Source organism: Microcoleus sp. POL10_C6 (genome assembly GCF_036701585.1).
Taxonomy (GTDB): domain Bacteria; phylum Cyanobacteriota; class Cyanobacteriia; order Cyanobacteriales; family Microcoleaceae; genus Microcoleus.
Map to the genome: position 1 here is coordinate 1 of NZ_JAUBRB010000052.1, position 51,156 is coordinate 51,156.

General features: G+C 48.0%; 33 protein-coding genes. 23 read left to right on the top strand and 10 right to left on the bottom strand.

Features of this window, described 5'->3' with window-relative positions; translation table 11 throughout:
* Positions 1 to 966 (bottom strand): protein kinase domain-containing protein (locus QUA34_RS23450; protein WP_333389424.1); only part of this gene is annotated, 966 nt, incomplete at its 3' end.
* Between the two features lie 359 nt (positions 967 to 1,325).
* The gene (locus QUA34_RS23455; RefSeq protein ID WP_333389426.1) at positions 1,326 to 6,164 is read right to left on the bottom strand and encodes a CHAT domain-containing protein; all 4,839 of its coding nucleotides are present in this window, start codon (positions 6,162 to 6,164) and stop codon (positions 1,326 to 1,328) included.
* Positions 6,165 to 6,563: 399 nt separating this feature from the next.
* On the opposite strand from QUA34_RS23455, the gene QUA34_RS23460 reads away from it, so the two are divergent.
* Positions 6,564 to 6,758, top strand: coding sequence for a hypothetical protein (locus QUA34_RS23460; protein WP_333085563.1), 195 nt, complete (start codon positions 6,564 to 6,566; stop codon positions 6,756 to 6,758).
* A gap of 110 nt (positions 6,759 to 6,868) precedes the next feature.
* Here QUA34_RS23460 and QUA34_RS23465 read toward each other — a convergent pair whose 3' ends face one another.
* Positions 6,869 to 7,159 (bottom strand): hypothetical protein, encoded by a 291-nt coding sequence (locus QUA34_RS23465; protein ID WP_333210323.1) that lies wholly within the window; start codon positions 7,157 to 7,159, stop codon positions 6,869 to 6,871.
* 221 nt (positions 7,160 to 7,380) lie between these two features.
* On the opposite strand from QUA34_RS23465, the gene QUA34_RS23470 reads away from it, so the two are divergent.
* From QUA34_RS23470 to QUA34_RS23480, 3 genes are all read left to right on the top strand, one after another.
* Positions 7,381 to 8,922: a nucleoside transporter C-terminal domain-containing protein gene (locus QUA34_RS23470; protein WP_333389428.1), complete on the top strand. Its 1,542-nt coding sequence runs from the start codon at positions 7,381 to 7,383 to the stop codon at positions 8,920 to 8,922.
* Positions 8,923 to 9,143: 221 nt separating this feature from the next.
* Positions 9,144 to 9,749: a DUF3318 domain-containing protein gene (locus QUA34_RS23475; protein WP_333389430.1), complete on the top strand. Its 606-nt coding sequence runs from the start codon at positions 9,144 to 9,146 to the stop codon at positions 9,747 to 9,749.
* Positions 9,750 to 9,796: 47 nt separating this feature from the next.
* Positions 9,797 to 10,069: a hypothetical protein gene (locus tag QUA34_RS23480; RefSeq protein WP_333389432.1), complete on the top strand. Its 273-nt coding sequence runs from the start codon at positions 9,797 to 9,799 to the stop codon at positions 10,067 to 10,069.
* Between the two features lie 153 nt (positions 10,070 to 10,222).
* On the opposite strand, the gene QUA34_RS23485 is transcribed toward QUA34_RS23480, so the two are convergent.
* Positions 10,223 to 12,007, bottom strand: coding sequence for a glycosyltransferase family 39 protein (locus tag QUA34_RS23485; RefSeq protein ID WP_333389434.1), 1,785 nt, complete (start codon positions 12,005 to 12,007; stop codon positions 10,223 to 10,225).
* A gap of 117 nt (positions 12,008 to 12,124) precedes the next feature.
* Complete coding sequence (locus tag QUA34_RS23490) at positions 12,125 to 13,342, bottom strand: glycosyltransferase (RefSeq protein WP_333389436.1); 1,218 nt, start codon at positions 13,340 to 13,342, stop codon at positions 12,125 to 12,127.
* A gap of 140 nt (positions 13,343 to 13,482) precedes the next feature.
* Here QUA34_RS23490 and cofH point away from each other — a divergent pair, with 140 nt between their 5' ends.
* Positions 13,483 to 14,628 carry a 7,8-didemethyl-8-hydroxy-5-deazariboflavin synthase subunit CofH gene (gene cofH, locus QUA34_RS23495; RefSeq protein WP_333389438.1) on the top strand — a complete coding sequence of 382 codons (1,146 nt, stop codon included), beginning with the start codon at positions 13,483 to 13,485 and terminating at the stop codon, positions 14,626 to 14,628.
* 44 nt (positions 14,629 to 14,672) lie between these two features.
* On the opposite strand, the gene QUA34_RS23500 is transcribed toward cofH, so the two are convergent.
* Positions 14,673 to 15,335, bottom strand: a complete 663-nt coding sequence (locus QUA34_RS23500) for a Uma2 family endonuclease (RefSeq protein ID WP_333389440.1) — start codon at positions 15,333 to 15,335, stop codon at positions 14,673 to 14,675.
* Positions 15,336 to 15,501: 166 nt separating this feature from the next.
* Positions 15,502 to 15,765: a hypothetical protein gene (locus QUA34_RS23505; RefSeq protein WP_333389442.1), complete on the bottom strand. Its 264-nt coding sequence runs from the start codon at positions 15,763 to 15,765 to the stop codon at positions 15,502 to 15,504.
* A 215-nt stretch (positions 15,766 to 15,980) separates the two neighbouring features.
* Between QUA34_RS23505 and QUA34_RS23510 the strand changes: the two genes are divergently transcribed.
* Genes QUA34_RS23510 through QUA34_RS23520 form a run of 3 tightly spaced genes read left to right on the top strand, consistent with a single transcriptional unit; the run spans position 15,981 to position 18,419 of the window.
* Positions 15,981 to 16,223: a helix-turn-helix transcriptional regulator gene (locus QUA34_RS23510; RefSeq protein WP_333324182.1), complete on the top strand. Its 243-nt coding sequence runs from the start codon at positions 15,981 to 15,983 to the stop codon at positions 16,221 to 16,223.
* The gene (locus tag QUA34_RS23515) at positions 16,177 to 16,959 is read left to right on the top strand and encodes a restriction endonuclease (protein WP_333324180.1); all 783 of its coding nucleotides are present in this window, start codon (positions 16,177 to 16,179) and stop codon (positions 16,957 to 16,959) included. Before QUA34_RS23510 ends, QUA34_RS23515 begins: the two co-directional genes overlap by 47 nt.
* A complete protein-coding gene (locus QUA34_RS23520) occupies positions 16,956 to 18,419 on the top strand; it encodes a class I SAM-dependent methyltransferase (protein ID WP_333324178.1) in 1,464 nt (487 codons plus the stop codon). The genes QUA34_RS23515 and QUA34_RS23520 overlap by 4 nt, the downstream gene beginning before the upstream one ends.
* Before the next feature lie 247 nt (positions 18,420 to 18,666).
* On the opposite strand, the gene QUA34_RS23525 is transcribed toward QUA34_RS23520, so the two are convergent.
* A complete protein-coding gene (locus tag QUA34_RS23525) occupies positions 18,667 to 19,905 on the bottom strand; it encodes an LL-diaminopimelate aminotransferase (RefSeq protein WP_333389444.1) in 1,239 nt (412 codons plus the stop codon).
* Positions 19,906 to 20,167: 262 nt separating this feature from the next.
* On the opposite strand from QUA34_RS23525, the gene QUA34_RS23530 reads away from it, so the two are divergent.
* The 4 genes from QUA34_RS23530 (at position 20,168) to QUA34_RS23545 (ending at position 28,618) form a co-directional block, all read left to right on the top strand.
* On the top strand, positions 20,168 to 21,259 hold the full coding sequence (locus QUA34_RS23530; protein WP_333389446.1) for a hypothetical protein: 1,092 nt from the start codon (positions 20,168 to 20,170) through the stop codon (positions 21,257 to 21,259).
* Between the two features lie 252 nt (positions 21,260 to 21,511).
* Positions 21,512 to 23,266 carry a DUF3352 domain-containing protein gene (locus QUA34_RS23535; RefSeq protein ID WP_333389448.1) on the top strand — a complete coding sequence of 585 codons (1,755 nt, stop codon included), beginning with the start codon at positions 21,512 to 21,514 and terminating at the stop codon, positions 23,264 to 23,266.
* A 1,207-nt stretch (positions 23,267 to 24,473) separates the two neighbouring features.
* On the top strand, positions 24,474 to 28,451 hold the full coding sequence (locus QUA34_RS23540; RefSeq protein ID WP_333389450.1) for a CHAT domain-containing protein: 3,978 nt from the start codon (positions 24,474 to 24,476) through the stop codon (positions 28,449 to 28,451).
* On the top strand, positions 28,451 to 28,618 hold the full coding sequence (locus QUA34_RS23545; RefSeq protein ID WP_333389452.1) for a hypothetical protein: 168 nt from the start codon (positions 28,451 to 28,453) through the stop codon (positions 28,616 to 28,618). Before QUA34_RS23540 ends, QUA34_RS23545 begins: the two co-directional genes overlap by 1 nt.
* Positions 28,619 to 29,375: 757 nt before the next feature.
* Here the strand turns inward: QUA34_RS23545 and QUA34_RS23550 are convergent.
* Positions 29,376 to 30,296, bottom strand: a complete 921-nt coding sequence (locus QUA34_RS23550; RefSeq protein ID WP_333389454.1) for an Rpn family recombination-promoting nuclease/putative transposase — start codon at positions 30,294 to 30,296, stop codon at positions 29,376 to 29,378.
* 674 nt (positions 30,297 to 30,970) lie between these two features.
* Here QUA34_RS23550 and ccsB point away from each other — a divergent pair.
* From ccsB to tilS, 3 genes are all read left to right on the top strand, one after another.
* On the top strand, positions 30,971 to 32,041 hold the full coding sequence (gene ccsB / locus QUA34_RS23555; protein WP_333389455.1) for a c-type cytochrome biogenesis protein CcsB: 1,071 nt from the start codon (positions 30,971 to 30,973) through the stop codon (positions 32,039 to 32,041).
* A gap of 277 nt (positions 32,042 to 32,318) precedes the next feature.
* Positions 32,319 to 32,744 (top strand): KGK domain-containing protein, encoded by a 426-nt coding sequence (locus tag QUA34_RS23560; RefSeq protein ID WP_333389457.1) that lies wholly within the window; start codon positions 32,319 to 32,321, stop codon positions 32,742 to 32,744.
* A 131-nt stretch (positions 32,745 to 32,875) separates the two neighbouring features.
* Positions 32,876 to 34,021 carry a tRNA lysidine(34) synthetase TilS gene (tilS, locus tag QUA34_RS23565; protein ID WP_333389459.1) on the top strand — a complete coding sequence of 382 codons (1,146 nt, stop codon included), beginning with the start codon at positions 32,876 to 32,878 and terminating at the stop codon, positions 34,019 to 34,021.
* Here tilS and hmpF read toward each other — a convergent pair.
* Positions 34,018 to 35,763: a pilus motility taxis protein HmpF gene (gene hmpF, locus QUA34_RS23570; protein ID WP_333389461.1), complete on the bottom strand. Its 1,746-nt coding sequence runs from the start codon at positions 35,761 to 35,763 to the stop codon at positions 34,018 to 34,020. The two genes, tilS and hmpF, sit on opposite strands and share 4 nt — an antisense overlap.
* Positions 35,764 to 36,751: 988 nt before the next feature.
* Between hmpF and QUA34_RS23575 the strand changes: the two genes are divergently transcribed.
* From QUA34_RS23575 to QUA34_RS23610, 8 genes are all read left to right on the top strand, one after another.
* The gene (locus tag QUA34_RS23575) at positions 36,752 to 36,916 is read left to right on the top strand and encodes a hypothetical protein (RefSeq protein WP_333324150.1); all 165 of its coding nucleotides are present in this window, start codon (positions 36,752 to 36,754) and stop codon (positions 36,914 to 36,916) included.
* A gap of 478 nt (positions 36,917 to 37,394) precedes the next feature.
* Entirely contained in the window at positions 37,395 to 38,633 is a 1,239-nt protein-coding gene (locus tag QUA34_RS23580) for a response regulator (RefSeq protein WP_333324148.1), read from the top strand.
* A gap of 534 nt (positions 38,634 to 39,167) precedes the next feature.
* Complete coding sequence (locus QUA34_RS23585) at positions 39,168 to 39,332, top strand: hypothetical protein (RefSeq protein ID WP_333324146.1); 165 nt, start codon at positions 39,168 to 39,170, stop codon at positions 39,330 to 39,332.
* Complete coding sequence (locus QUA34_RS23590; protein WP_039887356.1) at positions 39,332 to 39,865, top strand: chemotaxis protein CheW; 534 nt, start codon at positions 39,332 to 39,334, stop codon at positions 39,863 to 39,865. The genes QUA34_RS23585 and QUA34_RS23590 overlap by 1 nt, the downstream gene beginning before the upstream one ends.
* A 147-nt stretch (positions 39,866 to 40,012) precedes the next feature.
* On the top strand, positions 40,013 to 43,105 hold the full coding sequence (locus QUA34_RS23595; protein WP_333389463.1) for a methyl-accepting chemotaxis protein: 3,093 nt from the start codon (positions 40,013 to 40,015) through the stop codon (positions 43,103 to 43,105).
* Positions 43,106 to 43,162: 57 nt separating this feature from the next.
* Positions 43,163 to 44,065 carry an HNH endonuclease gene (locus QUA34_RS23600; RefSeq protein WP_333389465.1) on the top strand — a complete coding sequence of 301 codons (903 nt, stop codon included), beginning with the start codon at positions 43,163 to 43,165 and terminating at the stop codon, positions 44,063 to 44,065.
* A 51-nt stretch (positions 44,066 to 44,116) separates the two neighbouring features.
* Positions 44,117 to 49,420: a response regulator gene (locus QUA34_RS23605; protein WP_333389467.1), complete on the top strand. Its 5,304-nt coding sequence runs from the start codon at positions 44,117 to 44,119 to the stop codon at positions 49,418 to 49,420.
* Between the two features lie 256 nt (positions 49,421 to 49,676).
* On the top strand, positions 49,677 to 51,047 hold the full coding sequence (locus tag QUA34_RS23610; RefSeq protein WP_333389469.1) for a Rid family detoxifying hydrolase: 1,371 nt from the start codon (positions 49,677 to 49,679) through the stop codon (positions 51,045 to 51,047).
* The last annotated feature ends 109 nt before the right edge of the window (positions 51,048 to 51,156 follow it).

The window sequence follows — 51,156 nt, forward strand, 5'->3', positions numbered from 1 at the left end:
TTCGGTGCTGCCCCTGCTGACTCGCTCAAAGGCTGCTAATAAGGTTTCAACTTCTGTTTCTCTGCCGTAGAGTTTTTGAGGTATTTGAAACTTATCTGTAATATCTTTTTGGGCGATCGCAAAATCTGCAATTCCTCCCATAGTTTTTAATTGTTCTAGGCATTCTTCTAAGTCAGCTATAATTCCCCAAGGGCTTTGATATCTGGCTTCAGCGGTTTTCGCTAATAGCTTCATCACAATATCAGAAACAGCTTTAGGAATTTCTCGATTGATTTGATGGGGCGGTACTGCTTGTTTGGCAATGTGACAGTGGATTAATTCCATTGCATCGCTGTAATCCCATGGCAATTGCCGCGTTAGCAGTTCGTAAAAAGTGACTCCTAATGAGTAAAAATCAGTGCGATAGTCGATCGATCGGTTCATTCTGCCTGTTTGTTCCGGCGATATATAGCTAAGAGTGCCTTCTAAAACATTAGGATTTTTCAGGCTAGGATTTTCGCGCTTTAAAACTGTAGAGATGCCAAAATCTATAATTTGAACTCGCCCTGTGCTTGAGTTAATAATAATATTGCTGGGATTGATATCTTTATGAATAATTTTATGTCGATGAATTTCACCTAAAGCCCTGGTTATTTTAATAGCTGTTAATAAAAACTCTTCTAAGGTAAGTTGATGAGAAGCCAACAAGAGCTTTAATGAGTCTCCACCACAATCCTCGAAAATGATAGCCAAACTGTTATGGTATCTTTCTAAGCTGTAGGTTTTAGGCACACTTTCTAGGTGAAGATTCTGTGTGATTTCGTATTCCTGCTTGTATCTGACTAACGAAGCTGGCATCGGATAATCTTGTTTGAGAAATTTGATAATTACCGGTTGGTTGTCTTCCTTTCTCCGTCCTCGGTAAACTAAAGAATTATTACTTTCATGGATTTGGTTGGTAATCTCGTAGCCCGGTAAGTTAATCATTCTTACAGCCTCTTGTCAGTATTAATACTCAATTATTTTTTTATATATTGTTAATTAATTAAGTATATGTATTATCTAATACATAATAATATCGGAAAATTTAATAAAAACTTAAGTTTAAAAAGAAAAGTTATTGTTTATTAACATTTCTTAAAAATAAGACGGCTAAACGTTCCGGTCAGGAGTACGATCGCTCCCCAGTTTCCTGCAAAATCCGGCAAAACAGAGTGAAGTGCGATCGCCCTTAGTCTTCATAGCAGATGTGGGCGTTGCATAATTAGAGTATAAATAGGGCGAATCACCATGCCATGAAAGCGAGTGCAAATCGCCTCTTTTTCCTTCTTCCTTCCACATCTTCATTACCAAGGATTACCAATCATTGTAAAGGCGGCCCAATAATAAGGATGCAAAAGCACGCGATCGCCCCGCGCCGCAATTTCCGGAGGCAAAATTAGACTTTCAGAAAGCCCTTCGACTCGCAACATCCCGTCTTGAATCCGCACGCGCCCCTGCAGCATCTCCAATTGCGCGCGCCGCAAAGCCTCCGCTTTAATCATCAAATTGCCACCGCGTTTGGGTGTCCGCAACTGGCGATAAAACTCAGTCATCAGCCCCAAAGTCCCCTCATCGCTGACTTCCCACAAACTCGCTAAAGCGGATCTAGCACCGCTAGCTACCGCCAAACCCGCAAACCCCAACTCCGCCTCTTCGTCGCCCAAGGCGGTACTGCACGCGCTTAAAACTAACAGATTGACCGGCGGTTCATTCCATCGCAACTGCCGCATTTGATCGATACGCAATTTACTATCCCACAACTGAATGTAAGAATTTTTTGGTTCCCCGGGCTGGAATTCGCTGTGAGTTGCTAAGTGAATGATACCAAAAGGTCGATTTGCTCGCTGAGCTTGCAAATTTCCGAGAGTAAAATCTTGATTCAAAAATGATTTTCCCCGATCGGGCGGCGCGATCGACTCTAACTCCACCGGTACCGCTGGTAATGGCGCTTTATCTTCAAATACCGACGCCCCCATTGCCAAAACTTCATCATCCGCAATATTGTCGTAGCGAGTATCAGTCAAACTCAGACTCGGCATCACGCTAATGCTGTATTTCTCAACTAAAAAGCCTTTGCCGTCGTGAAGTGCCGCAAACGGCACGCTCCGCAAACCTGCTGCCGGAATTACAATTAAATTGTCAATTTTTAAAGCTGTCAATTCTGCAGCAACTGGCGCAATTAACCACCGATAAAGTTTTTGCGCCGTATCCAAATAACTAATGCTGCTTCTTTTTCGGGGATTAGTTATTTCGCTTTGCAGGGCCTCGGCTAGTTGCAACACCTGCCAGCGCGTTGTCGCCGGAATTAAAACGCGCCTCGGTTCATCGTTAGCTGTTACTAACACTAATTCTAAATGCTCCCCGTTAGGAACATCGGAAACTTCTGTGCCATCCGGCGGCAACCTCTGGGCTAACTTATCTTCTAAGACGCGAGGGGGCCCGGAGGTGAGGTTTTTTCTCACAGGCAACAGATTAGATAAATCCTGAGTTGCCACCAGCACTGAACCATTTTCTTTGGCGGTGGTGGCAGCCAAGCCGCTGACCCAATTCATATAAATAATGGCAGATTTTATCCCGGTAATTTTTTCGTTTTTGCGAAGAGTTTCGTAAATTACCGACATATTACTAATCGGCGTTCTTGCGGGCAAGTCTAGATATTTTTCGTACTCGCGAGTAAAGGTTTGCTCAAACTCTAAAACTCCCGAACCGACCGAATCGAATCTGCGAGAAGGAGCGAAAATATCCGGCCTAATTGGGGAATGTTTGTATCTACTTTGCGACTCTAATTCTACTTGCAAAGATGCAGGAAGTGATGGGGGAGGCTCAGGATTTACGGGAACTACAGGCGGTGCGGGAATTGGTACGGGAATTGGTGCGGGAATTGGTGCGGGAATTGGTGCAGGAGTAGAGGGCGGGCCCGGTGTAATTAGGGAAATCTGATTTGGTAAATTTCCTTGGGTGTAAGTTTGTCCAAAAGAAAAAGTGGGCAAAATGGCGTTTCCCGCGCCAGCATTAATGCTTCCCAGGGTTCCATTGTCGATCGCGCCGCCAACTACAAACGGTCGATCGCTACCGCCTCCGTGCCCAATTGCGATCGCCCCCGCCCCCGCACCTCCGGCAGTAGAAATACTCGAAGAATTGCCCGATATATCGTTGAAAACATTGTTCGAGCGAAACAAACCGAGGGTTGTCACATCAACGCTGCCACCAACGCCACCAGTGCCACCTTGAGCATTGATAAAGCCCAACTGAATGTTATCAGTCGCGTTCAGGGAAACGCCTCCGCCGTTGCCGTTTGAAGTGCCGCTGGAGTTGATATCTAGAGCCGAAATGCCCGCTTTCGAGGTGACATCGATATTTCCGCCGATCGCCCCCGAAGCGTTCAAAGCTCCGGCAGTTAAAGGCCCAGCATTGGTTTGGAGAGCGATCGCGCCTCCTGTGCCCGCCGATGACGAGTCGATCGTACCTGCAGCAACAGTATTTCCCTCAACCCGAATCCTCCCACCATTCGAGGTAATATTACCAGTCCGAACCTCCCCGCTTCCTTGCAGATTCACACTGCCGCCATCCGTCCTTAAATTACCCTCTAGAAGGACGTTTTCTGCCTTGATATCGGCTCCCAAAGCGGCCGTGCTGTCCCCCCCGAAGGTAACGGCATCTCGCGCGTTAACGCTCAAAATGCGGGCTGCCATTGTGGAAGCAGCCGTCACGCTAGCAGCATCAGCCGAGAGCAGGCCCAACCTCTGAGTTTGACCGACTCTGCCGTCAAAAGTAATGTTGCCACCAGCGCGCAGCGTCAAATTATTTGCTCGGCCCGGCCTGCTGTCGAGGGTATTGGCAAAAGTGATATTGCCGGTAGTGGCGGCTAGGGCGGCGGTGCGATCGACTGTGACGTTACTATTGAAAGTCATGTCGCCAGATGTCGCAATATTGCCCGATACCTCGGTACTGCCGGCGTTTACAGTCAAACTCGCCAGCGGTGCAGCTTGACCGACTGTACCGCCGAACAGCACTCGCTGAGCGTCTAGTCTTAGGGCGTGAGATCCGTCTAGGCTGCCGGAGAACAGAATGTTGCCGCTAAGTTCCGTGCTCAAAGCCACGTCAGCATTGAGGGATGCGTTTCCTGTAAAAGTGAGATCGCCGCCGGATGTCGCAATGTTGGCGTTGAGATCAGTTTGGGGCGCGTCGAGAGTCAAGCTAGCGCTGCCACTTGTTCTCAGGGGATTGTCGATCCTGATCGAGCTGCCTTGAAGTGTCAGCGGGCTGTTGAAGGTAATGGGTGCGACGATCGCGATCGAGGAGCTGCTACCGTTTTCGCGCCCGATCGCGATCGAGCCGAAATCCCCCGCCAAAGCGCCGAGATCCCTTGCCGTCAAGTCCAAAATGCCCAAAATATCGCCGGTGCCACCGATCCGAATCGATCGGCTATCGTTGGGTTGCAAGCGAATTGTTCCCCCCGCACTGCTGACAGAATTGCTGCCACCTCTAAAGTCAATGCCGTTACCAGTGATAGCGATATTGCCGCCGTTGGCATTAAGTCCGCCCAGAGAGATGCTGCTGCCAAAAATGTTGATGTTGCCGCCTTGAGTCTCGATTGCGTCCTGGAAGTCATTGACAACAAACACTCCGCCGGATCTAAATGTTACGGTGTCTCCCGTTCTCGCTTGCAGGGAAAGTTGGTTATCGGGCAAGTCTTGGAGGGTGATGTAGCCGGGGGTTTCTAGAACCACGTTGCTGCCGGCTGCCATCTGTTCCAACTGTACTTCTGAGATCGATGTTTCATTGGGTTCAGGTGCCGATGCGAGTTCCCCGCCAGATGGCGCGCTGGTGGATCCGTTACCGCTGACGATCGTAATATTTGCCGGATCGAGCCACAAATTGCCGATCGCACCGTTAGTCGCGCGGGTATCGACCTGTCCTTGGAAAGTTAAAGCATTTTTGCCGGAAACTTCTACTCTTCCGCCGTTACCTGCGGCGATGCCCCCGCGAGCACTAATATTGCCGAAGAAGCGAGTTGTATTGTCTGACCAAATTACCGCAGTGCCGCCATTGCCACGGTCGATCGCGTTGGCTGCGATCGTAGAATCAGGACTAACATAAGTTACCAGTGCGTTCGGCACTGGTTCCATCCCCCGGAAACCCCCTCCGACGCGCACAGTACCTCCGCCATCTGTCCCGGAAGCATTGATATTTGCGCCGAAGAGTCCCACTTTTTCCCCTAAAATATTGACTGTGCCGCCAGCATTCCCAGAAGGGCCAAATACATTTACAGAACCGGAGACGATCGCACTTCCGGCAACTGCCGGCACTGTTTGGCTGCCAGTCAGTACCAATTGACCTTGTTCGTTAGTCGTTAAACCTGTGGCTGACGCTACGCCGGGTCCCGTCAGCAACTGAGGCAAAGAAACCGGGGCAATCACCGAGTTTTCTAACTGCAAAGACGGAGTAATTTCTAAACTCAATAAATTGCCACCTTGACTGATACGGACTGCATTTTGTCCCGGAACAGCAGCCACAGTAACTTGACCATGGGGAGCGGATAATTGTCCTGTATTAACAACGGTGCCACCGAGCAAAGTTAAACTTTGCCCGCTGCCAACTGCCAAGTTTCCAGCATTGACAATTGCACCAACTTGTGAGTTATTAAAATTAAATTGATTGGGATTTCCCAGTAAAGCTTTGTAATCATTAATTCCGGCAGAATTGAACCAGCGATCGCCGAAGCCAATACCTGTAGCAGTTGTCGCGAAAAAAGACCCCGGCACGTTTAATCTAGCATTTTGACCGAAGACAATTCCCGCCGGATTCATTAAGAATAAATTTGAGTTACCGCCGCTTACAGAAATCAGACCGTTAATGACGGAAACATTGTCACCGGAAATCCGCCCTAAAATATTTTGAATATTTGGATTAGTTATAAAATTAGCTATTTGACCTTCGCTGAGATTAAATTGGCTGAAGCTGTGAAACAGATTTGCCCCGTTTCCTGACAGTTGTCCGCCACTAATGTCTGTGCGGTTTTGCTCGGACTTAACAACAGTATTCGTGCCATCAGTAGCAGGAACTACGGGTTGCGATCGCACTGCTAGCGGTAGCAGCCCAAAACCTAATGTCAAAATTAGAGCAGAACGGAAATAGGTCATTGGAGGAAGCCATTAGTCATTAGTTATTAGTTCTTAGTCATTAGTCATTAGCCGGAAGGAAGAGGGAATTCAGAAAAGCCAATTCTCCATTACCAATTTTAATCTCTTCTCGTTTTGATTTTTTTTGAGCTGTAATGTTCCGCCCAAGTGCCAATAAACTTAAAAAGGTCGATCGAATACCGCCACCGCCGAGGGTCGATCGCACTCCAAAACCACCCGTTGCCAGAATGTCGGAAATTTAATGCAGATTTTATATTTATCTGTCGCAGGTATCTTGACAAAATGCCCTCAAAGCCTTATGATTGCAGCACTGACTGGGTGGGACGGCAAAAACCCGCAAAATAACTGGCTGCTCTAATGAAGTTAAAAACAAAATATTAATGCTTTTAGAGACCAACCATGCAAACTCCAGCTTTCCAATTTCTAACTGAACAAATAGTAGAGCGGATATTTTCGTCAGGCGAACTGACTCGCGATGACAGACAGCGAATTCAGTCAATGCTCTTAAATGAGTCGATCGGCGAAAATGAATTGAGCTTAATTGAAAGAGTCATGGAAGGCGTAGTCAAGGGAATACTTGACGTGCTCAATTAGTTGAGAACGGGCGATAACTTATCTAAACGTAGGGTGCGCCATGCCGCGCACCTTACCCTAATTTTAAATAAAAAAATCGCAAAGCGAAAAGCGAAAATTCTGTCACGGTTCTAAAAATCATCATCCGGGCTGTCATCCGGGCCGTCATTCGAGATTTCATCGCGACGCACAAGTTCAGAAGGAGGCCTATCGCTACTCCAAGCCCACCACACACCGCCACACTGGCATCGGTAAAATTCTTGCCACTTGCGGCGGTTGAACTCGGTGTATACTGGCGATCGGCGATTAATCCAGACCTCAGCGGCATCCGTACAGCTAGCGCCGCACTTGGGACAGCAAAACTCATTAGCGTGAACCGCCGTCGCAGTCCATTCAGGAGGATGTGGAGCAAAAGCTTCCATGTGTTAGAGTTTCTATTTAAACTGCTGGTAATTACGGCAAATCAAGGCTTGCTAAAGATCCGCAGAGTTCGGAATGACCTAAGCAATGACATAAGTACGCTGTTGAGTGCGTAATTTATCTGCCCGTTATTTTTTTTTAGCATTTGCCGTCAGATGAATAGTATAACTGATGTGGTGCAAGCCGTCGATCGGCATTCTCAACTATTTCAAGGACTAGGCTCATGTCTATCTACAATCTTATCTCGTTTCTGGGCATTTTTGGCTTATGTGCGATCGCCTGGGTTTTTTCAGAAAACCGACAGTCGAAGTATATACCTTGGCGCGTCATCATCTGGGGCATTGGCCTGCAATTAGTCTTAGGATTTTTAGTATTCCTGTTCCCCCCAACTCGCATCGCTTTAGAATGGTTTACTAGCTTACTGGATGGAGTATTCACCGCTGCTGACGCTGGAGCGAGATTTGTATTCGGGAGCAATGTTGTACCGATACCTGGTAAAGATCCGGCAGTTAATTTAGGATATATTTTTGCCTTTCGAGCTTTACCGACAGTCATCTTTTTTTCTGGCCTCATGGCCTTGCTATACAACATCGGCGTGATTCAAATTATCACCGAACTTTTTGCAAAAATCTTTTATATGACAATGCGGTTGAGCGGCGCGGAAGCCCTCAGCGGTGCGGCTAATATTTTCGTAGGAATTGAAGCGGCAATAGTCGTCAAGCCTTATTTGCCAAGAATGACTCGTTCGGAACTTTGTGCAATCCTCTCTTGCTGTTTTGGAACCGCTGCTTCTTCAACTTTAGCAATTTACGTTAGTTTTCTCAAGCCAGTTTTTCCCAATATTTTAGGACACTTAGTTTCAGCCTCAATTATCGCTATTCCCGCTTGTTTTGTTCTATCCAAAATCTTAGTGCCCGAAACAGGAGTGCCCCTGACAATGGGTGGCATTCCCAAGGAAGAACCCAAGCCTAAAGGCCGCGAGTTTGTGGGCGAAGAAATTTCGGACAGGGAGCGCGAAGAATTCACACAAGAGACTGTTGGGGGAGAACCCATCGAACGAGTCAGCCCTTTAGATGCAGCGATAATTGGTGCATTGGACGGTGTAAAAATGGCAGTAGCAATTGCCGCTGTTTTGATTTTAATCTTAGGCTTAGTTTCCTTAATCAATCAATTCTTTGGTTGGCTGGCAATTTTGCCCGGCCCCATCGGTGGCTTTTTCAAAGTTGTCACCTTAGCCAACATTATGGGATTTTTATTTTATCCCCTGACGCTATTAACAGGAGTTTCATTAGACGACTCTTGGCAAGCGTCAGTAATTATCGGTCGCAGGTTGTTAGAAACAGCCATTCCGCCCTATCAAAGTTTAGCAGAAGCATCGGCAAAAGGACTGGTGAGCGATCGTACAGTTTTAATTGTCAGTTACGCCCTTTCCGGCTTTGCCCACTTAGCATCCGTCGGCATATTTGTCGGCGGCACAATCGCCCTAATTCCATCCCGTCGCAAAGACATTTCCGAACTCGGTTGGAAAGCATTATTTGTCGGCACCTTAGCGACAATGATGATCGCTTGCATCGCCGGCACCTTTGACACCGGAGACGCCAGCATTTTAGGCGCTAAAACAGCCCCTGCAGCCCCGCTAACATCCCCTGAGTCTCCAAAATCATCGGCATCCCCAGCCGCGAATTCAAAACCGTCAGTTGCCCCAGCAATTGCCAGTCCAAAGCCGTCGCCGAAGAGTGAAAAAGCAACTCCGAAAGCTCAATAATCTCCCAAATCAGACTCTAAGAAAAGTCCTTAAATGAGCTACGGGAAAAGGACACGGCAATGCCGTGTCCCTACAGATTAGACTCAAATTGCAAGCATTCCCAAACTATCTAAAAATTATCTGCGTTTATCTGCGTTTATCTGCCTTGAATCTGCGGTTGACATATTAATCAAAATTTTCTGCAATTAGGTCTAATTACCAATAACCAATTCCCAAAAAATATGAATCCCGATCCAGAAATTCGCCGCCTGTTAGATGTGATGCCCGCTTCGGGCCGCATGATGTGTAAAATTATTAATAAGCCCCAACAATCAACGGTAATTGACTGCGATTTTCCTTTGCCTTGGAATCAATCTCGCCCGATTTATATTAATTTTGATTTGTGGCGGCTGCTATCTAAGCCGCAGCGGGATTTACTGCTATTGCGGAATGTAAGTTTTCTGTGCAATTTTAAGTGGTTTAAACCGGATATTTATCAAGGTGCGGCTCTGGCGGGAATTGTCGGGACTGTTGTAGAATTGTTGCAGGGAGATGCGATCGGCACTGCGATCGCGGGCGGTTTGACAGGACTCGCCATGACTCGAATTTGGCGCGACAACCGCAGTTCCCAAGTAGAATTAGATGCTGACGAAGGGGCGATTAGAGTAGCGGGAAGGCGTGGTTACAACGAAGCGGAAGCGGCCGGACATTTGCTTGGGGCGATCGAGGCTGTGGCGCAAATTGAAGGGCGCAGTTTAGATTTTAACGAGTTGATTCGGTGTCAAAACTTAAAGGCGATATCGGGTATTTCGACGGTGGGCGTGCCCGATAGTGTAAGGAAAGATTGAAAAAAACCTAGATATAATCAAGATGGAAGCCCATAAAATTCACAACGATGCTAATCCTGCCAAAACTGGAAAACCTGCGCGATACTCTACCTATAGAAGGAGCTGTCCGAATTGAATTAGTGGAAGACATACCAATTTTTAAAGCCTCCACAACTGTCAAAAATCGCATCCAAGAACTGTTGGACAAACAACAAACTTTCCCCCTAAATCCTGACGAAGAACAAGAACTCAATCTTTACGAAGAAATCGACGATTACCTCAGTTTTGTAAATCGGACTGTCCGCAATCTTTTCTTGGGTCAGATTCAGCCTACTGTGTAGAAATGTCCCCTCGCCCTCAAATCCCTGAAAATATCCAAAATCAAGTTCGTCAGAGAGCAAAAGGTCTGTGCGAATATTGTCATGCCTCGGAGTCATAAATTTATCGATCGCTCTTTCTAGTCGATTGAACTGTCGTTGCGGGCGATCGCCAAATCAGGAACAATGATAAACTTGATATTCATACCCATCCACCGCAGGCAACTCGCGCGATTCAACCTGGCATTTTTGTGCTTCTAGATTGATAGGTGCGCGAAAATTAACCAACCACAAATCAAGCGGGCGTTCTAATTGACTGAGTGTTTTGTCAAGTGTATCTGCCGCTATTTCTGGTGCATCCCTTCTCTGATTAGCCAAAAGAAACAGCGGAGAATCAAAGGCTTTAACTTCTTCTTTCTTCCTAACATCCCTTACATCCGTTACATCCCCTACAAAATCCTTTGCCGAACTTCTTTCCCATTCCCACCCTATCCCCATCAACTCTCCTATTTCTACATGAGTCTTTTGAGTAGTGGCAATTACCACGGGAACTTTCGATACTTCGCGCATAATCGGAATTAAAATATCGGGTTTGTAATATTTGCGATAGCCGAGATTGGAATTTACTGTGACACCGCTAAAAAAACCCATTGCTAAAATTAGCACCACTGCTTTTTTGCCCGAAACTTCGATCGCCCGTAAATTAAACGATTGACTTTTTGCTGTAGGTGTGTTAAAAATAACCGCCAAGGTTGCTCCTAAAAGCAATATCACCCCCGGAAAGTAGACGAAATTGTATCGTGCGCCGCGAGTGAGGTCAATGCCAAGAATATATGCAAAGCTGAAAAATAGGAAAATTGCTCCTAGCACAAATCCGCCGAAAATAACAGTACCTAAACGAGTATCGGGGGCTGTTAAGGACTTTTTAAGAGCGCTAAACAGGATGGGAAGCACCAATATAAAAAATATTGTCATTACGATCGCCGATGCTACTACTACTACCAAATTTGGCGATTCCACCGGCAGCAGAGAGATGACAGTGATCCATCCAGCTAAAGCTTGAAAAATCGGCGCGATCCAATTTAAAAATGTGCGATCGCCGCTGACAATCCAATTAGTTAGTTCGCTGCCGTATTTATTGGACAAAAATACCGGCAACCAAACTAAACCGCCAGCTAAAGTACCCATCGCTACTGCGAAAAACCGCCAGAGGATTTGAAATGGCAAAATATTAGGCTGCTGGCTGTTGTCAATTGGCAAATTTCCATTAAACTGCTGCCAGATTACAGCAATTAATGCTATTGCTTCCGCACACAAAGCCAGTGTAAAAAAATAGTGGGAGGCAATTCCCAAACAATTAACAACTACCCAAAGTAGCACCGCCCAAATAGGCAGAGGAGCGCCCTGTTGCAGCTTTTTTGCAGCTAATGTGAGGCAAAAAAGAGAGGCAATAACTAATAAGATTCCTAAAGTGTAATGGCGAGCTTCTTGAGCGAGATAAATGCCGTAGGGAGAAACTGCCATCATCGCGGCTGCACATTGACCGACTAAACGAGAACTAAAAGCAAATTTCCCCAAAAAGTAGATAGCTGGAACTGAAATCACGCCCAATAATGCAGGAAGAGCTCGCCCTATCCAAACTAAACTATCCTCGGTCGGCCCAAACAGTCGCATCCACCAGTGGGCGAGCATAAAATACACTGGTGGATGGTTGCTTTCTAGCAGCAAATTGCGGAGCACGTCGGCGGTGTCAGCATCGGGGCGCAATTGTAGGGGTTGTAATAATGTAGAAAGGTCGATCGCGCGATCGATCGGCACACCGCGAAAACTGTTGCCCAAACTAAAAACTAGAGTAGAAAACTCGTCTGTCCACAGCGGTTTCGAGTTTAAATTGGCAAAGCGCAAAATAAAGGCGATCGCCGTCCACAGAAATAGCAACAACAGTTGTTTGTTCTTAATCATTAATTCATTCATTCATTTAAATGCAGTTGGCCGTTGGCTGTTGTCAGTTGTCAGTTTGGAGTTTTTAGTTGTCAGTTCCAATAACCACTAACAACTAACGAATAGCCAAACTAAAAACTATTTTTGAACGTCCGTCACCCGCCAACTCAGCTTCATATTGATCCAGAAATTCCACAGAGTGACAGTCGATATCGCAATCAACTTAGCGCAATATTCGTTTACCTTAAAAACATTAAACAGCAGATTCACCAGCAGCACATTCATAATCAAGCCAATCAAACAAATCACATTAAATTTCAACAGCCGTTTCAAGCGCTGGCGCTTTCCAGGCTGCCGCTTAGAAATATCACGAAAAGTCCATAAATCATTCCACAAGAAATTATTGATAATTGCCACTTCAGCAGAAAAGATTGCACTGCGAGTCAGCCCCAAACCAAGGACAGTCCGCAGCAGGTAAAAAACTCCCATATCCACAAACACGCCGCTGAAACCAACCACGCCAAACCGCAGGAATCGGCTCATGGGCCAGCGGGCAAACCGCAACCGAAGCAAATGTCGCAAATAGTCAATATACTGTTTCCAGGTAACTTTGCTCTCGCCTTCTTGCCGCTCCTGAAACACGTAACCAACTTCTCCAATCCAGCGGATATCGCCCCTGCCGAGCACTTCAATCAATATTTTGTAACCAGCAGGATTCATGGTTTTGCCGGCTATGCAAGTGCGACGCACCATAAAATAGCCACTCATCGGATCGGAAACTCGGCCCACCACTCCCGGCAGGATCACCAACCCCACGGTTTGAGCGCCCCGCGATAAAAATCGCCTGACAACGCTCCAGTCGCTCACCCCGCCCTCGCCCACGTGACGACTTGCAGCAGCTAAATCTGCTCCCCGCTGAATTTCTGCTAAAAGCTGCAACAGCGTCTCCGGGGGATGCTGCAAGTCGGCATCGATGACGCCCAAAACCTCACCCTGAGCTACCTGCCACCCGCGAATTACCGCTGTGGAAAGTCCCCGCTCTTCTTCCCGGCGCATCACCCGCAATTGCGGATATTCCGGTGTCAGGGACAGGGCGACTTCCCAGGTGCGATCGGGGCTGTCGTCATCGACTACAATTAATTCGTAGTGGCCGGGAAGGATACCATCGAGCAATTGGCTCAATTTTTCCACAATACTCTGGATATTCCTGCGCTCGTTGTAGGTGGGAATTACCAGGGAAAAATAAATTGGCGGTGTGCCTGCGTGTACAAAAGTTGAACCGAAAGTCTGTATAGCAGGAATTTGCAAAGGCCCCGACGGCACTGGCAAGACCTGATTTGGTTGGTAGCTGCCCATAATTTGAGTGTTCAGAAAGTTAAGAATAGTTTGGTAGCACTTGAGATTGTAAAATATCGTTCCTCCATAATTGATTAGTTAAAATATAAAAACGCCTTAATTCTAGTCAGTAATTCTGTAGCTGAGTTAAAAAGAAAACTGTGGATGCAATTCTCGATCGAGCTTTACAAGGTTATAACATCTCTTCTGCAGAAGCCTTGGTACTTTTGCAGCAAACAGAGCCAGACGCGCGAGCTTCTATTCAAACAACCGCTGACTTGCTCCGCCGCCAACAATCAGGAGATACTGTCACCTACGTTATCAATCGGAATATTAATTTTACTAACATTTGCGAGCAGCATTGCAGTTTTTGTGCATTTCGCCGCGACGAAGGAGATGAGGGCGCTTTTTGGTTAGATGCAGCTCAAATTCAGGAAAAGGCAACTGATGCAGTGCAGCGGGGTGCAACGGAAATTTGTATGCAGGGCGGCTTAAATCTTCAAGCTAAGCTAAACGGCGCATCTTTGCCTTATTATCTGCAATTGGTGAAAACTATTAAGGATAAGTTTCCTCAGTTGCACTTGCACGCTTTTTCGCCGCAAGAAATAGAATTTATTGCCAGAAAAGATAATCTGAGTTTCAGCTATGTAATTTCGGCTTTGCGGGATGCGGGAGTTGGTTCGATGCCGGGAACCGCAGCGGAAGTTCTCGACGATTCTGTGCGACGGGTGATTTGCCCGGAAAAACTAAATTCGGCAACTTGGCTGGAAATTGTGGGAACTGCTCACAGTCTGGGTTTGCCGACAACGAGTACGATGCTGTGCGGGCATATTGAGACAGCCGAACAGCAGGTTTTGCATTTAGAAAAAGTGCGATCGCTCCAACAAACTGCGATCGACCAAGACTATCCAGCACGCATTACAGAATTTATTTTACTACCATTTGTCGGACAGGAAGCACCGGCTCCTTTGCGGAGTCGAGTCGGCCGCGACCAACCAGTTTTAGCAGATACATTGTTACTCACCGCTGTATCGAGAATCTTCTTAGGCAACTTGATTTCCAATCACCAACCCAGTTGGGTAAAATTAGGTTTAGATGGAGCTACAGAAGCGCTGAAATGGGGCTGCAACGACATCGGCGGTACATTGATGGAAGAGCACATTACTACAATGGCTGGTGCGGTTGGTGGCAGTTGTCAATCTGTGGAAGATTTGCAAAATGCGATTCGTTCTTTGGGGCGGAGTTATCAGCAAAGAGATACAATTTATCGACCTTTAGGGGTTGACAATGTGGCAGTAAGTGTGTAATTTTTTGGATGGGAAGTGCGAAGTGCGTAACGTGTCCTACGAGTTTAGCCGTTAGCGAAGCCCTCGGAGAGGATCGCACTTTCAAATTCTTCTAGCGCTTGACAACTTCCTACCTGCAAAGCACGTTCCACTGTAGCAGGAATCATCTGGGCGATCGCGATTTCTGGAAAATTCGGACTTATATCGGATTCTACATACTCTCCATCTTGCAGCAAATAAATGCGAAGTCTGCCGCTGTCGTAAACCCACACTTCTGGAACTCCAATAATTTTATAGGCATCGATCTTCGTTTTAGAAGTAACATCCGTCTCAATTGCCAAATCGGGCGGCGGATCATCCGGTAAAAGGTGGCGGCGATTAATCATCCGCTGATAATTTAGAATATAAAAGCAAGCATCAGGTTCAACTCCTGCTGCACCTTCCCGTTTGAAAGTAGTAGAACCAAAAGGTTCATATCTTCTGCCCGCTGACTTGAGTAAATTTTTTACAATATCGGAAATTACATCTTTCGGAATTTCCCGATCTAGTAAGGGAACCATAATTTCTAACATACTGTTGCTGTAGGCAATTCTGGTTCTTCGTTTTTCCCCTAATTCCTCCAAAATCGACTCAAATTCCAGCCAACTTATATGGGGAATAGTTACGACACTACCGGGAGTAAGCTCGATCTGGCTAACAGGTTTGAGCACGGGGGTGATAACAATCATAAGCTGAATTGCGAGCTAGTTGTTAAGTTTGTGCCAAGGGCAGGCAGGATGCCTACCCCACAAGAGTTTTTGGATATATCTGTTGAGTTTAGCACGGGCAACGAGAAGAGATTCGCGATCGCACTTTTCACTAAATTCTAGAAAGGTCGATCGCACGTTTAAAACTTTATTCCAACCGGATTAACTTAACTAACAGACTCATTATTTCTCCCTGATCGGGTGTAATAATGATGCGATTGTCGGGAATGGCGATCGGATGTGTCCAACGAACAGCTTCCTCGTAGCGCAATGCGTGCAGTTGGTGGATAGTTCGGCGTACCCCCACCGGCGAACCGATGATGACGTGACGGACTGCTTCGCGATCGCCCTCAAAGGTTTGGTTGGTTAAAACATTCGGCGATGTTTGGTTCGATGATGAATCTTGCAACATAGCTTTGACCAATAATTTTGGATAGGTTTGATGCTTTGTAACGGTAAAACCGCGTACAATAACAAGTTGAAGAAAAGACAGCAATTCCCCTACAGCACAAGTGGCTTAACTGGTGCTGTCTAATCTCTATTAGGTTAACTCTAAAGTAATTTAGGGTAGATGTCAATTATTTTAGGCACACCCCAAATAAATTAATATAACTTAACTAATAGCCTATGGAAACCTCAGAAAGAGCCGATCGATCGCCCCTAATGCGACTGAGAGTTCAGCGGTTTATGACTCAAAAGCAGCTAGCAGAAGCACTTGGCGTTACGGAAGCGACGGTAAGCAACTGGGAAGCTGGGCGATCCGTACCGAAGCTAACGCCTGTTCAATACAAGAAGTTGTTAAAGATTTTGCAAATTACTTCCGATGAATTACCAGACCAATTTGGTTTTCCCAGCGATGGCGATCGATAGAATATTAAGAGTGGCAAATAATAATGATACTGTTTACCTTCTCAGCCAATTAAAAATGTGGTGGTTCATCAAAATGACAACTCTGACCGTAGAAATTCTTTGTTCTGAGGCGGCAATATTTTCAGCAGCCGAGTCTCAACACCCGGAACCTCTGCTTTACGGAATCACAGACGGAAAGGCTGTTGGAACATATTTGGAGCAAAAGTTCAGACTCTATCTCAAGCAGCAATATGAATTTATAGATGGCAATTCAGCAAGCGGCATCGATTTCCCAGGGCTATTGGTTGACGTGAAGGTAACAAGTGTTAGGCAACCGCAGTCGTCATGTCCTTTCAAATCTGCAAGGCAAAAGATTTTTGGGCTGGGATATTCACTGATTATCTTTGTTTACGAAAAGAGAGACAACAGTACCATCCGAACTGCAACGCTGAATATTTTGCATACAATTTACGTTAGTGCCGAAAGAACAGCAGATTTTCAAATGACCCGTGGAATTCGCTATATTTTAGATAACGAAGGCAATAAAGATGATTTGCTTGCTTTCATGTTTGACAAAAATCTACCTGTTGACGAAATTGAAGCAGGTAACATTGCAGACGAAATACTGAGAAACCCACCCTTGCAAGGTTTTTTGACCATTTCTAATGCGTTGCAATGGCGACTTCAGTATGGAAGGGTCATTGAGCGTGCCGGACAACAGGAAGGTGTTATCGCAGTTTATAAATCTAACCAATGAGTTCTAACAATCGCAAAACCAAACTAGAATACGGCGATTTTCAGACACCGCCGGCATTAGCCGAGATGGTATGTCGAAAATTAGTAGAACTTAATGTCAATCCTGGCACCATAATTGAGCCGACGTGCGGTATCGGTAATTTTATTCAAGCTGCTGCACGTTCGTTTCCATCCGCCGCCAAAATTATCGGGGTTGAAATAAATCAAAATTACTTAAAAGAAGTCAGACTAAATAAGCAATTATTTCAGGATGAGAGATGCGATATTTGGCACGGAGATTTCTTTAATTTTGATTGGAAATCATTAGTCGATCGGTGTAGCACTCGACTGCTTGTACTCGGCAACTTTCCGTGGGTGACAAACTCGCAACAAGGAACTATTGGTAGCGAAAATTTACCTAAAAAAAACAATTTTCAAAATCACAGTGGCTTAGATGCTCTCACAGGTAAGAGTAACTTCGATATCTCAGAATGGATGCTGATTCAGGCGGTGCAATGGCTGCAAAAGCGCGATGCCGATCTAGCGATGCTTTGCAAGACTTCGACTGCTAGAAAGTTATTGAATTACCTTCACTCTCAAAAACTCAATCTCGCTAACTGTGCAACTTACAAAATAGATGCTAAAAAATATTTTTATGCAAATGTTGATGCTTGTTTGTTAGTCTGCCAATTTGATGCTCATTCGCGAAACTACTTCTGCGATGTATTTAGCAGTTTAGAAACTTCAGACTGTCACCGAATTGGATATCACAACAATCTCTTGGTTAAGGATATAAATTCTTTCAGTAAATTGAGTAATTTATATGCTGTGAATTCAGGAACCAAATGGCGATCGGGTGTAAAGCACGACTGTTCTAACGTGATGGAGTTTCGCAAAATAGACAATTATTTTGTAAATACATTCGGAGAAGTTGTCGATATTGAGGACACTTATCTGTTTCCGCTCATCAAAGGCTCTGGTGTTGCTCAAAATCGAATTAATGCTACCGATCGATATATGCTCATTACTCAAAAATTTATCGGGGAGTCAACTGAAAATATCAAAAAAATAGCTCCTAAAACCGGGCGCTATCTGGAGGATTGCGGGCAATATTTAGATAATCGAAAAAGCAAAATTTATCAAAACAACCCTCGATTTTCGATTTTTGGAGTTGGCGATTATACCTTCAAACTTTGGAAAATTGCGATTTGCGGGCTTTATAAAAAACTGGATTTTAGGTTAATCGGTGAAATAGCTGATAAACCTGTGGTTTTTGATGATACTGTTTACTTTCTCGGCTTTGACGACGAGGGAGTTGCGCGTCAAACTTTTGAGCTTTTGAATTCACCGGCGGCGATTAACTTTTATTCAGCGATCGTATTTTGGGATGAAAAGCGCCCGATTAAATCCAGTATTTTAAATTGTCTGAATCTGGCACTACTGGCAGATTGGGAGTTTGTAACCGCAGATGCACGCAGATAAACGCAGATGGATAGAGATATAATTTATATTATCAGTAATTCTGAAAACCTATAATTCTAACTTTACCCAAGCTCGTAAACTTCGAGGAATTTGTGGAGTGGCTGCCTGAAAATTAGGCAGTAAGCTGATTATAACTCACATTTTTCAGCATTTGCATGAACAGGCAAGATGCCTGTTCCAGAAGAGATCAATTTTCTTGTGGAGTGGGCCGAAGAGCCCGCCCCAAAAAGACTTATCTCTCGCGCTTTTACACCTTAAACTTCTCCACAATCCGTCTCATCGCTTCCTCCACATTCTCCCGACTATTAAACGCCGAAATGCGGAAATAACCCTCACCCGCCGCACCAAAACCAGAACCCGGAGTTCCCACCACATTGCAAGTTTCCAGCAACTTCTGAAAGAAATCCCAACTCGACAAACCGTGAGGCGTTTTCACCCACACATAAGGTGCATTTTCGCCACCAAAAACCTCGATTCCCGCCGCTGTCAATTTCTCGCGAATAATCGCAGCATTTTCCATGTAAAAATTGACTAAAGCCTGAATCTGTGCCTTGCCAGCCTCTGAATAAACCGCCTCAGCACCGCGCTGCACGATGTAAGAAACTCCGTTAAATTTAGTAGATTGGCGGCGGTTCCACAACTTCCAAATTTCGACATCGGAACCATCTGCTGCTTTTCCAGTCAAAGTCTTCGGTACCACTGTCAGTGCACAGCGAGTACCCGTGAAACCAGCATTTTTGGAAAAAGAACGAAATTCGATCGCACAATCCCGCGCCCCTTCAATTTCGTAGATAGAATGCGGTAAACTCGGATCGGTAATATACGCTTCGTAAGCCGCATCGAAGAAAATAATCGAACCGTTAGCTTTAGCATAATTTACCCAAGCTTGCAAGTGTTCCTTGGTTGCAGTTGCCCCCGTCGGGTTATTCGGGAAACACAAGTAAATTAAATCGACTTTTTTGTCAGTGGGAATTTCCGCAGTAAAATTGTTTTCCGCTGTAATTGGCAGGTAAACTAAACCCCCGTATTCGCCATTTTCGTTCGCATCTCCCGTGTGTCCAGCCATCACGTTAGTGTCTACATACACCGGATAAACTGGATCGGTAACTGCGATCGTGTTATTGTTGCCAAAGATATCGAGAATATTGCCACAATCGCACTTAGAACCATCAGAAATAAAGATTTCCGAAGCATCAACATCGCATCCCCGCGACTTAAAATCGTGCTCGGCAATTTTCTCCCGCAGCCACTCATAACCTTGTTCCGGGCCGTATCCTTTAAAGCTATCCCGCGAACCCATGTCTTCCACCGCCTTCACCATCGCCTCCCGACAAGCAGCCGGTAGCGGTTCAGTCACGTCGCCAATCCCCAGCCGGATGATGGGCGCTTCGGGATTCGCCTCTGCATAGGCTTTCACCCTGCGCCCAATTTCGGGAAACAGGTAGCCGGCTTTGAGTTTGAGGTAGTTGTCGTTGATAGTTGCCATAGTTCGATCGCTACAAATGTCGTAGAATAGCTTACTCCCAATTGTCTCTCTCCAGAAGCAGGAAGTTCGGCAACCGATGCTGTAAAGGATTTAACCGATGTGACGGAAGAGGTTCACGGAAGAGGAAGATTTTCCCCACTCGGACACTCAAACACTCGGATACTCAGCCATTACAGGCAATCTTCTCAGTTGCTGACCAGCCATTGACCAAAAAATCAAACTATCTTGTATAATCAGAATAGTGTGCAGTGCAGAAACCATTATGGACGAGATTGAGTACGCCAAACTCTATCAGGAACTGGCGGCAATTCTGAATGAGTTTAATTTAGGTTGGGTAGTTCAACAAGTAGCAGATACTGTAGAGATAGGCAAAGTAATTGAAGAGCGATCGCTCAAAAGAAAAACACCCCTGCTCAAGATAGAAGATTATACAGCAAAAGAACAACTTTTGCTGTTAATTGATGCAGTCGAGCAAGCGACGGTCAACACTTCCGAAATGGAAGACGAAATTGCTTATTTCTTAAAAGTAGAATCCGAAACCTCTCCCCTCGGCACAAAAATTACCTTTGCCAATTCAGGTGCCGAAACTGCCAAAACAATTGAGTTTACCTCCAGCGTCACAGCCCCCCGCCACAAACAGGCGATCGCCCTCAAGCACTTGCTCGAAAAACTGCCCTCCGGGCCCAGCAACTACGCCATAAATTCCGAAATTAAAAGCAAATTAAAAAGCTCGATCGATCCCGAATTTAACACAGCGGCAGAACAATCCAGAATTTTTGACACTTACCTCTTTACCATCTTGCTAAAAGCAGTTGCTAATGAAGGCGGTACCATTTATTACAACAATGTTTTAGACGACGAAACACCGAAATATTTAACCTTTAGAAAAACAGCGGGAAAAATTCACGGAACTGCACATCCCTATACTCATGCTGTTGTGGAATTTCCCGACAAACCCGCCCTGGAAGTTCACCTAGGAGTAAAAGTCCAAGGTAGAGCCGGAGTTCTGCACAACTGCAACGTTTTAATTTTGTCCCAAAAAGAAGCAAATATCTGCCGCTTGCTCAACCGCGAACCCCGACACTCGCAGGTAATTTTAGCAGTAAAGTCGGAACACAGCACCTCGGAACTAAAACTAGAAATGGCTGGTGCTTTTATCGGCTTAGCGTCAGATATTCGCTACGAAGGTGGCAGCTATTTCATTTCAAACAGTTACTCTCAACCCGTCGCAAAACTCCTAACTACCGCTCGCAAAAAATGGGAGCTAAACATTTTTCCGAGAGCCACAAACGATGTCCACCGGCTGATGTACTCGTTTCAAACTATCTTTAAAGACTTTAAGGCCAGAAACTGATTCGATTAATCAGGACTAAGGCCAACTGGCACAAAAGTCTTGCTATATTTTTTGTGTTAGGTTTCGTTCCACGAGCCTAACCTACTGTCTGATGCAAGTAAGGACTGTTTTTCTGGTTGTTCCCGGAGGGGTAAATTCGAGTTTCCTAAATTTGCCCGGTTAAATGTGTCTGCTAATGTATCTGCTAATGTATCTGCTACATGAGCCAAGAAAATAATCTATCATGTTGCGAGCACCCGAACCTTACGAATAATGTTTAAGAAAGATAAATCTTCCCTGCTGTTTACGATCGGAGCCGCCACACTTCTGATCGGTTTAGGCTTTGTCACCTACTACCTCGTCATTTCCCGTGGGCCCGCCAAAGATTTGCCGCCGGGGGCAACGGTTGTCCCGCAAGATACGATGATGGCCCTATCCATCACCACCGATGAATCCCAGTGGAATAAACTGCGAGAGTTTGGCACGCTGGAGTCAAAAGCTTCGTTTGAGAGGTTTTTAACGGAAATGCGCGATCGCCTGCTCACAAGCAACGGCTACGCCTACCAGCAAGACATTCAACCTTGGGTTGGTAACACAGCAATGGTAGCCTTTCTCCGCAACAAAATAGCTATACCAGCCCCCTCGCCGGCACCCAACGCGCCCCCATCTCCGCCAATTCAACAGTCAGTGGCAATTATCCTGCCAATTGCCAACCCGATCAAAGCCAAAGAATTATTAGCAAAATCCAGACCCCTCAGCCAAGGAAAAATTGTTGAGCGTAATTATAAAGGTGTGCAAGTCACAGAAACTCAAGGCGTACCCGATCGCAATTTCTCCGTCGCGGTACTCGGCACAAGCTATCTAGCAGTCACCACAGATCCTAGCGCTACAGACAGAATAATCGACACCTACAAAGGCGAACCTTCCCTAGCAAAAACCCCTGGCTATGCAGACGCCATAGACAAAATAAAAAGTCCGGGCGCCTTCGGTCAAATCTACGTCAATATGCCCGTTGCCACCGCCTATGCCGCCGCCAACTCAGCCCGTGAAATTTCGCCAGAAAGCCTCGAAAAACTGCAACAAAATCAGGGATTTGCCACCACAGCGACGCTGGATGTAGAAGGAATTGCCTTCAAATCAGTCTCTTGGCTAAAACCCGATTCTACCAGAAGGATAGCAGTAGAAAACAATGCTCTAAAAATGGTTAACCGCCTACCAAACAATACAATAATGATGGTATCCGGCGGCAACTTGCAGCGTTTGTGGCAAGACTACGTATTAGGAGCCGATGCAAACCCGATTTCCCCAATTAATCCCCAAGTTTTACGCACAGGTTTAAAATCCACTACCGGCTTGGATTTAGATAAAGACTTGATGAACTGGATGGCGGGAGAATTTTCTCTATCATTAATACCAGCGCCCGCCCAGAATCCCAGAGACAAATTTGCTGCCGGATTTGTATTTATGGTGGAAACAAACAACCAGGGCGCAGCGAACAAATCCCTGAAACAGCTTGATGAAACGATGAAAAGTAAAGGATTTAGAGTGGAGGAAATTCAAGTCGGCGGCAAACCGGCGATTAAATGGACATCGCCGTTTGGAGGGATTACGGTAACTCGCGGCTGGATGAACAATGTAGCGTTTATGACAGTAGGAGCTCCCGTGGTTGATGCGATCGTTCCGGCACCGAAAAGTCCGCTTTTAAGCAGCGAACTGTTCCAGAAAACTGTCCGATCGCAACTTCAACCCCACAACGGCAATTTCTTCATCGACACCGAGAGTGCGTTTAACCCGAAAAACCTAGCTTTGCCGGAGTTTCCTCCCAACCAAAAAATGTGGATAGACGCCACGCGGTCGATCGGCGTTACAGCGGCCGTCATTGGCGATCGTACCACCCGTTATGACGCTTTTGTCGGTCTCAAAAAATCCACCCCATCCACTCCTTCTGCAAATCCTTCACCGCGCCCTGCTTCACCGCGCTCTGCTTCACCCAGTCCCTCGCCCACTGTCCAAACTTCACCCAATTAACTCTTAAATCCTGCCACAAATCCGCCTGCACACCCCCTTAAACACCAACAGGGCGATCGATTAAAACCGAAAAGCAGCAGCTCAAAATCGGCAATAGTGGAGTTGACTGCAAGAAGGAAATAGAGTCGGATTTAAGGAGTTTTACTTCACAAAACCTCACACAAATAAACCCAAAAGCCCGGTTTTTTAAATAAACCGGGTTTCTGAACACTCTAACAATTTGACTTACTGAAGAACAATTCAGCAGCCAGAATCCAGAAGGGATTCTGTGCGACAGGATGGAGAATCGAGGTTTAAAGCCCCGATTTTAATCGTGGATCACAAAAATTCTTTCCGTGACCCTTAACTCTCACTTCAGGCAGGAGGTATTCTACCTTCTGAATTCTGTCTTTTGACTCCTTCTCATTTCTTCTTTCCATAATTTTAATTTTCGGCAAGCGTATAGTATTTTTTCTTGTGTATAAAATATTTGGGGATGTTTCCCGGTCAGTCTTGGAGGCAGAAACCTAGTTTTTGAACCCCCATCCTTCCTTCAGACTATCAATAATATTTAAAAAACCGGGTTTCTAGGCGTCGGATAGCCTCTAGAAAGGCCGTTTTTGTTATGTTTTATTAATATGTCATGCGGAAGATACAGAGCCTAGGCATTTCAAGTTATATTTAGAATGTGGAGAAGATACTCTGAAAAAATTGCAAAAGCAGAGGCAAATTCTACCCATTGACTCCTAAATGCACTTGCAGTCAGGAACCCGGTTGCTTCATAAATATAGCGTCTTCAACTGTTCCGAAAAACCTATGCAGATATTGGCATTCCTAGTCAGCACCTGTACAACATCGGAACCTGCCGTCAAGCGTCTTAACTGACCACTTTCATCTGGTCATAACACCGTGATGTAAACACCAGCATTATGCAGTGTCGAAGGCGATTAAGGAACGAGTAAACAGGTTGATAAAGCGTATCGCTTTCCTAACAAGGGAACGTGAACATTTACCAGGTCAAGCTTACTTAGCAATAAAACTCACAGAATAACTCACTAATACCCCCTCTGAAAATGAGGGGTGGATTTCCAATCTTCTACGCACATTGACCAGACACAGCACAGATGTGCAGATATTTAGTGACACAGGCGTCAACCCAAGTTTTTTCTAAAAAGCCGATTTTTTTACCTAATTTCTGTGATTTATATATTTTACCCATTAAAAACCTATGAAAACCGTCAAAAATATTCAAAAAACGTCGAAATTTCTATCAAAAGCAAGAATAAGCAAACTGGCACTTGCTCTGCAAATAGTCTTAATAAATCTTTACTTTTGGCAAGCAAAAGCCGAAGGTCAAACAATTGTTCCAGCGGCGGACGCAACGGGTACTACCGTCACTCCCGCAGCGCAAAACGGAACTCCTGGGCAGCCAACTCGCTTCGATATTGAAGGCGGACAATTATCGAGCGATCGACAAAATCTTTTCCACAGCTTTACAGAATTCGGCTTGTCGGAAAATCAGATTGCCAACTTTATATCAAACCCTAACATTCGCAACATTTTAGCGGGCATAGGCGGCGGCAACCCCTCGATTATTAACGGCTTAATTCAAGTAACCGGCGGCAATTCTAACTTGTTTCTGATGAATCCATCCGGCATCATATTTGGCAACAGTGCCAGCTTAAACGTGCCGGCTTCTTTCACAGCAACCACCGCCACCGCTATTGGATTTGGTTCAAACTCGTTTAACGCTGTCGGTAGTAGCACTTACGCATCTCTGACAGGCGCGCCCAATTCCTTTACTTTTGGGGCCGATCAAGCAGGGGCAATTATCAGCACAGCCGACTTAGCAGTGAAGTCAGGGCAGAACTTAACCTTGGTGGGCGGCACCGTTGTCAGCACCGGCAGCCTTTCTGCCCCAGGCGGTCAAATTACCGTAGCATCAGTCATCGGGAAAAATTTAGTCCGCGTCAGCCAGCGAGGCAATTTGCTGAGTTTGGAAATCGAGCCGCCCTCAGCGACGAGCCCAGGAACAGCGCCAACAGCTTCGACATTCTCGATCGCATCCTTGCCCGAACTGCTCACCGGCATTGGTGAAACAAACGCTACAGGCATCAGCGTCAATGCCAGCGGTGAAGTGGTACTCACGGCCTCTAACCGAGCAGTAGCTGCGGGGGACGTGGCACTAAAAGATGCAAACGCTCAGGCGATCGACATTCAAGCAGCCAACACCATTACAGTCAGCGGAAACCTGACAAGTTCCCAAGGTGGCCAAATCGCCCTACAAGCTAGTGGCGACATTCGCACTGTCGATCTCGACTCCCATTCCGACACCACCGCAGGCGGCAACATCACCGTCACCAGCCGTACCGGAAAAGTAGAAACAGGCAATATCAAGGCAGGGTCGATCGACAAAAACAGCAACGCCGGAGACGTTAGTATTGCAGCACCCTCAAGCAGCATTCAAACAGGGTTCATAGACGCCAACTCCCAAGAAAAACAAGGTGGCGAAGTCACCCTCAACGCCCGCAACGACATCGAAGTAACCCATATCAACACCGAAGGCCTAACAGGCGGAGGAAAGATTGACATTACAGCCGGCGGTAATTTCCGAGCGACAGGCACTTTCACAAACGATAGCAACTGCTTGTCGCAAGCTTGCAGCATTTCCGCATCCACTACTGGTAGCGCTAATGGTGGAGATATCACCATTCGCCACGGTGGCGAAGCCTCGAACACTCTTTTCAGCATCGGGCCAGACTATAACAGAGTCAACGGTACTGCTGGCAGCATTGCCACCGGCGGTCCAAAGAAGGAAAATGTGATTACACAGGGAAGTTATTTCAGCCCCGATCCTCAGATAGTACAGCCGACCCAAATTAACATTACGGCTTCTTCAGTATCGCCAGCGCCCGCACCAGCGCCCGCACCAGCGCCCACACCAGCGCCCGCACCAGCGCCCACACCAGCGCCCGCACCAGCGCCCACACCAGCGCCCGCACCAGCGCCCGCACCAGCGCCCACACCCGCGCCCGCACCCGCACCAGCGCCCGCACCAGCGCCCGCACCAGCGCCCGCACCAGCACCAGCGCCCACACCAGCACCAGCGCCCACACCAGTACCAGCACCCGCACCAGCACCTGAACCCGCACCAGCACCCGCACCAGCGCCCGCACCAGCACCAGCACCTGAACCCGCACCAGCACCAGCACCTGAACCCGCACCTGAACCCGCACCCGCACCCGCACCAGCGCCCACACCAGCGCCCGCACCAGCACCCGCACCAGTACCAGCACCCGCACCAGTACCAGCACCCGCACCAGTACCAGCACCCGCACCAGTACCCGCACCCGCGCCAGTACCCGCACCCGCACCAGCACCGGCACCAGCACCCGCCCCCGCCCCAGCACCCGCGCCGACTCCCCCACAAGCATTCCTACCAACTCCAGCACCAGCACCAGCACCGGCACCAGCACCAGCGCCCGCACCCGCACCCGCACCCGCACCAGCGCCTGCTCCTGTACCAGCGCCTGCTCCTGTACCAGCGCCTGCTCCTGTACCAGCGCCCGCACCAGCGCCCGCTCCTGTACCAGCGCCCGCACCAGCACCAGCGCCCGCACCAGCACCAGCACCAGCACCAGCGCCCGCACCAGCGCCGACTCCCCCGCGATCATCCCTACCAACTCCAGCACCAGCGCCAGCGCCAGCACCAACAATTACTCAAAATCCAGTGGTTGCGCCTGCTGCTGCGCCCAGAAATCTCGCACCGATACCGACACCGGAGCTCGCAGCCAACCAGCCACCCAGCACAAATCCTTTATTTTCGCCCAGCTTGCAAGAGCAAAACCAGATATCTAATTCCTTGCAACAGCGCATTTCACCTCCCGCGTTTGGGAATCTTGACGCTTCCAAGTTGCCAACCGACCTCGGCGCCGTTATTTTTCCCGTCGAGGGTAGATTCACCAGGGAGTTTGTCGATTACCTAAATTTGCCATCAACAAATACGATCGCCACCCTAGAAGATGCCCAAAATACCCTTCGCAGTGTCCAACAAGCCACAGGCATCAAACCAGCTCTCATTTATATCAGCTTTGTACCCAGGGGTTCTACAGTTGATCGGCCTTACAGCAGTTCGTCCATCTTGCGTGTAGAACAGCAAATTCAAGCCTCTGACGAACTGGAAATGATTGTGATCACCCCGGAAGGTGTGCCCGTTCGCCAGCGCATCCCTGGAACCTCTCGCGCCCAGGTAATGGAAGCTGTTCGGAAATTTCGCGATGAACTGACTAATCCGGTAAAGCGCAAGACTACAAGTTATTTGCCCTTGGCTCAGCAACTTTACCAGTGGATGGTAGCGCCACTCGAAGCAGAACTGCAAGCCAAAGGAATTGAGAATTTATCTTTTATCTCAGATATGGGGTTGCGATCGATACCGATGGGTGCGCTGCACGACGGTAAAGGCTTTCTGGTAGAGCGTTACAGTGTTGGATCGATGCCGAGTCTGAGTTTGACAGATACCAGCGCCACCAATTTCAAAAATACCCAAGTTCTGGCAATGGGGGCGTCGCAATTTGCAGATATGAGTCCTTTGCCCGCGGCGGAAATAGAAGTATCGACCATCACCCCGCAGCAGTGGCCGGGCAAGTCTTTCTTGAATGAAGCTTTTACCCTGGCTAATTTGAAATCGCAGCGCCAGCAGTATCCTTTTGGGATGATTCACTTGGCTACTCACGCCGAATTTCGATCGGGAGACCCCAGCCAATCCTTTATTCAGTTGTGGGATACTAAACTGCGTTTAAATCAGTTACGACAAATGGGATGGCACAGCCCGCAAGTGGAAATGTTAGTTTTGAGCGCTTGCAGGACTGCTGTGGGCGATCGAGAGGCCGAGTTAGGCTTTGGCGGGTTAGCCGTGCAAGCCGGGGTTAAATCGGCTATGGCGACTCTTTGGTATGTCAGCGACGAGGGCAGTTTAGGATTGATGGCGGAGTTTTACGGGCAGTTAAAAACTGCTCCGATTAAAGCAGAAGCACTCCGGCAAGCGCAATTAGCGATGTTGCGCCAAGAGGTGCGAATTGAAGGGGGGATGCTGCACACTTCTGTTGGCAATCTGCCACTACCCCCGGAATTGGCAAACGTGGGGAGTCAGAATTTTTCTCATCCTTATTATTGGTCTGCTTTTAGAATGATTGGTAATCCTTGGTAATGAGGTTTGTTTTAGTCGATCGATTGTTGGCTAATTGTGCGAGAGTTCGATCGGCGGCGTTGGGGAATATGGGTATAATCGATCGCAATTTAGAGCGCTCTTTCGGCGTTTGTGCGATCGTTTCATACCTGTATTCAGGAACGCCGCAGGATACACTGCAATTATGAATTTTCAGCTTTATTCAACAAAAATTCGACAGTATAATTGGTATCTGCCGTTAAATTTTATTTGTTGGCTTACCACTCAGTAAAGGTTTATTTATCTATAATTATTCAGAGTTTGTCTAATTTTTAAACTTGCGATATTAGTTAGTTGATATAGAAGAGGCGATCGCCGCTATTCCAATAGCTCTCGGTTAAACACAAAATTGAAGGATTTAAATTCCTCAAATACTTGTCAACTCGTTAGCGTGAACCCGGGCTAATTTCCTTAACGGAGAGGTATGGATACCTTATAAGTTGAAGTCACAAGAATCGAATTTAGAAGTTAGCAAACGATTGAGGCAATTATCTATTGCTTTAAAAAGAAGTCGTTCGCCGGAGGTACTGTGAGGGACTGAAACTACAGGAAAATAGACCTTTTGCAAAAGTCCTTTGAATGAAATTTTAGGACGGGCTCTCCGGCCCATCCCACAAAAATCATCTTTCTTGTGGAATGGGCCGGAGAGCCCGTCTTAGCTATTTTTTGCAAGAGGTCTAATTTAACATAAGTCTGTGGGTACGATCGCCCAAAACATCTTCCACCATCATCAATCCGCTTCTAATCCGCCGGAAGAATGCCCGATCGCACCCTTAACATCCTCTCAGCAACGGTGGATACACCAAAAGAACCCTAAAACCCAGGAATTAGAGGGGGAGTACGTTTGATGTGTTTGTGCGCGTAAATGGCGAGATCGCCCCCTCAAATGCAATTCCTAACCTCGTATCACTCTCCCTGTGGCAAATTCTCCAGCCAAACCTCTAAATCCTCGATCGACTGAAAATCTAACAATTCCTCTGCTAGAGTTTCAATTTGCTCGAGCGACAAATCAGCAATTCTAGTGGTGATAGATTCCGGTAATGTTCCAACTCGCCGATTTAACAGACGGCGATTTAACAGACGTAAAATCAAGGCTCTTCCTTCTTGTTCGCGGCCTTGCACAATGCCTTGCACAATGCCTTGTTCAATGCCTTGTTCAATGCCTTGCTCAATGCCTTCTTCCTTTGCTTCGCGATAAAACCGAGTTTCCTCAAGCGTAATCCCTAACATCGCCTCTGCCTCCCTTCGGTTCAAATTTGTAAACTTGTAAACCAGTATCGTCGTCAGCATCTCTATTATGGCGCGACTCGCTGCCTCAGATTCCTCCCGCTGCGATCGCGCCAACAACAATCGTGCCCCTTCCGGCGTACTCGCTTCGTCGATAGTCGTCAACGCCATCAGCGCCACCCCCAGCGGCAACTGTTCAATCTCCCCCAACTCATCCAAATATACCCGATGCACCTGATTGCAGTTCAAGAGCGATCGATACGGATGTGTTTCTGATTGTTCAGTCGATCGAGTAGGATAAATTACCACCGCTTGCCAATCTGTAAATCGCTGACGGTTGCGATAAAAATACAAAAACGACTCACCAAACAATCGCTCATACAACAATTCATCCCGCTGAAACTGCACCTCACAGAAATATACAACTCCAGGCTCAGCATCCGGCGGCAAAAACACCCCATCAATTTCAAACTTCGGTTCCTTCACAGCAACCGAGTCAAATCGATACTGTTCCGCATTCGATGGTGACTCTTCCAATAGCTCAAACAGCAGCGTCGGAGCTTCTTGAAATAACTTGTAAAATATTGAATCTCGACGCATTAACCCAACATCTCCTCTAACCTATGCAACTGCTCGAACCGTCAGTCGATTTGAGATTTGAGATTTTAGATTTTAGAATTGACTCGCCTTGATAAATCTGGGAGGTTGAGCTTTATTCTAAAATTTGGGGAGTATCCACAACGATTGTACGTGGCACGATACCCGTTTTTTTGCTGGTTGCAAAAACAGCAAATGGGTAATCAGCTCAATCAATTCTAAAGGATTCCAGATAGCCCCTGATCAAAAAACATCCTATATTTTCAGTCCTAGACGCACTCCCGACAAAGAAACCGGGTTTTTTACTTAATCTTCGAGTACGAACGAAGGATTTTCCTAAAAAAACCCGGTTTCTGGCCCCCCGTGCGTAAGTCCTAATTTTGTTAATGGGCGATCGAATTTCGCCCATCAGCATTCCGTGTTTCCTTACTTGGAACTCGTCCAACCTCAAGCCCTCAGCCAGAATCAACAAGCGTGACTTGACGGGGTGACACTCGTCTGGTGGGTCAATAGTAGCTTGTTTGATGCGTCCGCGCGATCGCCCACTCCGACCTCAACAACCGCCAACCACTCATAATTGCCACAAAAATTCAAAATCCCAAACCCAAAACTGCCCAACCCCAGTACGATCGATCTAGTTAGCAAAAATAAGTAAAAACACTACCGGAGTAATTTTTATGGATCTGGTCGTACTCCAGAACTGGCTGGACAACATCTCCTTTGCCGTTTTGTTCTCCACAATGCTCATTTACTGGGTTGGCGCAGCATTCCCCGGCATTCCCTACCTGTCGGCCCTAGGAACCGCAGGAATGGCCGTCGCCAACCTATCCATCGCCGCTTTACTCGGTTCTCGATGGATAGAAGCCGGCTACTTCCCCTTAAGCAATCTCTACGAATCCCTATTTTTCCTAGTTTGGGGAATCACCGCCATCCACCTAGTCGCGGAAAACATGAGTCGTTCCCGCTTAGTAGGAGTAGCCACATCCCCCGTAGCAATGGCAATATCCGCCTTTGCAGCCCTGACTCTGCCCGCAACCATGCAGTCTGCAGAGCCCCTAGTACCCGCCCTCAAATCAAACTGGCTGATGATGCACGTTAGCGTCATGATGCTCAGTTACTCAACTTTAATGGTAGGAGCGCTACTGGCGATCGCCTTTTTAATCGTCACCCGCGGCCAAAAAATCGAACTCACCGGTAGTTCCTTCGGCACCAACAGCAACCGCAACGGCAACTACCGCCTCCAACGCCCTCAAAACCCCGAACCTCAAATTGCAGAAACCAGCGCCGACAGCGCGTTAGCTTTCAGCGAACCCTCTTTCAACTCCAACAATAACGGTTCGGCCACCACCGCAGTCCTTGAATTAGCAACCGTTCAAACCGCATCAACCTCCCCAACTCAAACCGCAGAACTTCTCTCGCCCCAGCGATTGAATCTAGCAGAAACTCTTGATAACATTAGCTATCGCATCATCGGTTTAGGATTCCCCTTACTGACAGTTGGCATTATTGCCGGTGCGGTTTGGGCTAACGAAGCTTGGGGATCGTACTGGAGTTGGGACCCGAAAGAAACTTGGGCGCTAATTACTTGGTTGGTATTTGCGGCCTACCTGCACGCCCGCATTACTCGTGGCTGGCAGGGAAGACGCCCAGCAATTTTAGCAGCCACAGGTTTTGTGGTAGTTTGGATTTGCTATCTAGGCGTCAATCTGTTAGGCAAAGGTTTACATTCCTACGGTTGGTTTTTCTAATTCCTAATCCACCAATGGGCCAAAGAAGCACAGGATAAGTCAAAGAATCGGGATTAATATCATCTCCGGTTGTAGGGTGGGCAATTCCCACCTTACTCAACCAGCGAGATTCTAATAATTAACTCCCTCTTCCTTCTTCCCTTTTTTTACCCGATCAGCTTCGCCGAAGACCTTTCTTCCTTCTTATAACTTCGGTCTTCCTCACATCCGTTACATCCGTTGCATCCGTTACAAAATCCGTTGCCGAACTTCCTTCATTAAAATAAGGACAATTAATATGGACGAATCGCCAATATTTCCCCAAGAAGACGATGTTGTGTCTGCCCCTACCAGCGCTTTGATGTATCAATGTACATTCAAAGTCAGCGAATTTATGGCCATTATGCAGTCAAAATTGGTAGACGAAAAATTATTTTCAGACGGTCTGGATTGCGAGCTATTAAGTGCTGGCAAAGACTGGACAAAAGGAAAACTTAGAATGCGTCTGGAGTTCATTCCGCTTGAATCTGAAATCAAAGAACAAAAAGCCCTTCCTGCCGCGGTCGAAAGATCAGACACCGTGCAAAACTACGCCGTAGATAGCTCAAATCAAACCGATATAGATGAGCCATTAAATCAATGTGACTCAACAGAAATAAATAATCATTTTCCTATTTCTAGGTATCCAGACCGCGACCCCCAAAGTATAGGAATGTGGAGCTAGGAAGGCAAAGACTGAGAGATTGGGAGAGGGGGATGGTTCCCCTTCTTTGCTTGCTCAAAATCCATCGGTTAAATCCCGGATACTGCTCATTTTCTAACTTCCTTATTTTTGCTTAATGAAAAACTGCTCTCATGGCTGAATCTTCCAATTGGACGCACCTGCACGCTCAAGTTCACAGGACGCTGCTGTACCGACAAATATTGCCATCAAATCAGCGATTGCTAGTAGCAGTATCGGGCGGACAAGATTCTCTGTGTTTAATTAAATTACTGCTAGATTTGCAGCCAAAATGGGGCTGGAATCTAGGGATTGCTCACTGCGATCACCGTTGGCGTTCTGACTCGGAAGCCTCGGCCAATCATGTAGAACAATTAGCTAAAAACTGGGGAATATCCTATTATTTGGAAACAGCCTCGGACATTTCCAAAACAGAAGCAGCGGCCAGAAAGTGGCGATATCAAGCTTTAACTGAAATTGCGATCGCCCACAACTACCCCTACATTGTTACAGGCCACACAGCCAGCGATCGCGCCGAAACACTCCTCTACAACCTGATTCGCGGCAGTGGCGCCGACGGACTTTCCGCCCTCACCTGGACACGACCCCTGCTCGATTTTCGATTGCCGATTGCCGATTTTAGATTGGGGAATTCCAGCGAAAATCCCAACTCCCAAATACCTGCCGATTTTACATTGGAAAATCAGGATGAAAATTCCCCATCGAAAATCCAAAATCTAAAATCTAAAATCTATTTAGTTCGTCCCTTGCTGGAAATAACTCGATCGCAAACAGGTCAATTTTGTCAAGAGCAAAAACTACCCATTTGGGAAGATTCCACAAATCAAGACTTGCAATATACACGCAACCGGATTCGATCGGAATTATTGCCTTATTTGGAAACTCATTTCAACCCAAAAGCCCAACAAGCGCTAGCTCAAACAGCCGAACTCCTCCGCGCCGACGTAGAATATCTCGAACTTGCAGCCAGCGACTTGCTACAGCGAGCAATGTCTGCAATTGCAGACAGCCCGCAGGTGAATTTTAAACTTCCCGTCAAGTTAAATCGCCCGATTTTGCGCGAAGCAGCCCTGGCATTGCAGCGACGGGCAATGCGGCAACTACTGCAACAAATATTGCCCTCGGCGCCCAGTTTTGAAAGCGTAGAAAAACTAACCAGCTTAATCGTAGCGCCCAACCGATCGCAAACCGATCCATTTCCTGGAGGAGCGATCGGTCGAGTCGAACACCCTGCGATAATTTTACATATTAAATTTTAAGCTGTGATCAAAGCCGAAAGGACTTGCCGCAAATCGGAAACTACCCGATCTTGCTCCTCTCCTGTCTGCTGCACGCGATCGAGTTCCCCCGCCGCCGCTTCGAGCTTTTGTCGTAGCGCATTCAAATTGTCCTGCACCGGCTGCAACATTTCTTGATAAACATTCACCCTGCCCCAGAGTTGCGCCACTGCACCTTTCTGGTTGAACAAATTCTGCTCTAACTGCTTGAGTTCGTAGCGTTTCGCCTCACTTTCCCCATTTTGGCGGTTGACATTTGCCTCAATTTGGGATATGGCTTCCCGCACCTGCTGAATTTCGTTTTCCAGTCTTTGCAATTCTTGGCTTTGCTGCTCCCGCTGAGTATTGAGCTGTGCGACAATAGGCCCCAAATCAATATCTCCTCGCTCTTGTTTGGGAGCATTAGCAGTACCCAGCCGCCGCCACAGCACCGCCTGATGCTGCTTTAAAACATCTTCCCGTTCCTGCAACCGGAGGCGCTGTCCCACCAGAGTTTCGTTTAACATCTGATAACTTTCGAGTTCATCTGCCATTTCATTTTCCAAAGCCATGCGATCGTACTCGGAAGCCGCTTGAATTTTCTCTTGCAGCTCCTCGATTGTCTCCCGCTGCAGAGTCAACTCCTCCTCTTGATCGTTAACAAACCGGAACACCTTTTCCAAATCCTGTTGCAGGTGTTGCACCAGCCCCTGTAACTCGTCAACAGGCATCTTCTCCAAAGCTGACACATCTACTTTTTGCTCCGTACCCGCAGCACCCGAAGCAGATGCGAGCCTGGAAACTTGCTGGTAAATATCCTCAACAGCCCGCACCTGCAAAGACACAGACCGAGCCTGATCCTGCTTAGCGCTGAGGGTACTTTGCTGCCCTTTAAGCTCCGCCCGAGCCCCGGCCAAAGCTTCTTGAGATTGGTACCACTCTTGCCAGCGGTTTTGGAGGCTCTGATTTTGTCGATCGACCTCTTCTTGTTGCTGTTGAGCTATGCTTTGTTTTTGCTCCAACTGCTGCCAGTGCTGATCCAGAATTGCCTGTTGAGCGCCCACGGCACTAAAAGACTGATTCAGTTGTTCCCGCACCCCGTGGGCAGAAGCAATTGCCCCTCCCAGCTTCTGCATCAACTCCTGAATCCTCTGCGTCTGCTGCTCATCAACTACTGCCCCCTGCGGAACCTCAGACTGCTGCTGGGCCACCCGTTGCTGCTCGCCCCGCAACTGTTCCCAAGCCGTCTCAATTTCCACACGACTGCGATCGACTTCCTCTCGCAGTCGGTTAGCTTCATCTCTAGTATTTTCAATTTCTGAGCGCTGAGCCTCCAGCCGCTCCAACTCCTCTTCCATTTGAGCCAACTGCTCTTCGCGGGCTTGCATTTCCATTTCCCGGCGATTGAGTTCCTGACTCGAAAACGTCAGAGAAGCCTTCCACTGTTCAATTTCCTCTTCCTTATCCTTAAACTTGTCCTGCAATCGCGAGAAATTTTGCAGAATGCTCACCAACTGGCGGGCCGCCTCCTGAATCCGCTGCACTTGCTTGCTAGCGCTCAACTCAACCAGCACCAGCGTGCCGTCGTTAAACTTATTAGCTTCCTCAACTGGGATCGCGTCATCACCTGGTACGGCGCTCCAGTTATGTTCGCCCCGCTGACAAGCTAGCAGTTTCAGTTCAGCCTTACCGCCACCGAGACCAAAGCCGCTTCTCTGTTTTTGTACTTCCGCTAGATACAGCACACTAATAGTCCTCTGCTTCGTAAAACCTATCCCAACTTACTTTAAGTTACTTAAAGGCCTAAAAGATAAGTGGTGTTTACTTCCTACGCTGTTGGGTAGACGGCTAATTCCAACATAAGTAGGCTATCCCCCTTAAGCCAAAGGTTCTTGGCTAAACATAACACTGCGTGTGATCTTTAGTCAACTTACCTAAAGTAAACAAGTATAGACAAGTAAGGATAACTTTTTGCCAATAAAGTCTTACTTTTTGGTGTCGTTTGCCCAATCGGGGGATAGCATTTTTTTCTAACTTTTCTTCAGCACTCACGCATAGCACGTTCTCACGGGAGAACTTCCAGAAAGTACGGCCGCCGCCAGTTGTCTGGAGGAATGAGAGAGCAGTACGAATGCCGCTTGATTAAAGACTAGCTCTCACTGCGGAGACTGCCATAGACCAAACCTGAAAAAGGTCAGTCCTTGAACCTCCCCACATCTAAAGCCGGAGGATTCTTGCCCACCTTCTAGACGACAACGGGACATTCAAATATCCCTCTACTCACTCAAAGAACTTTACTGATCCCGGAGCGCATACTTGCTGAGTCCTTCATATTTTTAAGGTTGAACGTGACCTATGCTGCAATTATTTGCCCTTTAACTATTCCGAATTAATCGGATTAGTGCGTTACCGGGGTTGCTCACCCTCTAGGATATTTCAATGGGTTGAAAGTTATTCTTACTCTGGCGAATTGCTCTGTACCAATTATACCACTCTGGTTTTAGCAACACAATCGTTTCACGAGACTTACAAGTCCCTACCGACTGATCCCCAAGTCTAAATCCCCATGTCGTTAGCCCAGGGCTTGCCTCTGGCGTTTCGATCCAAAACTTTCTATTGATTTTACAACGCTTTAGTTATGGGTCGATCGTGAAAAAAGCCGTTGCTGCCCCCAAGCTGGTGCCTGGCTCCGGCGGACTAGGGATTTGAACCGCGCTGCCTTAGAATAAGGTAATGACGGGAGCCTATGACGATCGCCGCGGGCGAGCAAAAAGGTCGATCGGCACTGAGGGTTTTCCTGACAATTGCCAAAAAAGGTTCATTTTGACTGCACCTGATTTTAGGGCTGTGGCAAACCCAAAAAACCTCGATCGCAACTCATCCAACCCAACAGACTAGCCTCAAGTTCCCATCGGGGCTTGATCGGCACTTGCTGCTGGTAGCAGCGGTAAAACGAGAGAATCCTCGGTATTTTGAAGTTGACCTACGCCAAGATGTGCTGGATAAACTGACGGCATACTCAGCCAAAAACTTCAAAACTTTGGCTATCGAAGACTTGAACCAGTCGGGAAGGCCAGCGTTGCATACTCGAAACACCCGTGCAATCGTGCGAAGTGGATTCTACGAGTTTAGGCAGCAGTGGGAATACTCAGGTGAAACTCTACACTTAGAGAATGTCGCGACTTTCGCGGTTTCAGCTTGTGGACTGGTAGTGCGGCCGAGGAGCCGCAGCAAGTATCGCCCTTTCGTCAATTCCCAATTGTGAGATCAGCATCAGCGCGTAAATTATTGACGGAAACTAAAGTCAATCTTTTCGCCAGCACACAGTCTTTCCGATCTCAGACACCAACGGTTTTAAGGAGGATACTTTAGCTGCATGCAGGGAAATTTGAGTGAAATAGACATCCGCAGCATCCTGCAATTGATTGAGTTAGGTCAGCGAACCGGAGAACTGTTCGTAGAGGCCTACACCTCCACCGGCAGCAGCACGGGTACTCAACCTACCCCGCGCTCCCTTGCAGGACAATCCTGGTATGTCTTCTGCTTCAACGGTCAGATTATTTACGCTACCCAGAGTGCGGGCAGTTTGTTTCGCTTGCGCGACTACCTGCGCCGCTACAAAGCAGATACCGCCCTCGACAAAATCCAAGTTCCCTATATGGCATCTACCAATGCCCCAGAATACGGCTACCTATGGGCCCTGCTAGAAAACCACATCCTCACCCCAGCTCAAGGGCGCAACATCATCCAGAGCATGATCCACGAAACCCTATTTGACTTGCTCAGTCTCCACCAGGGTTCCTTCACTTTTGAAATGGGCCCAGCTTTGGCTCCTCAACTGACCAGCTTAGAAATTAGCTCCCTGCTGGCCAAGATTGTCAAACAGGTGCAGCAGTGGAAGCAGTTTCACCCTCACATTCAGTCGCCCAACCAATGCCCGGTGATTTCAGACCCCTCCGAGCTGCGAGTCGCGCTGCCTGTCAATACCTTTAATACTCTCCGACGCTGGGCCGATGGGCACACTTCGATCCGCCAAATGGCGCGCTACCTCAACCGAGACGTGCTCACTGTCGCTAAGGCGATTTACCCCTTTGTGCAGCAGGGATTGGTGCAAGTATTTTACGAACCCTCTGTTGCCCCGGCCAACAATAAAAAAGAATGGTCGTCCCCAGAAACCAAGGTTCCGAGAGTTGTCTGTATTGACGACGACAATACTATTCGCAAAACAGTCGAGTCAATTTTAAATGAACACGGTTACGAAGCTACTACGATCGGCAATCCCCTCCAAGCCCTGAGTTTGGTGTTTCCACTCAAACCCGATTTAATTCTGTGTGATATCGCCATGCCAGAACTCGACGGCTACGAAATTTGCGCTATGCTGCGTAGTTCTAGCGCTTTCCGGCAGACGCCGATCGTGATGCTGACGGGGATCGACGGATTTATCGACCGCGTTAAAGCCCGCATGGCCGGAGCTACAGACTTTTACACCAAACCTTTTGGTGAAAGCGAGTTATTGATGCTGGTAGAAAAATATGTGGGCCCGGGCTACCCTCGGCTCAATCTCTCGGAAAGATTATTAGACCGATCGCCAGAAGACCAATTAGAAGAAAAATAACTTTCGCACCGATGGCAGGATGGGAGCTTTTTTGTACCTGCGGTTAGCTCAAGTCTCGGCCACCACAAAGAGAAAGCTGGGGGTACTATTGGCGATCGCACCATAAACTAGAATGTATTAATCCGCGCGCTGGCATAAGGGCGTCGGTAAAACTCTGTTCAATTTCTAGACCCAAGTGGGTCTAACACGCTCAAAGTGCAAATATAATATACTTGTTCTCCACTTGTAGCCGCTCCGAAAAACTGATGTACAGAGCTACTTATTGCTAGGTATTTCTGTACAAAGTCAGAGAGTGCAATTGTCAGTCTTAAGTGACTCCGTTTATGATTGTCGCGACACCAGCCATGTCAACAACTCCTCGCTAATCCGAGTATCGGTTTAGCATTCATCGCAGAAATTACCCAGAGTTTTACCAATGGAGACGGCGGTGGGATTACAAAGTGAAGCTTTAGGGGTTTCAAATTAATTGTTCGTACTCTATTTGAGCTAATTTGTAAGCATTGGTCGCGCGAATTTATTGATGGCAGTCAATTATTGACGGAGCAAATTTATTGCCAAGTACCTCCGGCAGTAGCGCCATTCACCCCTTGGCTGTGTCAAGCTTGGCTGTGTCAAGTTTCGACGATCGAAGTTTCGATCGGGTTCTTCTTGGCCGGAAACCTCAACAATTTGCTAGAAATGCAGGTGTCAGAATTATGATTAGCGGTAGCCCAGACTTTATATTACCAGGACTAGGCGTAGATCCGGCTCCGGAATTCCAAGAACTAGAAACTCCCGAAGGCGAGCTGCACCTGCGGTTCTACGTTCCTTCGGGGAACGAGTTCGCTCTGCCGGCGACAGGGATTAGAGAGGTACTATCCCCTTCCCCAGACCGCATGACCCCGATCCCCAACGTTTCCTCTTTGCTTTTAGGTACGCTAAATATGAGAGGACGAGTGATTTGGGTGGCAGACCTGGGTCAATTTCTGGGAGACCAAACACCTCTGAACACAGATAGACCCGAAATCCCGATCGTGGCTGTGGAAGACCAAGACACGATTTTGGGGCTGGCAGTCGATCGAATTGTGGGGATGGACTGGCTCGACGTAGAGCAACTGCACTCTCAGAACAATGCACCAGACGGCATGATTCCATTTCTGAGGGGAGAATGGATGTTAGGTGCACCAGCTCAGAAAGTGCTCCGACTGCTAGATCAAGTGAAAATTCTGCGCTCGGCGCGGTGGGCAGCGTGAAATCGATTTTAGATTTGCGATTTGCGATTTTCGATTGAGGTCTAACCATCAACAGTCACACGACTTGAGGCGCGCATCTAAACATTCAATTCAAGATAAAAATCAAAAATCTCAAATCTAAAATCTAAAATCCAAAGAGGGCGGCAAATGGCAACAAGTACCAACTTTCAGCAGGACTACCAACGGGCAGAAGCGGCCTACATGGATGGCAATTATTCAGAAGCCGCAGCCCTAGTTTATCAATTAGTCGAAGATTTTCCCGAAGACCCCAGCGCTCGCCTGCTGTGCGGACACATTTACTGCTACGGACTGCAACAGTATGAGGTGGCGCGGGAACAGTACACGGTTGTGCTAGGCCTGAGTGATGACCAGAGTTTGGTGGAACACGCTCACAGCGGAATTACCTACACTGACCAATTTTTATCTGGAGAACTACAAACGGAAAATTTCGAGGCTTTGTCTGCTGAAACTGAATTAGAATTCTATCCAGACTTATCTCTTGATGAAGGGTTAGAAGACCCGGATTTGGGACTTTTCCAAGGAAATTCCCCATCCCTTTCCTATAGAAGTCAATCCCCAGACGACATGGAAAACGAGGATTTGGCCGACTTGGGCATGAGTGGCTTGGGGTGGGAACCAGAAGACGACGATCGCCCAGGCTCAGTCCCAGATTTAGCCTCACATTCTAACCCCTTTGGTGGCGACAGCGGCGGAATGGCAGCTTATGCTGAGAACTCCGGCTCCCTAGACATAGACGAATTTGCCGACTCGGACTTTGGAGACCCTTTTGCCTTAGATGATGGAGGGTTTGATGCTGCTGACGTGTCTAGCAGCAAAGTGTCTGGTTCAAGCGCACCTTACTCAGGAGATTCGTTTTCAGAAGCTCCGACTCAGATGCTCAACGGTCAAAGTTTTGCCTCTTCAGAAGTCGGGAATTCCTTCGACTCGAACCAACTAGACTCCCCCATCGCGCCCTCGGACAATTTTGGCGAACCTTTTGCTGCGCTCGATTTGCCAGACGAATTCGACGATAACTCCGACTACGACTACCAATCCCCGCCCCAGAGTGGTCAAAATTACGGTCATAACGCACCTGATGCCGAAGAGGAAGACCCTTTTGCCGAGGCGATGCCCTCGTCGGGTTTCGGGTCTTCTCGACCTCAAAACAAACAGCCGAATAACGGGTCGGACTACTCGTCAAACTATTCGCTGGCGGAAGACGAAACGCTGTTGATGGGAGGTGCTGTCCCCAACTCTCAAAGTCAAAGGTCGAGCCGGGGGCAATTTAATTCAGTCGATCGAGCTTCCGCCAACAGCAACGGTTACAGCGACTCGGAACCCCCGGCATTTAGCTCTAGAGACAACTTCGAGTTAGATGCTTTTGAAGACGACGCTTTTAGCGATTCTTTCTCTTTCGACGAAAACGAACAAGCGACAGCTTTCGGGGCGTCCGACAAGAACAACAGCGCCTGGTCGTCAAAAACAGGGAACGGTCAAGAACACAGCGACTTTTTAGACGAATTTGACGAATTTGACGATTTGGGCAATTTGCCGGACTTTGATATCTCAGAAGATGCCACCAGTTCGATCTTGACTAGAGGTAACACCAATTTCGGCAACTCGACCAGCGGCATGATGGGAACGACGGGCAGCAGCCTGGACTTTGACAACAGCGATGGCTCAGCAATTCGGGATGACGAAATATTTAGCATAAGCGGCCCGGCTGATGCGTCTGTGTCGAGTTTTTCTCCCACCGAAACAGAAGCGGTCGATACTTCGGTAACAGTAGAACAGGGGGGACTGGCTTTCTTGGAAAATGCCCCTTTGTTTACAAAACAGTTGTACACGGCAATCGGGGCGGGACTGGTTTCTCTGGTAGCTGTGGCTTTCGTCACCAACATTGCCTCCTATCAAGCTCTGCGGCAAGACAAACCGGAGGCGATCGTTTACCTGCGCCAAACAGGCTGGGTAATGACCGCAGCCGCAGGCTTTACCAGTTTTTTAACTTCTTGGGGCATCGGCCAGTTGATCGCCAAGCAGGTACGCAAGTCGTCGGACAATTTGCAAGCTCAGTTCGATGCCGTATCTCAAGGAACTTTGGACGCTCGCGCTACGGTTTACTCGGAAGATGAATTTGGCAAAATGGCTGCTAAATTCAACCACATGGCGAAGGTCATCCAAACCACGATTAGCGATACCAGGCGCAAGTCTGACGAGCAGGAACAGGCAAAAGAAGACTTGCAGCGCCAAGTGATTCGCTTGCTAGATGACGTGGAAGGAGCGGCCCGGGGTGACTTGACGGTGACTGCAGAAGTGACCGCAGACGTTTTGGGCGCTGTTGCTGACTCGTTTAACTTGACAATTCAAAATCTGCGCGAAATCGTCCATCAGGTGAAGCAGGCGGCTCGGGAGGTCAGCAAAGGCGCTACAGATAGTGCCAAGTTTGCGGGCGATTTGTCTTCCGACGCGCTGCGGCAAGCTGAGGAACTGGCGGCAACGCTGAATTCCGTGCAAGTCCTCACCGATGCGATTCAGCGGGTCGCAGAGAGCGCTAGAGAGGCGGAAGAAGTGGCGCGGGGCGCGGCGGCAACGGCTCTGAAAGGGGGCGAGGCTGTGGAGCGGACGGTGGCCGGGATTTTGGAAATTCGAGAAACTGTAGCAGAAACCACGAGAAAAGTCAAGAGGTTGGCGGAAGCTTCTCAAGAAATTTCTAAGATTGTGGCTTTAATCGCTACTATTGCCTCCCGGACGAATTTGTTGGCCCTCAACGCCAGTATTGAGGCGGCGAGAGCTGGGGAAGCGGGCAGGGGTTTCGCGATCGTGGCAGACGAGGTGCGACAATTGGCAGACCGATCGGCGAAGTCTTTGAAAGAAATCGAACAGATCGTGATGCAAATTCAAAGCGAAACCGGCGCGGTAATGACGGCGATGGAAGAAGGGACGCAGCAAGTTATTGAGGGGACAAAATTGGCAGAACAGGCGAAGCGATCGCTTGAAGATATCATTCAAGTTACTAATCGAATTGACGTGCTAGTGCGATCGATTACTGCCGACACTGTAGAGCAAAACGAAACAGCTCGCGCCGTAGCTTCTGTGATGCAAGCAGTCGAGCTGACCGCTCAGGAAACCTCCCAAGAAGCGCAGCGAGTTTCTGGTGCTTTGCAAAACTTGGTGGGCGTTGCTCGCGACCTTTTGACATCGGTGGAAAGATTCCGAGTAGAAACAGCAGAAAGACAATAATCAATTGTCTCATGCTTTTTTTGCGGGCTGATTTACAAGCACGTTAGTGTGGCAATAATGGCATACAAAAAGCAACCTCGCAGTCTTGAAACCCCTGCGGGGATGCCAATTCAACACCTAAAGGAAGTAGGAGTTGCACAGATGGACGATAACATAGTAGAGGTAATACCGGGCATCTTTGGTGAAGTTCAGCCGACGGGCTGTATTATCTCTACCCTAACCAAATCTAGCAGTGGCTATGCAAACAAAAGACTTCGCATTAACGGTGAATGGAAAACGTTTACTGTCCACCGTTTAGTATTAGAAAATATCTTAGGTCGTCCGATTAGACCGGAATACTTTGCTTGCCATACTTGCGATGTCCGCAACTGCATTAATCCTAACCATTTGTGGGAAGGTTCTCGGCTGGAAAATTCTCAAGATAGGTTTAAAAAAGGACGTATTAAAGATGTGGGAAGTACATCGGCGCCGAAACCTCAAAAACAAGTGCGAGGCATAGAAGTAATTCCAGGTATTCGCGCTGAAATACAGCCGAACGGCTGCATGATTTGTACGTTGGCTAAAAGAAGTGATGGTTACTCGGTGAAAACTATTAAGATTAACGGGAAAAATCAAAGTTTCTATCCCCACAGACTTGTACTGGAACACAAACTGGGAAGGCCTGTTAAACCCGGTTATTTTGCGTGTCACAGTTGCGACGATCGCGGTTGTGTCAATCCCGACCATTTGTGGGAAGGAACCCCCGCCGATAACTCCCGCGATGCTATAGAAAAAAACCGCTTTCCTTTCGTTCCCGGCAAGATATCTGTCCACCGCAAACTCCAACCCGAACAGGTGCGAAAGATTCGCTATCTTTTAAGTGAGGGCATATCGAAAAGAAAAATAGCCAGGACATTTGCCATATCTCGCAGTCAGATTATTCTCTTGGCAAGGGGCGAGATATACAGAGACATTCTCTAGAACTACTAACATAGACCCAATACAATAACGATTAAAATCAGGAATAAAACTATGCTACCGGAGCAACAACAGAGGATAATGGGCTACTTTATTGAGGAGGCAAAAGACCACCTCAATACGATCGAGCAAGGCTTGCTGAATCTGCAAACCACGATCGAAGACCCAGAACTGGTCAACGAAGTATTTAGGGCCGCTCACTCTGTCAAAGGAGGAGCAGCAATGCTGGGGCTGACCAGCATTCAGCAAACAGCTCACCGACTAGAAGATAGTTTTAAAGTATTAAAAGAGTGCAGCGTTAAAGTAGACCAACAGCTAGAGTCCCTGTTTCTGCGAATTTTTGACACATTGCAAGGGCTGTTAGAGCAACTGTCGGGGCCTTTTGGACTGACAGAAGAATTGGGAGAACAGATGGTTCGAGAATTAGAACCCGTATTTGAAGAACTTAATGGGCACTTGGGGGGACTCGTTGGACACGGAGAATACCATGCATACGAGAGCAGCGCTCTGGCCGTACCCGAACCAGTGATGGCGGGGATGGGAGTCGGGGCGTTGGCCTCATCAAGGAGTATTCAGGATTCGCGGTCAGTTTACGCACCTGATGCCAGAGCAACAGAAGACAGCGCGCTGCAGCTAGTATTTGACTCGGACGTGCCGGCGAGGATGCGGGAACTCCTACAAGAGTTCAAACAGCCCGAAGGGCCAGAAAGCAGGCGGCAACTCAAGAACATTTGTCGGAACTTGCTCAGGGCGGGGGAAGAATTTGAACTGCCCTGCTGGATAGAATTGATCAAAGCTGTATCCAAGGCGATCGCCAACCCAGACAATACCTACCGTACCTTAGCCCCAACGGTGATCAAAGACATCAAACAAGCGCAAGAACTGGTAATTTCTGGTCTAGAATCGTCGATCGCACCAAGCGCAAAACTTCTGGCGCTACAGCCGGCTGTTTTAGTTCCAGAAACGGATTTTGAAGATTTGCTGGCCTTCGCTCAACCGAGTAAATCCGGGAAAAATGTGGTTTCTGTTGAGGATGAGGCCTGGGATCTGGTGGGTTCGGGCGATGCCCCGGATGGATTGAACAAGTTGCTGCCGACTATTTCTGGGCTGAGTATAGACGAGCTGTTCGACCAACTCGACAGTGGCGACAGCAACGATCACACTGGCATTCGATCGTCCCAGTTCGACGCGGATTCCGCCTTCGCAGAATCGGATATAGAGACGGGTGCTTTTAGAGGTTCGACCCGCACCGGCCCGGAAGTGGGCGCGGCAGAACTCAACACTTTAGCTGACTTGTTTGACGGCGAGTCCCCGGATCTCGACGGCGCTTGGGAAGAAGAAGAAGACCTCGACTATGCACAGTCTTCTGGGATATCGGCGGGAATGCTGGGGTCCGACGATGACAATTCCGGCGATTTTACTGATTTGTTGTTTGACGAATACGATGCGGAAAGTTCCGAAACGAACACGAAGCCTCCGATTGATGACCTGACGAGTTTGTTTGGGGAGGATTTGCTGTTTGGAGAGGAGGCAGAGGGCTCGGCAGTAGCTGTCGGTCAGAAAAATGCGGGTTCGAGCCAGCGGTTAACTCGCAAACAGGTTAAAACGGGTAACGGTAAGCGCGGTTTGGAGCGGCGAGACGAGACGGTGGCCCCAGCCAGGGGACAAGCTGACGAAGATGCTCTCGGTACGCTTTTGGACGAAGTGGCTGCCCAAACTTCTGCAAGTGGTACGGACAATGCTGATTTCGAGAACTTGTTCGGCGATTTAGGCTTATCTGAGGCAACAGGTGGGCTGGCAGTCTCTTCGGAGTATTCCCTGAAGTCTGAGGCTTTAGACGGAGAATCGAAGAAGCCTGCAGCAGGGGGGGGCAATGATTCAGCGGAGGCCGAAGCGGTTGGTCTGCCTGAAATCGATGATTTCGAGTTGTTCTCTGAGCTTGGCGAGGATTCGGATTTGAGCGAGTTGTTGGGGATTACTTCTAATTTCCTATCTTCAGAAGACGAAGGTGGGGAGAACGGGGGCGATCGAGCTCAAGCTGCAGGCACCGCACAAAATGAGGAAATGGGCAACGTTCTTAACATGACATCAAATTCTGATTTAGATATCTCTGCGAATGAAAACTGGCTAGAAGATGCTTTCGGCATGGAAGACGAGTCTGTGCAATCGCTCAACCTGGAAGTAGACGATACGGATTTAGATGCGCTGTTTGGGGATATGACCTCGGACGCGATTTCTGAGGATGAACAGACTGTGCGGGATCGGCAAGGAGCTGCTACTTCCCGAGAAGCGGCAGATTTGGCTGAGCTGTTCGGTTCTGTACCTACGGGTACCGAGTATGACGGAGAAGCTTCGGGGCAAGCCCGTGGGGGTTGGCAGAATGATGGGGATTCAGAATTGCTGAGTGCGGATGTGGGAGTTGATGAGGGCGACTTGGGGAGTTTGTTCGAGAACAATGGTGCGAATGTTTCCGACCAAGGCTTGACAAATTCGGCAGCGGTTGAACTTGGGGCTTTGTCCGACAAGAGTCCTGAGTCGGAAATTTCAAATGTCGAATCTGATGAGGGCGCAGCTTTCGATTTCTTGGAGGATATGTTTGGGGAAGGCATGGTGCAGCAGGGGGATGCTGGATCGGCGCCAGATGACGGCGCTGCGGATGTGAAGGAGTTGTCTGCCCAACCTGCCGATGGTTTGGCAGGCGGGGTGAGTGCGGATTTGTTTGATCGAGCCGAAACAGATGCCGCCGGGGAGTTTGAGGGCGAAGATGATTTGTTTGATGCCCTGGAAACGGATTTTTCGAGTGTGGATTTAGAGGCACTGCCTGCAGAATCTCTCGATGGTATGTTTGATGGGGATGCTGACTTGCTCTCGGCGATGGAAACCGGGGCTACTCTCAACAACGAAGAGTTGGAGGGTTTTGATGATTTGTTGGATTCGATCGATGCTGAGGTTCTGGTGACTTCGGAACTGACGACGGGCTTTTGGGACGCTGAGGACGAGTCGGCCCAGGCCGATTCCTCGGAGTTGGAAGAGGGGTCGCTGGCAGACTTTTTTGCCGATGCAGAATCGGGCGATGAGGATGCCGAAGGCAATTTTGACGATTTAGAAGCACTGTTAATTGCCGGGGGTGCGGGAGCTGTCATAGCAGCTTCTGGGAACACAAATCAGAGTCCGGTAAATACAGAAGTTTTCTCGGATCTCGAAGAACTCCTCAGCGAGAGCGCAACTATGCCGGAAATTTCTGCACCGGCGACAACTGCTAGTAAAGCTTCGCGCGCTGCTGCCGAGGAGAGCGACGACGAATTTGGCGATTTGGAAAAACTGCTGGAAGATCCCAAGGAGAGCGGCCGCCAAGGGGAAGGCAATATGGGGCCGTCGGCGATCAACAGACCCAGGCGGAATGCTCGCGCGGGCGGGTTCGGCGACCAGACGATGCGGGTGCCCGTCAAGCAACTGGACAACCTCAGCAATTTGATGGGGGAACTGGTTGTGAACCGCAACAGTTTGGAGCAAGACCAAGAACGGATGCGGCAGTTTTTGGACAATTTGCTGCACCAGGTAACGCTGCTGAGCGATGTGAGCCAGCGGACTCAGGATTTCTACGAGCGGAGTCTTTTGGAGATTGCTTTGCTGGCAAACCGGCAGGGACACCGATCGGCCTGGCGCTCTGAGGATTCGGCGCACACCAGGGAAAGTGCCTGGAGACCGGAGGAAATGGACAGGTTTACTCCTTTCCACAGTTTGGCTCAGGAGATTATTGAGCTGATCGTGCGGGTACGGGAGTCGGCGGCGGACATTGAGTTTTTGGTGGATGAGGCTGATCAGGTGACTCGCCAACTGCGGCAAGTCACGACTCAACTGCAAGAAGGTTTAACTCGCGCCCGGATGAAGCCGTTTGCGGAGACGACGGACAGGCTGTTCCGGGCGGTGCGGGAAATCGCGATTAAGTGCGGCAAGCAGGCTCAATTGCAGGTTGAGGGTAAGGATATTTTGATCGACAAGATGATTGTGGATCAACTATATGACCCGATGACTCATTTGGTGAACAATGCGATTACTCACGGGATCGAAGCGCCGGAGGTGCGTCTGGCTGCTGGGAAGCCTGCAGTCGGCAGGATTACGATTCGCGCTTTCCACCAAGGGAACCAAACCGTGGTTTCGGTTTCTGATGACGGGGCCGGAATTGACCCGCAAAGGGTGAAGGCGAAGGCGATTAAGCAGGGTATGCTGACGGCGGCTCAGGCTCAGAGGATGTCTCGCTCGGAAGTTTACGATTTGCTGTTTATGCCGGGTTTCAGCACTCAGGAACAGGCGACGGAGTACGCCGGCCGGGGGGTCGGTATGAATGTGGTGCAGACTTCGTTGCAGGAAATTCGGGGCACTGTGTCGATCGATTCAACGATCGGCAAGGGGACTGTGTTTACCATCCGTTTGCCTCTGGTGTTGAGTATTTCTAAGGCTCTGACTTGCATTAGCGATCGCGCTCGCATTGCTTTCCCGATGGATGGGGTCGAAGATATGATCGATGTGCCTCGCGATCAGGTGACGACGGGGGCGGATGGTTTGCCTTGCATTGAGTGGCGGGGTCAAAGCTTGCCGTTCCGGCCGCTGCGGGATCTGCTGGCTTACAGCCGCCATTTGGGTCGGGGCAGTGTTTACGGGTTTAATACTGACGATGACATGATTTCGGTGATTGTGCTGCGCTCTGCTGGCAATTTCTTGGCGGTGCAGGTGGATCAGGTTTCGACGGAACAGGAAATTGTGATCAAGCCGTTGGAAGGGCCGGTGCCGAAGCCGATCGGGATTGCTGGGGCCACCGTGCTCGGGGACGGTCGGATCGTGGCGATTGCGGATGTTCTGGAGCTGATCGATTTGGCTACGGGAAGGCTGCGGAAGGACACTGGCGGTACGCTTTGGGATGAGGGCGATCGGGCTGCTGCGGAGGCGGAAATCGAGAAGACTGAGCCGACTGTGCTGATTGTGGATGACTCGATTACGGTGCGATCGCTGTTGTCGATTACTTTCGAGAAGTCTGGCTATCGTGTGGAAGAAGCTCGCGACGGTAAGGAAGCTTGGGAAAAGATGAAATCTGGTCTGCCTTGCGATATCGTTTTCTGCGATATTGAAATGCCGAGAATGGACGGTTTGGAACTACTTTCTCGGATGCAGAAGGATGCTGTTTTGTGTGAATTGCCGATCGCGATGCTAACTTCTCGCGGTGCTGACAGACACCGCCAAATGGCTTACAGTTTGGGCGCGAAGGGCTATTTCACTAAGCCTTATTTGGAGGAGCAATTGCTTGATGCTGCTTCTCGGATGTTGAAAGGTGAGGTTGTTGGTGCTCCGGTTGGTGTGTAATGTGTAAATCTGCGGTTAAAAAAGGGAATTTGTTAACCGCAGATGAAAATGGATTAACACAGATAAACGCAGATAATCTCTAATTTATCTGCGTTTATCTGTGTTTATCTGCCTCTATCTGCGGTTGCAAAAGGGGAGTTTCTTAACCGCAGATGAAAAGGGATTGACGCGGATTGACGCAGATTTAGATCGCGGGTTGGGTTTTGGTGGTAGGCTGGGAATGTGGGGTGTAGCGGAAGGGCGATCGAGGTGATTTATGAACGCTGAAGAACTTTTAGAAAGATACGCTAAAGGCGAACGAAAATTTCGGACTGCACAGCTAAGTGGGGTAGACCTTCAAGGTGCAGACTTAAGCGGGATTGATTTAGAGGATGCCAATTTGTCTAGGGCAGAATTGAGTGAAGCAATCCTGATTAAGGCTAACCTTCACAAGACAAACCTTAGCAGGGCATCATTAAAAAGTGCGAATTTGACCAATGCCACATCTAGTTCACAAAATCTATCTTGGGCCGACCTCAGTGGTGCTGATTTAAGTGGAGCATACTTAATTAATGCCAATTTAACTAATGCCAATCTAAATAAAGCAAACTTGAGGGGAGCAAATCTAGCTTCTGCTAATCTAACTTTAGCTTCTTTGATTGAGACAAACCTGAGCCTCGCAAATCTGACTGATGCAAATTTGACTGGGGCAAGTTTCACTAAGGCAGAATTAAGTCGTGCGGAGTTAGGTGGCGCAAAAATTCTACACACTAATTTTCAAGGAGCTAATTTACAAGAAGTAAATATGCCTAAATTTGGTCTGTCTAGCGAGAATCTAGCTGAGGCTAATTTGAGTCGATGCGACTTAGAAAAAGCATATCTCACCAAAGCTAATCTGCAAAGATCAAACCTAGAGCAAGCCAATCTGCAAGGAGCACATTTGAGCAATGCCAATCTTGAAGGAGCTAATTTGAGTCGATGCAACTTGGAAAAAACATATTTCGACAAAGCTAATCTGCAAGGGGCAAACCTAGAGCAAGCAAATCTGCACGAGACAAATTTGAGCAATGCAAATCTGAAAGGAGCCAATTTGAAGATGGCTAACTTGATGAATGCAATAACCTATGGTTGGAATATCGAAAATGCAGACTTCACGGGTGCTATAATGCCCGATGGAGAAATCTACCAGCCTAAAACCTCTGACACAGAACTCAACCAGCCAGAAACTTCCGAAAAACTCTCTCAAAAAGTAACATCTATGACACGCAAAATTATTCGTACTGACAAAGCACCCGCACCCGTGGGCCCTTACAATCAAGCGATCGCCGCTACGGGCACTATGCTGTTTGTAGCTGGTCAAATTGCGATCGACATTAGACTAAACGATATTGTCTACACCGACGATGTGGCAAAACAAACCGAACAAGTTATGGCAAATCTCGAAGCCATTCTCACAGAAGCCGGCGCTACTTGGTTGGATGTGGTAAAAACTACGGTTTTCCTCAAAGATATGAATGATTTTGCCGCTGTGAATGCGGTTTATGCAAAATATTTTGATGCGGAAACAGCACCGGCGCGCGCTTGTGTGGAGGTTTCGCGTTTGCCGAAAGATGTGTTAGTTGAAATTGACTGCATTGCTGTGATTTGATTTGAGCTTCTTTGAGAAACCAGGCTTTTTAAATAGGGTTTGCTGAATAATCGATCGCAAACTAAGAACAGGAGCTCACGATATATTCAAGCAGAGTTAAATATAAGTT

Bases quoted from the DNA above. Each gene is read 5' to 3' on its own strand.
- QUA34_RS23455 (WP_333389426.1), bottom strand. From the start codon at position 6,164: ATGACCTATTTCCGTTCTGCTCTAATTTTGACATTAGGTTTTGGGCTG.
- QUA34_RS23460 (WP_333085563.1), top strand. From the start codon at position 6,564: ATGCAAACTCCAGCTTTCCAATTTCTAACTGAACAAATAGTAGAGCGG.
- QUA34_RS23465 (WP_333210323.1), bottom strand. From the start codon at position 7,159: ATGGAAGCTTTTGCTCCACATCCTCCTGAATGGACTGCGACGGCGGTT.
- QUA34_RS23470 (WP_333389428.1), top strand. From the start codon at position 7,381: ATGTCTATCTACAATCTTATCTCGTTTCTGGGCATTTTTGGCTTATGT.
- QUA34_RS23475 (WP_333389430.1), top strand. From the start codon at position 9,144: ATGAATCCCGATCCAGAAATTCGCCGCCTGTTAGATGTGATGCCCGCT.
- QUA34_RS23480 (WP_333389432.1), top strand. From the start codon at position 9,797: ATGCTAATCCTGCCAAAACTGGAAAACCTGCGCGATACTCTACCTATA.
- QUA34_RS23485 (WP_333389434.1), bottom strand. From the start codon at position 12,007: ATGATTAAGAACAAACAACTGTTGTTGCTATTTCTGTGGACGGCGATC.
- QUA34_RS23490 (WP_333389436.1), bottom strand. From the start codon at position 13,342: ATGGGCAGCTACCAACCAAATCAGGTCTTGCCAGTGCCGTCGGGGCCT.
- QUA34_RS23500 (WP_333389440.1), bottom strand. From the start codon at position 15,335: ATGATTGTTATCACCCCCGTGCTCAAACCTGTTAGCCAGATCGAGCTT.
- QUA34_RS23505 (WP_333389442.1), bottom strand. From the start codon at position 15,765: ATGTTGCAAGATTCATCATCGAACCAAACATCGCCGAATGTTTTAACC.
- QUA34_RS23510 (WP_333324182.1), top strand. From the start codon at position 15,981: ATGGAAACCTCAGAAAGAGCCGATCGATCGCCCCTAATGCGACTGAGA.
- QUA34_RS23515 (WP_333324180.1), top strand. From the start codon at position 16,177: ATGAATTACCAGACCAATTTGGTTTTCCCAGCGATGGCGATCGATAGA.
- QUA34_RS23520 (WP_333324178.1), top strand. From the start codon at position 16,956: ATGAGTTCTAACAATCGCAAAACCAAACTAGAATACGGCGATTTTCAG.
- QUA34_RS23525 (WP_333389444.1), bottom strand. From the start codon at position 19,905: ATGGCAACTATCAACGACAACTACCTCAAACTCAAAGCCGGCTACCTG.
- QUA34_RS23530 (WP_333389446.1), top strand. From the start codon at position 20,168: ATGGACGAGATTGAGTACGCCAAACTCTATCAGGAACTGGCGGCAATT.
- QUA34_RS23535 (WP_333389448.1), top strand. From the start codon at position 21,512: ATGTTTAAGAAAGATAAATCTTCCCTGCTGTTTACGATCGGAGCCGCC.
- QUA34_RS23540 (WP_333389450.1), top strand. From the start codon at position 24,474: ATGAAAACCGTCAAAAATATTCAAAAAACGTCGAAATTTCTATCAAAA.
- QUA34_RS23545 (WP_333389452.1), top strand. From the start codon at position 28,451: ATGAGGTTTGTTTTAGTCGATCGATTGTTGGCTAATTGTGCGAGAGTT.
- QUA34_RS23550 (WP_333389454.1), bottom strand. From the start codon at position 30,296: ATGCGTCGAGATTCAATATTTTACAAGTTATTTCAAGAAGCTCCGACG.
- ccsB (WP_333389455.1), top strand. From the start codon at position 30,971: ATGGATCTGGTCGTACTCCAGAACTGGCTGGACAACATCTCCTTTGCC.
- QUA34_RS23560 (WP_333389457.1), top strand. From the start codon at position 32,319: ATGGACGAATCGCCAATATTTCCCCAAGAAGACGATGTTGTGTCTGCC.
- tilS (WP_333389459.1), top strand. From the start codon at position 32,876: ATGGCTGAATCTTCCAATTGGACGCACCTGCACGCTCAAGTTCACAGG.
- QUA34_RS23575 (WP_333324150.1), top strand. From the start codon at position 36,752: ATGACGGGAGCCTATGACGATCGCCGCGGGCGAGCAAAAAGGTCGATC.
- QUA34_RS23580 (WP_333324148.1), top strand. From the start codon at position 37,395: ATGCAGGGAAATTTGAGTGAAATAGACATCCGCAGCATCCTGCAATTG.
- QUA34_RS23595 (WP_333389463.1), top strand. From the start codon at position 40,013: ATGGCAACAAGTACCAACTTTCAGCAGGACTACCAACGGGCAGAAGCG.
- QUA34_RS23600 (WP_333389465.1), top strand. From the start codon at position 43,163: ATGGCATACAAAAAGCAACCTCGCAGTCTTGAAACCCCTGCGGGGATG.
- QUA34_RS23605 (WP_333389467.1), top strand. From the start codon at position 44,117: ATGCTACCGGAGCAACAACAGAGGATAATGGGCTACTTTATTGAGGAG.
- QUA34_RS23610 (WP_333389469.1), top strand. From the start codon at position 49,677: ATGAACGCTGAAGAACTTTTAGAAAGATACGCTAAAGGCGAACGAAAA.